Origin of the sequence: Tistrella mobilis KA081020-065 (assembly GCF_000264455.2) — a bacterium.
Taxonomy (GTDB): Bacteria; Pseudomonadota; Alphaproteobacteria; order Tistrellales; family Tistrellaceae; genus Tistrella; species Tistrella mobilis.
The window spans coordinates 682,672-740,342 of sequence record NC_017958.1 but is presented as its reverse complement, the minus strand read 5'-3'; the positions used below and the strand labels follow the sequence as shown (position 1 = coordinate 740,342).

Sequence of the window (57,671 nt, the reverse complement as noted above, 5' to 3'; positions counted from 1 at the left end):
GTCGAAACCGTGGAGAAGACGGAAGCCGAGCGGACCCGCCAGCTCGCGGTTCAGGGGTGACGACATGACTGCAACCGTTCACGGCGCCCCCTCCGCTTCGGGTCGTCCGGCCTCGGGCCGGGCCGCAAAGGCCCGCCCGTTCTACCTGGAAGAAGAGCACGCGCACGCCGAAGGCAGCAGCACGTATCTCGGCTTCTGGATCTACCTGATGAGCGACTGCCTGATCTTCGCGGCGCTCTTCGCGGTCTATGCCGTGCTCGGTGGCAATTATGCCGCCGGGCCGGCGCCCCGCGACCTGTTCGACCTGGAGCTGGTGGCGCTCAACACCACCATGCTGCTGCTCTCGTCCATCACCTACGGCTTCGCCATGATCTCGATGGAGAAGCGCAAGGTGGCCGAGACCCAGATGTGGCTGGGAATCACGGGGCTCTTCGGCCTCGCCTTCCTCTCGATCGAACTTTACGAGTTCGCGCATCTGATCCATATCGGTGCCACGCCGCAGCGCAGCGCCTTCCTGTCGGCCTTCTTCACCCTGGTCGGCACCCATGGCCTGCACGTTACCTTCGGCACCATCTGGCTGGTCACGCTGATGGTCCAGGTCTCGAAGCGCGGCCTGGTTCCGGCCAACCGCCGCCGCCTGATGTGCCTCAGCATGTTCTGGCACTTCCTCGACGTCGTCTGGATCGGCGTCTTCACCTTCGTCTATCTGATGGGGATGCTGCGATGAGCGCGGAGCTGAACAGCCTGCACGGCGCCAACGTCCACGGGCATGGTGCCCAGGCCCACGGCGCCCACGGGCACGCCCACGAAGACGATCACGGCGCGGGCCACGCCTCTTTCAGCGGCTATATGAAGGGGTTCATCCTCTCCGTCATCCTGACGGCGATCCCCTTCTGGCTGGTGATGGGCGGCGTGATCGAAGACGCCCAGACCACGGCCGTGGTGATCATGGCCTTCGCGGCCGTGCAGATCGTGGTCCACATGGTCTACTTCCTGCACATGAACGTCAGTTCCGAGGGCGGCTGGAACATGCTGTCCCTCACCTTCACCGTCATCATCGTGGCGATCACCCTCGCCGGGTCCATGTGGGTCATGTACCATCTGAACACCAACATGATGCCGGTCCACGACATGAGCCAGCTGCCGTGACCAAGCCGAAAGGCGACATCACGCCGGAAGGGGGGCGTCCCGAAAAGGGGGCTCCTCCCGGCGGGCGGCGCGGCCGCAGGACGGGGACGCTCATTCTGGTGGGCGTCCTCTTTCTCATTGGCATTGCCGGCGGGCTGGCGCTCGGCATCTGGCAGGTGGAGCGCCGGGCCTGGAAGCATGATCTGATCGCGCGCGTCGATGCCCGCATCCATCAGGATCCGGTCGCGGCCCCGGGTCCTGATGCCTGGTCCCGGATCACCCGCGACGGTGACGAATATCGCCGCGTGGCGCTTTCCGGCCGCTTCCTGAACGACCGCGAGACCCTGGTCCGCGCCACCACCGATCTCGGCGCCGGCTATTGGGTGGTGACGCCCTTCGCCGACGATCGCGGCTTCACCGTGCTGGTCAATCGCGGCTTCGTCCCGCCCGATCGGAAAGACCCCGCCAGCCGTGCCGCCGGCCAGATCGACACCGACACCAGGGTCACCGGCCTGATGCGGATCACCGAACCCGGCGGCGGCTTCCTGCGCGAGAACGACCCGGCGGCGGAGGCCTGGTATTCCCGCGACGTGGCAGCGATCGCCCGGGCCCGCGGGTTGGCGGAGGTGGCACCCTACTTCGTCGATGCCGCGGAAACCGCCCCCGGCGGCTATCCCGTGGGCGGGCTCACCAAAGTCAGCTTCCCCGACAGCCATCTGGTCTATGCGCTCACCTGGTTCACGCTCGCCCTGATGTCGGCGGCGGGTGCGGTGTCTCTCCTCCGCTCCGAGATCCGGCGGCGGCGCGCCTGAGGGCGGCCTGTCGGGCCGCCCATTTTCGCCCCCATTCCCGCTCGCATCCCGGCCCAAAACATCGGATGATCGGCTGAACCGATGTCAGCGGAGCCTGCCCGCCATGTCCAGCCTCGGCGCCGTCGCCCGGCGCAGTCTCGTCGATGCCGCGATCGAGCGGTTGCGTGCCCAGATCGGCCGGGATGGCTGGGGGGCAGGGGACAGGATTCCGCCGGAACCCGAACTGGCCCAGGCCCTGGGTGTCGGCCGCGGCACGGTGCGCGAGGCCGTGCGGGCGCTCGCCTATCTGGGCCTGCTGGAGGTCCGCCAGGGCGACGGCACCTATGTCCGGGCGGTCGACGAGCCGGCCGACGCCCTGCGCCGGGTCGCCAATGCCGGGCTGCGCGATCATCTGGAGCTGCGCGCGGCTCTGGAGGTAGAGGCTGCACGGCTGGCCGCCTTGCGTGTAACACCCGACAGCCTGGCCCGCATCGACCGCGCCCTGGCCGCCCGCGGTCTGGTCGAGCCGGCGCCAAGTGATCCCGCCGCCTTCGAGACCTATCTGGAACAGGACATCGCCTTCCACCTGTCGGTGGCCGAGGCCGCCGGCAATGCGGCGCTCGCCGAACTCTATGGCTGGTTCACCAATCAGCTGCGCCGCTATCTGCGCATCTCGCTCGCCGATCGGAGCCTGCCCGAGCCGAGCCTCGCTGCCCATGTCGCGGTGCGCGATGCCATCGCGGCGCGTGATCCCGACCGGGCGGCACAGGCGGCACGCGACCTCCTGGCCCCGCTGATGGCGGTGGTCGAAGGCCGGTTGTCCGACCCGTCTTCGCCCCCGAAAGCCTCCCGTACCAAGCCCCTCCGCACACTGAAAGCCCCCGGTCTGTGACCATGTCCACCTCGTCCCCGCGATCCTCTGCCGCCGTCAGCCGCGGCGCCGCGCTGTTGCTGATCGTCGCCATCGTGCTGGTGGCGCTGAACCTGCGCCCGGCGCTCACCAGCATCGGGCCGCTGCTCGGCACCGTCTCCGCCGCGCTCGGCCTCGACAGCGCCACCGCCAGCCTGGTCACCACCCTGCCGGTGATGTGCCTGGGCCTGTTCGGCCCGGCAGCCCCCATGCTCGCCCGCCGCATCGGCGTGCCGGCCGCCGCGGTGGTGGCGCTGGTGATGATCGCGGTGGGCGTGGTGCTGCGTGGCTTCTTCGGGCCCACCGGCCTGTTCGCCGGCTCGCTGCTGGGCGGCGCCGGCATCGGCATTGCCGGGGTCCTGCTGCCGGGGGTCGTGAAACAGGCGTTTCCAGACAAAGCCGGGTTGTTGACCGGTATCTACACCATGGCGCTCTGCGGCGGTGCCGCGATCGCCGCCGGGGTCACCGCGCCGATTGCCGAGGCCAGCGGCAGCTGGGCGGTGGCGCTGGGCGTCTGGGCGATCCCGGCGCTGCTCGCCGCCGCGGTCTGGTGGCCGGCGGCGCGGCATCTGGACACCCGGGCGGGGCACCGGCCCAATACCGGCACGCGGCTTCTGACCTCGCCGCTGGCCTGGTCGATCACGCTGTTCATGGGCCTGCAAAGCTCGCTCGCCTATTCGGTGTTCGGCTGGCTGCCCAGCATTCTGCAGGATCGTGGCGTCAGCGTGGTGATGTCGGGGCTGGTGGTGTCGGTGTCGCTGCTGGTGCAGACGATCTCGGCGCTGTTCGTGCCCGTGCTGGCTGCCCGGCGGCGCAATCAGCAGCTCTGGGTTCTGGCGATCATGGTCTGCACGATTTCAGGCATGCTCGGCATGATGTGGGGGCCGGTTGCGACCATGTGGCCCTGGGCGGTGGTGCTGGGCATCGGCCAGGGCGGCTGTTTCGCGCTGGCGCTGGTGATGATCGTGCTGCGGTCGGGCGATGCGATGACGGCGGCCCGGCTTTCCGGCATGGCCCAGTCGGTGGGCTACACGCTTGCGGCACTCGGGCCGCTCGCCATCGGCCTGATCCACGAGCTCACCGGCGGCTGGTCGCTGGTCGCCTGGCTGCTCAGCGGCATCGGCCTGGTCGCCCTGGTCAACGGCCTGATCGCCGCCCGCGACCGCACGTTGTGAACCTTCGGAAAAGATTGCGCATCGATAGGCACTCCGTGATGCAGATCGCCACAGGTTGGTGATAGAGTGGGCACCCGACACGTGCCGGGTATCGGGAGCCGGCCGGGGTGATCACGAAGGGGTGCCCATGACCGCCAGCGAGAAGACCAGCACCGCACCGGCCAGGCCTGCCGCAACCGCAACCGGCTCTGCCGTCGGCCCCGGCCCGGCCGCCCGCAGCAATGCCTATCTCGACATGGGCCGCCTCGGCCGCAGCAGCGAGCTGATCTACGGCATCGGGCTGATCATCATCTTCCTGGTGGTGCCGCTGGGCGCGGCCCAGGTGATCGGCCCGATCCAGGCCTGGGCAATCAATACCTACGGCCCCCCTGACGCCATGGTCAATCTGTTCGCGACCACGGCCAACATCGTGGGCTTCCTGATCTGGATGGCGATGTTCCCGATCTGGATCCTGGGCGTCTTCCTGGTTGTCCGGCTGCTCAACCAGCGGCCGTTCATGACCCTGATCTCGCCGACGCGCACCTATGATCTGAAGCTGGTCGGCCTCGCCTTCCTGATCTATCTGCCCCTGGTGACGCTGTCCTCGCTCGCCGGCATCTGGCTCGCCGGCCAGCCGGTGACCTTCAACTTCGTGTTCGAACCGGCAGGCTGGATCGCGGGCCTGGCCCTTGGCCTCGTGCTCTACCTGATCCAGGCGACCTCCGACGAACTGGTCTTCCGCGCCTATCCCCTCCAGGGCGTCTACGCCGTGATCGGCCGCCCGGTGGTCGCCGCCATCGGCGCCGCGCTGATCTTCTCCCTCTACCATTACAGCCCCGCCAACACGCCCGAAACCTATGCCAGCCTGTTCATCGCCGGCCTGTTCGCGGCCGCGCTGACGGTCAAGGCCCAGCGCCTGGAACCGGCGATCGGCGTCCACCTCGCCAACAACCTGTCGCTGTTCTCCATCGTCCAGAACCCCGAAGTCACCCCGGCAGAACCGATCTGGCGCCTGGCCGAACCGGTGGGCATGAGCTGGGCGCTGGTGGCGACGGCGATTGTCGCGGCGGTGGTGTTTTGGGTGGTGTTTTTTGGGGTTTGGGGGAGGAGGGGGTGAGATTGCTGGGCGATTATACCGCTACCTGTTTTGTCGCAATGAACCGTTGCCTAACTAAACGGTCTGGACCCCACCAAACAGTCTGCCCCCCTTCTTCCCTCCAACCCGTCACGCCGCTCATTCTCTGTATTGCGTCCTGAATAATTTTGATCTGATAATTGATAAGAGCGACAGGTTTTCCATCGCATGTTGATTGTAGGATTCTCACTATTCGCATTTGACCATCGATGTAAAGCTGGAGGGGTTGAATGACAGGAAAAAGGAATGTGTTTATTAGCCATGTCCACAAGGACGATCATGGACTCCAGAAGCTAAAGGATTTGCTGGCTCCGAAAGGGATGGAGATCAGGGATTCCTCTATCCATACGGGGAAATTTAACAATGCTACCAATGAGAGCTATATAAAGACACAGATCCTTGCCCCTGCCATCAAATGGGCTGGAGTGTTCATTTGCTACGTTTCCCCCCAGACCAAGGACAGTGACTGGGTGAACTGGGAAATCGAATATGCGGCCAAACAGGGCAAGCGCATTGTTGGTGTTTGGGAGCATGGCGAGAAGGAATGCGACCTCCCAGAGGCTCTGAAAGAATATGCTGACGCTTTGGTTGGGTGGAACGGCGATGCGATCATTGATGCGATCAACGGGAAGGACTCGTGGGAGAAGCCTGACGGTGGCGCCTGCGACCCGGTTCCACTCAAGCGGCACCCCTGCTGATGGCTCGCATTCACTCCTATGTGGTGCGATATGACAGTGGTTTCGCACCTAATCCCTTCTACGGCTACTGCACGCTTGCGACCTGCAAACCCAGTATCCGCAGATCCGCTGACATCGGCGATTGGGTGGTCGGCAGTGGGAGCAATGATAGAACTGTCCGACGTGGCGGGCATCTCGTGTATGCGATGCGCGTGACTGAGGCGATGACATTTGACGAGTATGGCGCAGACCCACGGTTCGAGGCTAAAAAGCCGTACCGCAATGGGAGCCGGAAGCAAAGTTGCGGGGATAGTATCTACTTCAGGGCCGCGCCTGGAGCCGCTTGGCAGCAGCGAGACTCATTTCACTCCCGCCCCGACGGCACACTCAATTCAGACCATGTCGCCCGCGACACGGGCGTTAACAGGGTTCTGATTAGCAGTGACTTTCTGTATTTCGGGGGCGAGGGGCCGAAGTTTCCCGAGGAACTGAAAGACAAGCAGAATCGGCCTCTATGCAAAAGAGGAAGAGGTCTGACCACCTTTGATGATGCGCAGCTGATTGCGAATCTTGAGCAATGGATTCGCAGCTTTGACGTGAGTGGTTATCAGGGTGCTCCATTCGAATGGCTGACTCTTCGCGGGTGACCGATGAAAAAAGAAGGCTCCCTCTTGCTCTCGGACTATGCGGCGGAAATTGCCGCAACAGACGTACTTAATCCGCATGACTTCGACCCTGTCCTCCAAGGTCTATACGGAGAAGTCGGCGGAATAATGACCACGGCTAAGAAAAGTGTACGAGAGAGAACTTCTTACCCGGGTTTCAGGAAGGCGGCAGAAGAAGAGTTTGGCGACGCCCTCTGGTATTTGGCCGCAATCTGCAGGCGCGTGCAGATTCCTCTTGAAGAGATCTTCGCGGAAGCTGCGAACCACGGAAACTTCAAGAATGTGGGCGCTGCAAGTGACATCACCGGAGGTGCGTTGGCTTATATCGCTGTGCCTGTCGCCGCGACTGCTTCGTTGGATGCCACGTTGGTACGCTTGGGGCAGTCAGCGGCGGCCCTACTGGGAAGCACACCTGCACGCACTGATCTGGTTGTCTTCGCACGGGCCTATCTGGATGCGATCCATGCGGCCGAACTAGCGTTTTCGGAGGTGGCTCGTGGTAATCTCCGGAAAGCTCGCGGTGCGTTTCTGGAGCCCCAAGCGGATGACTTGGCCGGGCTTGATTTTGACAGTGAGTTTGGAATTGAGGAACAGCTACCCAGGGACTTCAAAATTCGGGTTAATCAGCGGGGCAGTGGCAAGAGTTATCTCCAATGGAAAGGTGTATTCATTGGAGAGCCACTGACTGACAACATTGCCGATCGCGATGGCTACCGGTTCCATGATGTCTTCCATTTTGCCTATGCAGCCATCTTGCATTGGTCGCCGGTGATACGGGCATTAATCAAGCACAAGCGAAAGAGCAATCCGAAATACGATGAAGAGCAGGACAGCGGCCGGGCCATCGTCGTTGAGGAAGGACTTACGGCCTGGATTTTTTCCAGGGCCAAAGAGTTGAATTTCTTTGAGGAACAGGAAAAGGTTTCACTTGGAATTCTCAAGACAATTGGCGAGTTCGTGAGCGGTTACGAAGTAGAGAAATGTCCGTTGAAACTCTGGGAGAAGGCCATCCTGGATGGTTATGCTGTATTTCGCCAGCTCAAATTAAATCAAGGTGGATGGATTATTGGAGACCGCGAACAACGTGCCATCACATACATGCCATTGGAGTCTGAAAAATGAAGACCCATCCATTTGTTGATGCAGTTGCTTCACTGCAGTTCGAAGACTGCTTCAATCCATACTCGGATCGTTGTGAAGTTCATGATCGACGCGACGCACCGCGTCGCCGTGCTGCCGCACTGTCCGCCATGTTGCGTCGTGCAACCGAGGAACCCGTAGACGCCATATGGATCGGACGAGACCTCGGATATCGCGGAGGGCGCCGCACTGGGTTAGCTCTGACCGACGACGTTCACATAAGCCAGCACGCTAGGCGTTGGGATCTCGACCAGGTCGCCGAGCGTCCGACGATAGGCAGTGCCGTGGCCGAACGAACCGCCGCGGTCATATGGGGCATGCTGGAGCACATTGATGCTCGCATCTTCCTTTGGAACGTCTTCCCTCTCCACCCGCATGAATCAGGAGATCCTTTCACCAACCGGCAGCACAACGCGCGTGAGAGGCGAGCTGGCGAAGATCTGCTCCAACAGCTCATTGTCTTGCTGCGCCCCTCTCGCATCGTCGCCATCGGCAACGATGCTGCCGCTGCGGCCCATCGCATCACAGATTCTGTACCCGTGGTTTGCGTGAGGCATCCTAGCTACGGGGGGCAGACGCAGTTCCAGAAGCAAATCTCGGAGCTCTATGGGCGCCCCATGAGCACCGGGTCATTGTTCTGACGAGAGGCTTGGCGGTCTTACCGAGCAGCGATCGCCGCTTCAATCCAACCCGACAAGTTGTCACTGATGTGGTTGTAGGCCGCGCTGCTGGTGGCCCCTGGTGGATCGTAGATGCGGACGACGGTGGATAGCTTTCTACCGTCGTTCAAGGTAAATGAGTCGAACGGATTGCCCCCGGCAACTGATGGTTGCTGGTTGTGGTCCACCAGTTTGTGGACTCGTATCCCCAAGAGCCCCTTTCCAGTATTCCATGACTGCTCAATTTCATACCGAATCCACGGGCGATTCGCCGTTTCGGCGCCGACCAGAACAATCGTGCATGTCCGCCCTTGCAGTTGATTGTCAATCCAGCGCTTGATTGCGGCCTTGCCGCCCCGCTTCACCTCTTCCCACTTGTTATCGCTTGCTGGCGGGTTGCCCTCCACAACACCAATATTCCGTATCTTGGAGGCGCGCCAACCGTCGCGTTGATAGTGAAAGCTATAGAAGACTTTCCGTGCCATGGCGAATCCTTTGTTGGCCCGTGCAAATCGGTAGAGGAGATTCAGCCCGCTGCGCCTTGAATGTTCGATGCGAGGTGCGTGTGAAAAAGTCGCGCAAAGTCCACATCAACAAGATCCTCATCAGTGAAATGGCCTTGATCTTTGGCCAAGTTCAAGGCCGCCCCGCCTGGCGACGGCACGGGCAGGACTTTGGCGGCCGGATGAAATTGCCTGAAGAGTTCATGCTCGGCTTCCACTCCTTCCATGCCGCCGATGAAAACAGCGGCAACGAGATCATCGCGCGATAGCATCTCTTCCCGCATTAGCAGCAGGCTCGCATCTCTGTCACCGGCAACTGCGTTGGTGAAGACCACATTGTGAAAGCGGTCGTTTTCTTCCGGGTAGCGATCCTTGAAGAACGTGCTTTGATACAGAATCACGGCGCCACAATAATCAACCCCCAAATCCTCGCAGATGCTCCAAATCATGGGCGTGATAGCGGGATGGCCTCCCCACACGATCTTGTGCTGACGGATGACGGCTATGACCAGCTCCCTCACAGCGCACTGGATGAGAAATGGATTGGCGGTCTCGTGATACGAGCCGCGGCCGACAAGTGGGACACTGGCTGAAAGGAAGATTGCGCTCACGATTCAGGCCTCCCAGTCTGCAAATTGCCACCCAGCCTCGCTGGCTTTGACCCACCGTGCGGAGTGGATATGCTGGCCCAGCCAGTCCAAATGCCCCAGCCACCGAGGATGCAAGCCAACATGATCGTAAACGACGGCAACCGACTGATCCGGCGAATTGGTGGATGCGTCATGCAACGATGTTGACGTGGGCACGCCAACCGTCGGGTAGACAACGACATTCCGGCCATTCGGTAGCTGGATGTAGACCGCCTTGTTAGGTCCAACTCCGACAAGTTGTCCGCCAATCGTTTGAATTGCGTTACGCAAATTGCTCACTAGATTGACGGAACGGACCGCATGGCTTTGACTGCGAACTTCTTCAAGCTGAAGACAGATTCGCTCCACAGCGCTGTCTGCGAGGCGTCCTGTGGCCGCATCCACTTCTTCGGGCAATAACTCTGCGCGACTGGCTGTGGCTGTTCGCGCAGATGGCGTGCAGTCTGGCCAACCAACCCGTAAGACGCTAATACCTTTCGCCAGCGCGCGTCCGAACTCTGCGCTCGTCCAGCGGCTTTCAAAGTAGCTAGGCGTGTCGAGCATGAGTAGGACATCCGAGTCGCAAAGCCGGTGCCACAGCATTGTCTGGAAATCTTCTGCAGGCGGAATTCCATGTGTATCGAGAAACACATCGAAGAGCCGAGCAGACAGTGCATCGAACAACTGTAAGGCAGCCTCCCTAGCTTCGCCCCGACGATAGCTTACGAATACCCGGCGCTGCCGAGGAAGTAACCCGGCACACTCTAGCAGAGCACTTGCGACACGTTGCGGCCCGCCAGCGCTGTACGCCAAGCAGTTGAGCGGCTGCAGTAAGGTCGGGATTTCTGCACCGATTCGGGTGACATCGGTGGCCACCGGCAGCAAAGGGATGCCTCGTTTCAGAAGCTTTGCTACGTTGGCAAGAGGTGGGTTCTCACCGCCGAAAAATACCGCAGCAGACGAACGTTGCTGATCTGGGTTGAACTCTTCGGGACGAACCTCCCATCCGACATCATGCCCCAATCGTAAATTAAACATGCCCACAGCCTTTCCGATGACCTCTTCAATCTCGGAAACCTGCGCATCAGTTGGTACTCCAAGAAGAGCAAGTTGATAAATATGTGGCATATCCCTCCTCCCTGATTCTGTATATTTTAAATAAGCGGCGATTTTAGAGATATATAGATAATTTACTGCTGTTGTGATTTAATATTGGAGAAATATTGTGAAGATGAAATAAAAATTCCCAAAACCTCACCTCTCCCCCGCCTCCCGCGCCTGCTCCTCCATCTTCTTCCGCAGACTAAGCGGCCGCATATCCGTCCAGACCTCTTTGATATACTCCAGGCATTCGGCCTTCGGGCCCTGTTTGCCGGCCTTGTTCCAGCCGAGCGGCAGGTCGCGGTCGGCGGGCCAGATCGAATACTGTTCCTCGTGGTTCACGACCACTTCATAGATCGTGCGGTCTTCTTCGTCGTCCCAGCTCATCCTGCGTCTCCTGTATCCGGTCCCCCCCGGGGGGTGTCTTCTGGTGGTTGGTCTGGTCTGATCTTACCCTGCCGCCGTCTCGGTGACAGTCTGCGTCAGCAGATGGTCAATCACGGTTGCCAGGCGGTCGACATGGGGGGCGGTCATCATCGTGTCGTGGCGGCCCGGCACGGTTGCGGTGGCAAGCCGGCCGGTGGCGTGGCGGCCCCAGCCGCAGGCCGGGTCGCGGCGGGCCAGATCTTCCAGGGCCGGGGTCAGGGCCTCGGCCGCGCGCAGCATGGCGAGCGGGCCGCCATAGGCGGGCAGGGTCGCCTCGCGCGCCAGGCGGCCCGAGATCTGGGTCAGGGCCAGCAGGCGGCGCACCGTGCCCTCGGCGTCGCGGGCGGGCAGGGCGCCGGCCGCGACCGCGCGGTCCGCCACCAGGCGGAGGCGCGCCGGCGAGGTGAGCGGTGCCAGCTCGTCTTCTGCGACCGCAAGCCCGGCCAGCCCGGCCAGATAGGCGAGATAGGCTTCCTCGCGCCGGTAGCGTTCATCCACCCGCGGCACATGTTCGGGCGGGAAGGTGTCGAGCAGGGCCAGCAGCGCGACCTCTTCACCCGCCGCCTCCAGCATCGCCGCCATCTGATAGGCGACATGCCCGCCGAAGGACCAGCCGATCAGGTGATACGGTCCTTTCGGTTGTATGCGGCGGATCGCCGCCAGATAGGCGGCCGCCATCTCCTCCAGGCTTTCATGCGGGGTCTCGCCCGGCTCGACGCCTGCCGCCTGCAGGCCCCAGACCGGGCGGCCTGGGGCCAGCCGGTCGACCAGCGGGCCGTAGCAGAACACCGTGCCGCCACCCGGCGGCAGGCAGAAGAGCGGGGCGCCGCTGCCGTCGCGGCGGAGCGGCACCAGGCGGCCCGTCCCGGCGCCGTCGTCCGCCAGCTCGCCGTCGTCCGCCAGGTCGCCGGCCTCCTTAAGATGCACGGCCATCGCCCGCACGCTGCCCGCGCGCATCAGCAGGTCCAGCGGCACCGTGCCGCCCAGCCGCGCCTTCACCTCGGCCACCAGCCGCACCCCCAGCAGGGAATGGCCGCCCAGGGCGAAGAAATCATCCTCCACCCCGATCGGCGCGGTGCCGAGCAGCTCTTCCCACAGCGCCAGGAGTGCCGCTTCCAGCCGGTCGGCCGGCAGGGCGCGGGCGGGATCGCGCGCCGGATGGCGGCCGGCCGCCGTCTCGGGCCGCGGCAGCCGCGCCCGGTCGAGCTTGCCCGACGCGCCGAGTGGCAGCCGGTCCAGCACCATCACCGCCTGCGGCACCATCGCCGCCGGCAGCACCTCACGCGCCCGGCGGCGCAGCCGGTCGGCGAGGGCGGACTTGCGGCGGCGCGCCAAGGGATCGTTTGCCAACCGGCCCCGCGACACGGGGCTGCGCATCCAGCCCCGGGCCAGCGGGTCGTCGGCGAGGCCCGGCACATCGAACAGCGCATCCATCGCGCCTGCGATGCCGGAGGCCGCCGGCGCCAGCCGCACCGCCCGGCCCAGCCTTTCGCCCATCTCGTGCAGGCTGTCAGGATGGGCGGGTTCACCCGTAGCAGTTGCAGACACCAGCCCCAGCCGCTGCCCGCGGGCGGTGTCGTCGGCGATCCGCGCATCGGGGATGTCGGTCACTTCCAGCGCGCCGGTCAGGCCGGCGAGTCGCGCGGCCAGCGCTTCGGCACCCGGCCAGGGCAGCGTGGCCTCGGGCCGGATGGCCGCGGGGGCCGGGCCGAACACCGCCATCACGTCATAGCGATAGCGCACCAGCTCGTTGTCGCCCCGGCCACGCTTGATCAGGGTTTCGACATGGGCGAGGCCCGGGATGCGGCCGATCAGGCCGTGGAACCAGGCCGGGTCCAGCATCAGCTCTTCATCCGCCGCCACCGCCCGGGCCACGCTGTCGCGGTCGGGCAGGGCGCCGCCGGACTGAAAGGCCAGAACCGAGGCATGGAAGATCTCCGCCAGCCCGTGATCGCGGATATCGCCCAGGAAGGCGGCACCGCCCCCGGCCAGGGCCGCGCCGATCCGCAGCAGCACCTTTTCCAGATGGGCGGGCGCCGGGAAATACTGCGCCACCGAATTCATCACCACCAGATCGACCGGGCGGTCGATCGGCAGCGGGTCGGCGGCTTCCTGGCGTTCCAGCCGGACATGGCCCCAGCCATGGCCCGCCAGCCGGGTTTCCAGCCCGGCGAGCGTCGCGGCCGAGAAATCGGTGCCGAGGATCGAGGCGGCAGCCGGCGCCAGCGGTTCCAGCAGCAGCCCGGCACCGCAGCCGATCTCGGCGATATGGGCCGGGCGCCCCGCCGGCAGGGCGCGGCGGATCGCCGCCACCGTCCGGTCGCGCCAGTCGCGCATCTCGTCGACCGGGATCGGCCGGCCGGTATAGCTGCTGTTCCAGCCGGCGAAGAGGGCGTCTCCGGGGTCCGTCTCCGGCGTCGGATCTGCTGCCGTCTCTGCCGCGGCCGGCCCTGCGGTCTCGTAGAGTGCCCGCCATTCCTCCACCCGGTCGCGGGCCAGCGCCGCATCGCCCTCGGGGTCGGCCCCGCCGCGCGGCGTGACCCAGGCGACCAGCCGGCGATCGGTGGCGGGAGACGCGGTCGGGGTGGGCAGGTCGGGCACTGCCGTTTCGGGGAAGATCCGGCGATAGAAGGGCGAGGCGCGGAAGCCCGCTTCGGCACCATGATTGGGCGAGAACCAGTCGAAGGGCTCGCTGGTGCCGTCGGGCATCTCGATCGTGCCGGTCAGCCGGAAATCCGGGTTGATGCCGTTGGCATGCAGGGTGCGGGTGATGGTCATGGCGATGCGGCTGCCCGCGGCCACGGGCCGGCCCTCGCCGAAGACCGGCAGGAAGACCGGCAGCCAGCAGCAGATCTCGCCCAGCGTGTCCATCACCCGGCCGCGCGCGGCTTCCAGTTTCAGCCAGACGGTCAGCCCCGACAGATGGCCGGCGCGGCGGGTGGTCAGCACCACATGATGCCGGCTTTCGGTCGCAACCGGCCCGGCATGGTCCAGATCCTCGAACACGGCGGCATCGGTCAGCAGATCATCGGGGCCGATGCCCTTCAGGCAGAGCCTGAGGTCGAAGGGCCCGCCGCGATCCTCGAAGATCCGCCGCACATAGCCGGCGGTCAGGCTGGAAAAGCCCGGCGCCTCGCGGAAACCGGCCGGCAGTTCCAGCCCCGCCACCATCGACACCGTGCGCGCCGGGATCATCTCCGCCCCGGGCTTCAGCAGCCGCCAGACATCGTTCAGGATGACGGCAGAGCCTTCGCAGCCGCCGATCGGGCCGATGATTTCCGACACGCAGATGTCTGCGGGCTCGGGCAGGGTCACCCGCCGGGCATCGCCTTCGACGACGATGATCCGGTCGTCGAGCCCCAGCCGCCGCACGGTCGCGCGCGCGGCGTCGGCCGAGGCTTTCAGCAGCTCCACCGCATAGACCTTCGCGGCGCCCGCCTCGACGCATAGCCGGGCCAGGATGGCATCGGCGCCGGTGCCGATATCCACGACCACCTTGCCCGGCACCGCGGCGCGGATCGCCGCCCGGTAATGGGCGTTGCGGGCCTCGTCATGGGTCATGGCGTGGTAGAGCGTCTCGTCATAGACGAAATGCTCGGCGATCGAGGGCCAGAGTTCCAGCCGCCGGCCATCGGCCAGGGCGTCGGCGGGGCGGAGCGCGATCGCCGGGCCGCTGCCCGCATCCGCGGGCGCGGCCGCAACCGGCCTCTCCATCTCGATCACATCCACCACCGCATCGGCCACATCCGGGTCGGCGCGCAGCACCGCCTCGATCTCGCCGGGTTCGATCCGGTTGCCGCCGAGTTTGATCTGGGTGTCGATCCGGCCCAGATAGTCGAGCGCGCCATCCGGCCGGCGGCGGACCAGATCGCCGCTGCGATAGAGCCGGGCGCCGGGCCGGTCGGGGGCGGGGTGGGGCACGAAGCGTTCGGCGGTGAGGTCCGCCCGCCCGGCATAGCCGCGGCCGACGCCTGCCCCGCCGATGCAGAGTTCGCCCGCAACGCCATCCGGCACCGGCCGGCCGCGCGGGTCCAGGATCAGAAGTTCCGCGCCGTCGATCGCGGAGCCGATCGGCGGCGGGCCCGCCTCTGCGTCCAGCCCGACCGCCATGGTGGCGCAGACCGCGCATTCGGTCGGGCCATAGGCATTCACCATCCGCCGTCCGGGGGCGAAGCGGCGGACCAGTTCGGGCGGGCAGGCCTCGCCGGCGACCAGCAGCACCGCCAGATCGGGCAGATCCCGGCCGATCGCCGCCAGCATGGTCGGGGTCAGCGTCGCCACCGTCACCCGTTCGGCCGCCAGGAAATCGCCCAGCGCCAGCGGGTCGCGCGCCACCGCCGCCGGCACCGGCATCAGTTCCGCCCCGGCGATCAGCGCCATCAGCAGTTCCGAAAGGGCGGCATCGAAGCCGGGCGAGGCGAGTTGCGCCACCCGGTCTTCCGTCCCCAGCCCCAGCATCCGCGCCTGGGCGAAACCGGTGTTGAGCGCGCCGCCATGGGTCACCAGCGTCGCCTTGGGTGTGCCGGTCGAGCCGGAGGTGAAGATCATCCAGGCGAGCTGGTCGCCATGCACCGCCGGCAGCGGCCGCGGCTCGGCATTAAGGTCCGCCGGCCCGCAGCGGGGCAAATCGGGGGCGAGGGTGGAGAGCCGTGCCAGGCCGTCAGGATCGCTGATCGCAAGCCCCGGGGCACCGCCGGCGATCATCGCCGCCAGCCGCGCATCGGGCTGGGCCGGATCGACCGGCATCTGGCAGAGCCCCGCCCGCCAGATGGCGAGGGTGGCGGTGATCTGGTCGATGCCGCGATCCATCAGCAGCAGCACCGGGGTTTCGGGGGCGAGCCCGCGCGCGGCCAGCGCCGCCGCCATCCGCTCCACCCGCGCCTGCAACTGGTGGCCGGTCAGCCGCGGGCCGCCGGCCTCGGCCACAACCACCCGGTCGGTGGCGAGCCGTTCTGCCAGCACCCGGCTGAGGTCGGGGGCGGGGATGGCCTCAGGGGCCGGCCCGCGGCCCGCGGTCATCACCGCCCTTTCCATGGCCGCCGTCATCACCGGCAGGGCCGACAGCCGCGTCTCCGGCCGGTCGAGCCCCGCTTCCAGCAGCACCGCAAAGCCGTCGATCAGCCGTTCGACCGTCGCCCGGCCAAACAGCGCGGTCGCATGGGCGACGACCAGGTCCAGCCCCGCCGCGGCGCCGGTCTCGTCGCGGCGCTCGAAGACATGCCACTCCATCTCCATGCGGGTGCGGGTGATTTCGGCCGTGAAGGGGCGCAGTTCCAGCCCGGCCAGGGTGACGCTGCCCCGGGGCGCGTTTTGCACCGCAAAGGCGATCCGGAACAGCGGCGGCCGCGACGGGTCGCGCTCGGGCGCCAGCTCCGCCACCAGCCGTTCAAAGGGCAGGTCCTGATGGTCATAGGCGGTGGTGGCCGCCGCCCGGCTGCGGGTGATGATCTCGTCCATGGTCGGGTCGCCGTCCAGCGGCACCCGCACCACCAGCGCATTCACGAAAAACCCGATCAGCGCCTCCAGATCGGGATGGGTGCGGTTGGCGACCGGGATGCCGACCGATACATCCACCTCGCCCGACCAGCGGGCGAGCAGGGCGTTGAAGGCGGCGAGCAGAATGATGAAGGGCGTCGCCTTGTGCCGCCGCGCCGCGGCATCGACCTTCGCAGCCAGCGCCGCCGGCAGCCGGCGGCTGACCACCGCGCCCTCGAAGCGCTGCTCGGCCGGCCGCGGCCGGTCGGTCGGGAACTCGCCGGGCACGAAGCCGTCGAGGGTGCGGCGCCAGTGGTCGATCTCGCGCTCAAGCGCCGCCCCGCTCAGCCGCCCCCGCTGCCAGGCGGCGAAATCGGCATACTGGCAGGCCAGCGGCGGCAGGTCGGTTTCGCGGCCCGCGCGTGCCGCCGCGTAATGCGTGCCGATTTCGGCGGTCAGCACCCCCAGCGACCAGCCGTCGGATGCCACATGATGCAGGGTGATCAGCAGCAGATGGTCGTCGGCGGCCAGTTTCAGCAGCCGGCTGCGCAGCTTGAACGGCTGGGCCAGATCGAAGGGCGTCTCTGCCTCGGCGGCGACCCGTGCCGTCACCATCTCCGCCGGGCAGTCGCTCAGATCCTCGACCGCGATCGGCCAGGCAGCCGGCGGCGGGGCGATCAGCTGCACCGGCCGGCCGTCGCGTTCGACCAGCGCGGTGCGCAGCGCCTCGTGCCGGGCGACGATCCGCCCGATGGCGTCTTCCAGCGCCCGGTGGTCCAGCGCGCCCGCCAGCCGCAGCACGGCGGGCAGGTTGTAGGCCGCAGTGCCCGGTGCCAGCCGGTCGATGAACCACAGCCGTTCCTGCGCGAAGGATGCCGCCGGCGCGGGGTCGCGCGGAATGCGCGGGATTGCCGTGCCGGTGGCAGCGGCCCCCGCCTTGGCTGCCGCCAGCCTGCGTTCCAGCGCCGCGCGCTGTTCGGGCGAGAGCGTTTTCAGTTTCGCGCGCAGCGCCTCGGCCGAGGGGCGGGGGGCGTCGGTCATGCGGCGGTCTCCGGATCGTCGTCGCCCGCAAGGGCGCTCAGGTCGTCGTCGCCCAGAAGGGCGCTCAGATCGTCATCACCCAGCAGGGCGGCAAGCTCGTCGTCGTCCAGAAGCGCCAGATCGTCGGCGAGCGCGTCGGTGCGCGCCTCGTCCACCGCCGCGGCCAGGCCCTGAAGGGTCGGCTGTTCGAACACCGTCGCCAGCTGCACCCGGATGCCCAGCTCCCGTTCGATGCGGGCGACCAGCTGGGTCGCGCGCAGCGAATGGCCGCCGAGTGCGAAGAAGTCGTCGCCGCGCGACACGGTCTCCACGCCCAGGATCGCGGTCCAGATCCTGGCCAGCGCCGTCTCGGTTTCCGTCGCCGGTGCCGCACCGACGCTCTGCCCCGGGGGGATGCCGTCCACCGCCGGCAGGGCCTTGCGGTCCAGCTTGCCATTGGCCGATCGGGGCAGGGCCGGGCTGATCACCCAGCGCGCCGGCACCATCGGTGCCGGCAGCCGGGTTTGCAGCCAGGCCGCCAGCCGGCCCGCGAGACCGGCCGGGTCGGCCGGCATCACCCTGGGTTCGACATGGGCGACCAGCGTCGCGGCGCCGGCGATGTGGCGCACCGTCACCAGCACCTGGGCGACATCGTCATGGGCGCCCAGCGCCGCCTCGATCTCGCCCGGCTCCACCCGGAAGCCGCGGATCTTCACCTGGTCGTCGGCCCGGCCCAGATAGGTCAGCCGCCCGTCCCGGCCGCGGACCACCCGGTCGCCGGTGCGATAGACCAGGCTGCCGTCGGGGCCGGTCACGAAGCGCTCGGCCGTGCGCAGCGGATCGCCGGCATAGCCGATCGCCGGGGCCGTGCCGCCGATCAGCAGCTCGCCCGCCACCTCGTCGGGCAGAACCCGGCCGTCCGGGTCGGTCACGAACAGCACCGCGCCATCCACCGGCCGGCCGATCGCCGGCCGGTCGGGCCAGTCGTCGACGGCGTCGGCCGGCAGCAGCTCCGCCGCCACGACGTGGGTTTCGGTCGGCCCGTACTGGTTGTCGATCGCGAACCGGCTCTGCCGGCACCAGTCGCGCACCGGGCCGGTGATCCGCAGCTGCTCCCCCGCCGTCGCGATCAGCGCAACCGAGGTCGGGATCCGCTCGGGATGGGCGGCCAGATGATCGGCCAGCGCATGCAGCATCACCACCGGCAGGAACAGCCGCGCGACCTGATGCGCGCGGATGAAAGCGATCAGCGCCGCCGGATCGCGCCGGACCGTCTCGTCGGTAACCACCAGCGGGCTGCCTTCGGCCCAGGCGAGCGCCGCCTCCTGCATCGACACGTCGAAGCCCAGGGGTGCAAAGCCCAGCGTCGGCGCCGGCACAGGATGCCGCGCGCGATGCCAGCCGGTCAGTTGGTCCAGCGTCCGCCAGGCCACCATCACCCCCTTGGGCGTGCCGGTAGAGCCCGAGGTGAACAGCAGATAGGCGGGATCGTCGGGTCCGACCGTCACCGGCGGGGGGCCGGCCTCGCCCTCGGGCAGCACCGTCACCGGCAGATCGGTCAGCGCGCGCAGCCGCGCCAGCTGCGCCGGATCGGCGATGATCGCCGCCGGCCGGCCGATCTCGATCATGGTCTTCAGCCGCGCATCCGGCAGATCGGGATCCAGCGGCATCGCCGCCGCCCCGGCGAGCCACACCCCCAGCAGCCCCATCCCATGCGCCTGACCGCGCCCGAGCATCAACCCCACGGATCGGCCATGCGCCTTGCAAATCTGCTGCGCCAGCGCCGCCGCCCGCCCGGTCAGGCTGTGGCGGTTGATGCTGCTCCGGCCGTCGATCAGCGCCGGGGCGGCAGGGTCTTCCGCCGCCCGCGCCAGGATCTCGTCCAGCACCCGCGGATGGGTCATCGCGCGCCCGCGTGCCGCCGCATCGATCCGCGCCGCTTCGTCGTCGCCCAGGATCGGCAGCGCCGTCCAGCGCTGGTCCGGCTCTGCCGCCATCGCCGTCAGCACCCGCGCCAGCCGGGTGCCGATGGCCGTGGCATCCGCGCGCGCCAGCCGTGCCGGGGCGTAGGTCAGTGCCAGATGCCAGCCGCCCGGCCCGGCCTGGCCGTGGATCTCCAGATCCAGCCGCGTGCCGATCAGGGGCGAGGGCCGGGGCGTCACCTCCAGCCCCGCCAGATCGGGTGTCGCCAGATCCCCCGGCTGCCAGGCGACCAGCACCCGGAACAGCGGGTTGTCGGTGCCGCTGCGCGTGACATCCAGCGCCTCGACCAGCCGGTCGAAGGGCAGGGCCTGATGGGCCAGCGCCGCGATGGTATCGGCCTTTACCCGCGCCAGCAGCCGGTCCAGGCTGTCCTCGGCTTGCGCCAGCGAACTGCGCAGCACCACCGTGTTGACCAGAAAGCCGATCAGGGCTTCCGAAGCCGGATCCGGCCGGTTGGCGACCGGCGTGCCCAGCGCGAAATCGCGCGTGCCCCACAGCCGCGCGAACAGGATCTGTGCCGCCGTCAGCAGCGTCATGAACGGCGTCACCCCCGCCCGGCGTGCCAGCGCGTCCAGCCCCCGGCTCGCGGCCTCGGGGAGGGGCACCACCACGACCGGATCGGCGGCGTCAGGCAGGTTTTCCGGCCGCCCCGGCACCGCTTGCGGCGGCGGCAGCCCGTCCAGACGATCCCGCCAGAAGGCGAGATCCCGGCCGGTCAGCGCGGCAGCCCGCCGCGCGGTTGCGGGATAATCCACCGAAAGCGGCGCCGGCGCCCGCCCGGCATAAAGATCCTGCAGCTCGCGGATCAGCACCCCCATCGACCAGCCATCGGCCGCGACATGGTGCAGAACCACAATCAAAAAGATGTCTCTCAGCGCCAAACCGCAACAAATGCGTGCGGAGGAACGGCCCCGACGCCAGATCGAAGGGCCGGGCCGCCAGGTCCCGTGCCAGCAGGTTTGCCTCAGCCTCGTCCGCGACCGGCAGCACCGGCAGCGGCCAGGGCATGGGCACCGGCTGCGGCACTGCCCGCGGCTGCTCGTCCACCGCCAGGATGGCGGTGCGGAGCGGCAGATGCCGGGCGACGATCTGCCCGAAGGCCGCCGCCAGCCGGTCCACATCCAGCGGCCCCGTCAGATCCAGCGCCGCCGAGATCACCGCGGCGGCCGGGTCGGCACCCAGCCGGTCCAGGAACCACCACCGCGCCTGGCCGGGGCTGAGCGGCACCTCGCCGTCGACGACCGGCGCGAAGTCCGGCAGATCGATGCTGTCGTCATCCTCCGGCGCGGCCGCCGCCTCCAGCTCCGCCGCCAGCGCCGCCAGTGTGGTGGCGCGGAAGAGCGTTGCCAGCGGCAACGGCCGCCCCGCCGCCTGCAGCCGCGCCGCCACCCGTGCCGCCGCCAGGGAATGGCCGCCCAGGGCGAAGAAATCATCGTCGCGGCCGGGCGGCAGCTTCCGGCCCAGCACCTCGGCCCAGATGCCGGCGATCAGCCGTTCGGCCGCGGTTTCCGCCACCGCCCCGGTCGCCGCCGCCATCTCGGGCGCCGGCAGCGCCCGCCGGTCCAGCTTGCCCGATGTCGTCAGCGGCAGCCGGTCCAGCTGCACCCAGTCCGCCGGCACCATATAGCCCGGCAGCCGGTCGCGCAGCCGGCGGGCCAGCCGCGCCGGTGCGGCCGTCGACACCACGTAGGCGCAGAGCCGGGGCTCGGCGCCGTCCTCGCGCAGGATCACCGCCGCATCCTGCACGCCGTCCAGCGCGCGGATCGCGGCCGCAATCTCTGCGGGCTCGATCCGGTGGCCGCGCAGTTTCACCTGGTCGTCGGCCCGGCCCAGAAAATCCAGCCGGCCATCGGCCCGCAGCACCACCAGATCGCCGGTCGCATACAGCCGTACGCCATCGCCCGTGGCATCGGGCCGGAAGGCCAGCGCCGTGCGCACCGGATCGCCGGCATAGCCCCGGGCCAGCCCGCGCCCGCCGACATGCAGTTCACCCGGCATGTCGATGCCGACCGGCCGGCTGGCCGCATTCAGCACATGCAGCCGCGCCCCGGTGATCGCCCCGCCGATATCGGGCAGCCCGATACTCGCCGCCGGCCCCGGAGACACCGTCCCTGAACTCGCGACCACCGCCGCCTCGGTCGGCCCGTAATTGTTGACCAGCCGGAAGGGCAGGCCCTGGGGCGGCCGGTCCGTCAGCCGCTCGCCCCCCGCCAGCATCAGGCGGAGTGCGGTCTCCGCCGGCCAGGCCCGGCCCAGCAGCCCGCCGACCAGCGGGGTGGGCATGAAGGCCTGGGTGATCCGCCGGTCGACCAGCCAGCCGGCCAGCGCCGCCGGATCGGCCAGCATGGCGGGATCCGCCGCGACCGCGGTGCCGCCCGCGGCCAGTACCGGCCAGATTTCCCAGACCGCGGCGTCGAAACCGGGGCCGGCCACCAGGCTCGCCCGGGTGGCCGGCCCCGTGCCGAAGGCATTCACATGCCAGTCGACCAGCCCCGCCAGCGCGCCATGCGGCACCACCACCCCCTTGGGCTCGCCCGTCGAGCCGGAGGTGAAGATCAGATAGGCGGCATCCTCCGCCGTGTTGATCCGGGCCGCCCGCGCCGCCGCCCCGCCATTGCCGAAACCGCCGTTATCCGGGCCGACGTCGACATCCAGCCGCGGCAGCAGCTCCACCCCTTCGGGCAGGGCCGGCGCCACCACCGCCCGCGCGCCGGCGCGGCGGATCAGCGCCGCCAGCCGTGCCGGCGGGTGGCGCGGGTCCAGCGGCAGATAGGCGGCACCCGCCGCCCAGATGCCCATTGCCGCCGCAGCGGCGGCCCGCCCCGGGGACAGGATCACCGCCACCACATCGCCCCGGCCGATCCCCGAACGCGCCAGTGCCTGCATCAGCCGGGCCGCGGCCGCATCCAGCCCGGCATAGTCGATGCCGCCGCCCGGATCCTCCACGGCCGGCGCCGCCGCCCGCGCCGCCACCATGCGCGCCAGCCGCACCGGCACCAGTTCCGCCGCCGGCGGCACCGCGGGGGCGGCGGCCGCGATCGCCGCCAGATCCTCGTCCAGCAGCGGCACCAGATCGCCGATCCGCTGTCCGGGATCGGCCGCCACCATCTCCAGCAGCCGCACGAAGCGCCGCCCCAGCCGGTCGACCCGCGCCGCATCGAACAGCGCGGTGTCGTACAGGATCATGCCCGCCAGCCCGCCGCCGGGGGCGCGGGTCAGATGGATCTCCAGGTCGAAGCGGGCGATGCCCTGATCGGTCTCCAGCCCGCGCAGGCTCAACCCGCCGGGGGCGGTACCGCTGCCGACCGGCGCGTTCTGGAAGGCCAGCACCACCTGCACCAGCGGGTTGCGGCTGGGGTCGCGGGTGTCTTCCAGCGCCTCGACCAGTTTCTCGAACGGCAGATCCTGATGGGCCAGCACCGCGCGCGCATCGTCGCGCAGCCGTTCCAGCCAGGTGGTGAAGGCGGGGTCGTCGTCGAACCTGGCCCGGAAGGGCAGGGTGTTGACGAAAAACCCGATCAGCGCCTCGTGCTCGCGCCGCCGCCGGTTGGCGACCGGCGCGCCCAGGGCGAAATCGCGCTGGCCGGTCTCGTGATGGATCAGAACCTGCGCCGCCGCCATCAGGGTCTGAAAGGTCGACGCGCCATGGTGCCGGCCCAGCGCCTCCACGGCCGCGGTCAGCGCCGCCGGCACGTCGAAGCGCCGGGCCGCGCCCTCGAAACGCTGGACTGGCGGCCGGGGCGGGCCCGCCGGCCAGTCCAGCACCGGCAGCCCGTCCAGCCGGTGGCGCCACCAGTCCAGCAGCCGGGCCTCGGCCGCCGCATCCAGCGCCGCGCGCTGTTCCGCGGCATAGGCGGCGTAAGAGGTGGTCAGCACCGGCAGATCCGCCGGCAGCCCGTCCAGCCGGGCGCGATAGGCGGCCATCAGCTCGTCGAACAGAATGCCCAGCGACCAGGCATCGGCGGCGATATGGTGCACCGTCACCGCCAGCACATGCCGGGCGGGTGCCGTCCGGATCAGCAGCAGCCGGAAAACCGGCCCCGTGGCCAGATCGAAGGGCCGGCGCGCCTCCGCCGTGGCCAGGGCCGCCGCCGCCGCGGCATCCGGCGCATCGGCCAGCCGCAGCACCGGGCCGGGCGGGGCCGGGTCCACGATCTGCCGGGGGCCATCCGCCCCCTCCTCATACCGCGTCCGCAGCACGCCATGGCGGGCGATCACCTGCTGAAGCGCCGCATCCAGCGCCGCCGGGTCGATCTCTCCGCGGATCTCGACGGCAGAGGCGATGTTGTAGGCCGGGCTCCCCGGCTGCAACCGGTCCAGGAACCACAGCCGTGCCTGCGCGAAGGACAGCGGCGCCGCCTCTGGCGCGGTGTCGGGCGCTGTTTCAGGCGCAGCGGCAGGGTCCGGGCGCTTGCCGCGCATGCGTTCGAACAGCGCACGCTGCGCCGGGCTCAGCCGGTCCAGCCGGGCGGAGATATCCGCGGTCATTCGGCGACCTCCCGCCCATCCGGTTCCTGCCCCTCCAGCCGGGCCATGGCGGCGGCGATCTCGTCATCCGACATGCTCTCGATATCGGCCAGCAGGTCCAGCAGGTCGGCATCGCTCTCCATCGCGGCCGGTTCCGCCGCCGCCGGGGCCGCGGCACGGATCAGCCCGGCCATCTCGCCCGCCGTGGTTGCCGCAAACAGCGCAGAGGCCGGCAACTCCAGCCCGTGGCGTTCGGCCAGCAGCGCCAGCAGGCGCGTGGCGATCAGGCTGTCGCCGCCGGCGGCGTAGAAATCGGCGGCAGCATCCTCGGGCATCACCCCCAGCAGGTCGTGCCACAGCCCCGCCACCAGGGCGAAGGCCGCATCGCCATCCACCGCCGCCGCCGCTGCCGCCCCCGCCGCATCGGCGGCGGCAGGCGGCATCAGCACCGCGGCCCGCGTATGCCGCAGCAGGCCGCGCAGCCGGGCATCGGGCCGGCCGTCGCCGGTCCAGGCCACTGCTTCGGCGCCGGTCGCCCATTCCAGCGCCCGCGCCTCGGCCCCGGCCAGGGCGGCGGCGACCAGATCACCCGCCGCGGCCGGGCGTATCAGCACATGTCGCATGGCGGGGGGCAGGGGCTCTGGCAACTCGCCCTCGTACAGCGCCAGCTCAGCCAGGGTCGTGCGGGTGTTGCGGGCGATGAACAGGCGGGTATCGGCGCCGTCGGTATCGGGCAGCACCGCCTCGGTCGCGAAGCCCGCGCCTTCCAGCACCCGCTGCCAGGCGGCCGGATCGATCAGCGGAGAGGTGGTGCGGTCATCCGCCATCACCCACCAGCCGGTGGCAAGGCCCCAGATCGCGTTCACCCAGCGCCGGGCGATGACCAGTTCGGCCAGCAGCAGCAGCCCGCCCGGCCGCAGCAGCCGCGCGACATTGTCGAGAGAGACGGCCAGATCGGCGGTGGCGTGGATCACGTCCAGCGCCAGCACCAGATCGGCGCCCCCCGTCTCCAGCCCCTGATCCGCCGGGTCGCGCGACACGTCGAACCGTGCCACCCGCACCCCGGTCAGCCCGCGTGCGGCCAGCGTCGCCCGCGCCCGCGCCACGAATTCGCCCGACACATCGGTGAAAAGATAGTCGACCGCCCGGCCGGCCAGCCGGTCCAGCACCGGGCCGGTGAAGGCCCCCGTGCCGCCGCCCACCTCCACGATCCGGGCCGTGCGTCCGGCGGCGGCTGCGGCATCCACCGCCGCCACCACCGCATCGGCCGCGGCATCCAGCACCCGGGCCCGGCTGGAATGGCGCTCGATCGCCGGGCCGGCGCCCGCAAACAGCCGCCCGGCCTCGCGCCCCGCAATCACCGTGGTGGCCGGGCGCCGGCCGGCGAAGACCTCGCCATGGGCCGCCATGCAATGGTTGATCAGCGCCACCAGCCCGGCATGATCGGGGTCGATCGCCCGCACCCGGTCTGCCGCCACATCCGGCGCCGGCAGATCGGCCACCGCCGGCCCCCAGATCAGCCGGTCGCCGGCAATGGTCAGCAGCCCGTCCGCCGCCAGATCGGCCAGGGCCGCGTCCAGCATGCGGCGCCATCCCTGCCCCTGTCCCAACTGTCCCTGTCCCTGCACCAGCCCGATCCGCCGGTCCAGCTCGGCCCGGGTGATGGTGGCGCCGGGCACCGGGGCGATCCCCCTTGTGCGCAGCATGGCAACGCTGTGCGCGGCGCACAGCCGGTCCAATGCCGCCTCCAGCGCCGGCCCGCGCGCCGGTTCCACCGGCAGGGCGGCAAGCCGGGCCGCGGCGGCCGAAGCTGCGGGTTCGGCCAGCTCCGGTCCTGCGGTCTCCGGCCCTGCTGTTTCCGGTGCCGGCCAGCCGTCATCCGTCAGCGGCGCCGCCTCGTCGGCGGCCACCGCTTCGGCCACCGGCACCAGCCGGCGGGCGCCGTCGAAGGCGACCGCCGGGGCATCGCCCGCCGCCTCGGCGCGGATGCGGGCCGCGAGGGCGGCCGCGGCGGCCGGCGGCAGATCCACGGCCGCGGCCGTGTCGATGATCGTCAGCTCCACGCCGGGCCGGTCATGCAAGGCCCTGGCCTGCCGCAGTTCCTCGGGGTCGGCCGGCCGGCGTCCGGCCAGGCCCAGCGCCCCGGGCAGCACCAGCAGCACCCGCCCGGTCACTGCACCGGCCTCGGCCAGCGGCAGGGTGGTTCCAAGGCCGGTCGTCGGCGCGGCACATCCGGTGACGATGGTTGCGGGCATCGCCGTCCCGGCGGCAAGCGGGGCCTCGACGAAACCGGGTGTCAAAGCCACCGGCGCCGCGGCCGCAGCGGTCGCGGGCTCCGCCGGTGCCAGGTCGATCCAGCAGCGGGTCGGGCGATAGGGCATCACCGGCAGCGGCACCCGCCGCGGGCTGGTGCCTGCAAACACCGCCGTCCAGTCGACCCGCACCCCCAGGCACCACAGCCGCGCCAGCGCCTGCATCCGGTCGCGGCCATCCACGATCAGCGGATCTGCCGGATCGCCCCCCGGCGCATTGTCCGGCCCGAAGACCAACCGCGCCGGCGCCACCCCGTCGACCAGCCCGCGGGCATCGGGGCTGTCGGTCAGATCGGGCAGCAGCGCCGCCCAGCCGGCATCGGCGCCGTCGATCACGACCGGCCGGTCGCGCAGCACCGGCAGGGCAGGGGCAGGCATGGTCAGCAGCCGCGCGGCCTCGGCCACATCCCGCGCCACCACCGCCCGCCTTGCCGCCAGGGCCGGTCGGCCGGTGGCCAGCGAAAAGGCGGCATCCAGGGCGGCCGGCGCATCATCGGCCCTGAAGGCCGCGGCCATCCGGGCCGCCAGCGCCTCCAGCATCTCCGCATCTGCGGCCGACAGCACGAAGACCAGCGGGCCCGCGGGCGCTGCCGCGCGCGGGTTCCTGGCCGGGGCCTGTTCCAGAATGGCGTGCAGATTGGTGCCGCCCATGCCATAGCAGTTCACCGCCATCCGCCGGGGATGGTCGGCGACGGGCCAGGCTTCGGGTGCGGTCGGCAGGCGGAACGGGGTTTCGGCCAGCCGCAATTCGGGGTTCGCCCTGGTGGTGTTGGCGGTGGGGTAGATCTCGCCATGGGCCACCGACAGCACCGCCTTGGCGATCGACAGCATGCCGGCCGCCGCATCGGCATGGCCAAGATTGCCCTTCACCGATCCCAGCGCCGCATGGGCCAGGCGCGTGCCGCCGGCGGCCCGGAAGCCGCGGGTCAGCGCCGCCACCTCGATCGGGTCGCCCAGCGCCGTGGCGGTGCCATGGGCTTCCACGCAACCAATCGTATCGGGGTGAATGCCAGACGCACGGAATGCGCGTGCGACCGCCTCGGCCTGGGCCGCTTCCCCCGGCGCGGTGAAGCCGATCTTGGCGCCGCCGTCATTGGTGATCGCCACCGCCCGGATCACCGCATGGACATGGTCGCCATCGCGTTCCGCATCGGCCAGCCGCTTCAGCACCACCACCGCGCCGCCGCTGCCGCCGACCGTGCCGTCGGCCGCAGCGTCGAAGGGCCGGCAGCGGCCGGTCGGGCTTTCGATCGCGCCCGGATGGTGCAGATAGCCGGCCGGGTCCAGCCGGGTCAGGCAGGCGGCGCCGGCCAGTGCGGCCTCGCATTCGCCGGCCGCCAGGGCGGCCACGGCCGCCTGCACCACGCTCATGCCGGTCGAACAGCCGGTCTGCACGGTCATCGCCGGCCCGCGCAGATCCAGCCGATAGGCCACGCGCAGCGACAGGAAATCCGGCTTGGCCGCAAAGCTCAGCGCCGTCGCACCCGCCGCTTCCAGCGCCGCACCGGCACCGGCCAGCCGGGTCATCAGATAGATCGGGCTGCCGCAGCCGCCGAACACGCCTACCCGGCGCCCGGCCGCCGGGGCAAGCCAGGCGGCATCTTCCAGCGCCTCGCGGCAGAGTTCCAGGAACAGCCGGTGCTGGGGGTCCAGCAGCTCCGCCTCGCGCAGCGACAGGCCGAACAGCGCGTGGTCGAAGCTCTCCTGCCCCGGCAGCATCGCTGCGGTGCCGACATAGCGCGGATCCCGCGCCAGGGCGGCGGGCACGCCCAGGGCCGCGGCATCGGCGGCATCATGGCGCGCCAGCACGTCGCGCCCTTCCAGCAGCACCCGGCGCAGGGCATCGGGGCCGTCCACGCCGATTGCGCGGCAGGCAAGGCCGGTCACGGCGATCGGCACGGTGTGGACGGGGAAGCTCTGCGCGGTGTCGGCGGTGTCGACGGTCATTCCCCGGCCTCGATCTCGGCGGTGTCTGCGGCAACCAGGCGGGCCAGGTCGCGGATGGTGGGGTGGCGGAACAGTTCAACGATGCCGATCTCGCGCCCGGCAAGCGGCACCATCCGGGCGCGCAGCCGGGCCAGCAGCAGCGAATGGCCGCCGATCTCGAAAAAGTTCTCGTGCCGGCCGATCGCCGGCCGTTCCAGCAGCTCGCACCACAGCGCCGCGATCCGGGTCTCGACCGGCCCGCGCGGCGGGTCGGCAACCGGGCCCGGCCCGGCCGGGGCGGCGGCCCCGGTGCCGATCGTCACCCGCCGGCCGAAACGGTCGGTGGCGTTGATGACGCTTCCCCGGGTCACCGGCACCAGCAGCGGCCGCGGCGGTGCCGCACGCGGCCGCCGCATCACCGGGTGGCTGCCGGCATCCACACCCGCCACCACCCGCGGCCGGTCCAGCGCCAGCGCCGCCAGCAGCGCCCGCAGGCCCTGGCTGCGGCCGATGATCCGGTAGCCCAGCGCCCGGGTGCGGGCGCGGGCGGGTTCCGGGGCACCCTGGGCCAGGCCCAGCCCGTCCCACATCGACCAGTCGATGGTCGTCACCGGCCCGGTTGCCGCCGTTGCGATGGCCTGGCGGCGGCTGCGTTCGCCGGCCAGCACCGCCGCCATGGCGGCATTGGCGGCCGAATAGGCGCCCAGCGTCGGCGCGCCGAACAGCGCGTTCACCGTGCCGAAGCCGATCAGCGGCAGGTCGCCATGGTCGCGCGCGATCGCGACCAGATTGCGGGTGCCCTCCAGTTTCGGGCCGATGGTCGCCGCCAGCGCCGCATCACTGTCGGCCAGCCCGCCGCGATCGGCCATCTCCGCCCATTGTGCGTCCAGCGCCCCGTCGGTCGCCATCTGCACAATACCGGCCAGCGGCGCGCCCCAATGGCTCCGGGCCGCATGAATGGCCGCGTCCAGCGCTGCGCGGTCGGTTACATCCGCGGTCATCGCCAGATGCTCCACCCCGGCCGCGCTCAGCCGCGCCAGCCGCGCCGCCTTCATCGGGTCCGCCGTGGCATCGCTGCGCGAGACCAGCAGCAGCCGCGCCCCGAAGCGCCGGCCCAGCAGCTCCGCCAGTTCCACCCCCAGCCCGCCGGTCCCGCCGGCCAGCAGCCAGATGCCGCCCGCCGTGATCGGCAGCACCCGGGGTGCAGGCAGGTCCATGTCCAGCGGTTCCAGACGGCGGGCCAGCCGCCGGCTGCCGCGCCGGGCCACCACCGGTTCGGGGTCGGCATGCCCGGCCTCTTCGGCCAGCTCCGCCTCTCTGGCCGCGGCATCGGCGCCCGGGTCCAGATCCACCACCCTCAGTTCCAGCCGCGCGGTTTCCTGCGCCAGGCTCGCCGCCCAGGCGGCCAGCGCCGCCGTGGCCGGTTCGGGCGTCGGGTCGCCGGGGTCGATCGCCTCCAGCCCGCGCACCCCCAGCACCACCCGCAATCGGCCGCTGCCCTCAGTCAGCAGCGGCGCCAGCCGGTCGCGCAGGGCCGCGATCGCCGCCACGGCATCTCCGCCGTCTGACTGGTGGATCACCGCCCGCGTCGCCGGATCGGGCCGGCGCAGGGCCGCCGGCCGCCAGACCGGCCGGGCCAGCGGCAGGTCAACAACGCCCTGGTCGGGCGCGCCGGCGGCGGGGGCCGCCACCAGCCCGCCGAAGCGGCCGGCCTCGTAATCGGCGCGGACACGGGCGCGCTGGATCTTGCCGATCGCCGTCTTGGGCACGTCTTCGCGCCGCACCGCCACCACTGCCGCCGGGGTCACCCCCAGCCGGCGGGCGATGCGGGCGCGGATCGCGCCGGCCACGGTTTCGCGATCGATCACCGGTTCTTCGGGAACCCAGGTCACCACCAGCCGGTCGGTATCGGCCCCGGCCGGGCGGTTGGCGAAGGCGGTCGTCCACGATACCGCCACGCCCGGCACCTCTTCCGCCACCGCCTCGATCTCGTGGGCGTGCAGATTGCGGCCGTTCACGATGATCGCGTCCTTGGCCCGGCCGGTGATCTTCAGCCGGCCTCCGGTCATCGTGCCCAGATCGCCGGTGTCGAACCAGCCGTCCGCGGTAAAGGCTTCGGCATTGGCCTCGGGGTTTTCCAGATAGCCCGGGGTCACCGTCGGCCCCTTCACCTGCAGCCGCCCCACCGGCAGCATGCCGCTCGCCTCCACGATCCGGAAGGCGGTGCCGGGCACGGGGCCGCCCAGATCGGCGGCCATGTCGTCATCCGTGGTGCCCTCCAGGGTGAAGCCGTCGGAACAGATCACGGCAGAGCAGGTTTCCGACATGCCCCATTCGGGCTTCATCACCGCAGGCCCCAGCCCGTGCGGGGCCAGGGCGGTGATGAAGCGCCGGGCGGTGCGCGGCACGATCGCCTCGCCGGCATTGATCAGGATGCGCAGCGCCGACAGGTCGATCCCGTCCAGCGCCCCCGGCCGCGCCGCCTCGGCGACGATCAGGCCGAAGGCGAAATTCGGCGCCCAGCTCACCGTCACCCGGTCGCGGCTCATCCAGCGCAGCCAGTTCAGCGGCTCGGCCAGAACCAGATCGATCGGCGCATGGATCTGCCCGGCCCCTGCGGCCAGATCGCGCAGATGGAACATCACCACCGCGCCCACATGGTCCAGCGGCATCCAGTTGAACGACAGATCCTGCGGGCCATAGTCGCGATGGGCGATGGTCGCGGTGGTCCGGGCGATCAGCGTGCGATGGGTCTGCACCACCGCCTTGGGCGCACCTGTCGAGCCCGAGGTCAGCAGCAGGATTGCCGGCGCATCCGGGTCCGCCGCCACCGCCTCTTCGATGGCGCCGCCTTCGGCCAGCAGCGCCGGGTCCAGCACCGGCCCCGCCGACATGTCGTCCTCGTGGGCCGCCAGGAAATCGGCAATCAGGCCGGCGCGGCCGCGATCGGCCAGCACCGGCGGATGGCCCAGCAGCCGGCGGGTCTGCAGCAGCTTGGCGGCATTGCCGTCCTCTATGGTCCAGCTGCCTGCCACCGACACCGGCACCGGCACGGCACCCAGCCATTGGGCCGCCCAGAAACCGGTCAGATAGTCGGCGATCTCCGCCACTACCAGCAGCAGCCGGTCGCCCCGGCCGATCCCGGCGCGGGCCAGCCCGCCCGCCAGAAGCCGCACCCGGTCGCGGAAGCCGGCATGGTCGATCTGCTCCATCGTACCGCGGCCGTCGCGGATGATCCCGATCCCGCGTGCGGCCGCATGGTCTGCCGCATGGTCCAGAATCTCGGGCAGGGTGCGAAAGCGCGGCCTGGGCAGCGGCGCGCCGGTGGCGACCAGGGTTTCGGGCGGCGGCGCGCGCCGGTCCGGTGCGGGCGGCAGCACCGCCAGCCGCGCCAGGTCCACCGCGTCCGGGTCCTTCATCGCGGGGGCGGGGGCCAGGGCGGCGTCCGCCGCCTCCAGCAGGGCCTCGTCGGGCACCGGCAGCTGGTCCAGCGCCGCCGTATCGATCTCGCCCGCGGCGGTCAGCGGCAGATGGTCGACCAGCTGCACCGCCTCGGGCCGGCACCAGCCGGGCAGGGCGGCCAGGGCGGCCGCCGCCCGCTCGGGCGCACCGGCCGGCACCAGGGCGGCCAGCAGAACCGGGCCGGCTTCCGTGCGGCGCAGGCGCAGATGCGCATCCGCCACCCCCGGCAGGCGGGCGATCCGCCGTTCCACCGCGGCCAGGTCCAGCAGCCGGCCGTCCCGGCGCAGCCGGCCATCCGGCCGGGCCAGGGTTTCCAGCAGCCCGTCGCGCGTGCGCCGTCCGGCATCGCCGGTCGCCACCCAGGGGGCCCCTCCCTCTGCGGTATCCCCCTCCGTGGCAGCGCGGATCTCGATCCGCCCCACCATGCCGGCCGGCGCCATGGCGCCGCTGCCGTCCACGATCCGGATCCGGCCCTTGGCCAGGGGCCGCCCCGCCGGTGCGGTCTCTCCCGTCACCAGCGCCGGGTCGATCTCCCAGCCGGCCAGCGGCGCACCGCTACCATCGGCATAATGGCAGAACAGCCGCCGGCCCTGCAGCTTCGCCACCAGCGCCACCAGCGCCGCCGGCACCGCCGCCCCGCCGAAATCGATCGCCGCAATGCCCGCCAGGCCCGGATGGTCGCTGCCGCCTGCGGCCTCGATCAGCCGGGCCAGCGATCCGGGCCGGATGGCCATGGCCTGGGCCGGCGATGCGGCCAGCCGCGCCAGCATGGCCCGTGGCCGGGTGGTCGCCGCTTCGATCCCGGTCAGGCCCAGCCCGCCTGCGGCCGCAAGCATCAGCGCCGCCACGGCATCCGGGTCGTCGGTCCCGCTTTCCACCGCCACCCGTCGTGCCCCGGCGAAGATCTCCGCCAGCCGGGCGAAGCGCCCCGCCAGATCGACCGGCTGGTACCCATCCGACCCGTCGATCAGCACCCGTCCAACCGGTTCCGCTGCAACCGCCGGGGTGTTCGCCGGCACCTCGGGCCAGGGCAGGTCGGCCGAGGGCAGCGTGATCATGTCGCCCGGCATCCGATCGCCATCTGCCGCCACCAGCACATCGGCGCCGGTGGCCAGCCCCGCGGAAATAGCCATTGCGGCTATTTCGGGCCCGTGCTTAGCCGTTTCGGCTAAAAGCACCCCGACGACCCCGCCTTTTCCGACCCCCAGTTCCCGCAGGGTAAAGACCATCGCCCGGGCGGCGGGGCTGCCTGCCAGCATCCGCGCAACGGCGCCGGCCAGATCCGCGGGCGGCATCGCCCGGCGGGCGGCCAAGCTCCGTTCCAGCAGCGCCCGACGGGCGGGGTCGAGGGCTGCGAGCCGGGCCGTCAGGTCGGCGTCGGTGGTATCGCGGGTCATCTCGTCCTCCCTCCCTCACCAGCCGTCGTCATCGGCTGCGGCCGCCATCCCCGCGGCAGTCAGCGCAATGGACGACATCGGCGCGTCGGCTTCAACCGAAAGTCGCATGACCAGTTCGGCGAAACATGCTCCCATCATCTCGATTCCGGCCGGATCGAACAGGTCGGTGGCGAATTCGAACAACGCCTGTTTGTAATCCTCGGTCTCGGCCCCCTCCGCCACGGGCCCCGGCACCACCGACAGCGTCAGGTCGAACTTCGCGGTGGCGGTATCCGCCTTAAGCGGCGTCAGCTCCAGCCCCGCCACCCGCGGGGTCGCCCGGCCGGCATTCTGCAGCACGAACAGCACCTGGAACACGGGGTTGCGCCCGGGGTCGCGGGCGATGCCCAGCTCTTCCACCAGCCGGTCGAAGGGCAGGTCCTGGCGGGCGAAGGCCTGGCCGGCATCCTCGCGCACGATCGCCACCGCCCGGCGCAGGCTTGCATCTGAAGGTATGCGGCTGCGGATGGCCAGCGTGTTGGCGAAAAAGCCGATCAGCGGCTCCAGTTCGGGCCGGGACCGGGCCGCCACCGGCGTGCCGATCGCGAAATCCTCCTGCCCCGAATAGCGGCCCAGCAGGTGGCGGAAGATCGCCAGCAGCACCATGAATGGGCTCGCCCGCTCCGCCCGCCCCAGCGCCCGCAGCCGGGCCATGGCCGCAGGGTCCAGCGGCACCGCGATCAGCCCGCCGGCATCGCTGCGCACGGGCGGCCGCGGCCGGTCGGTCGGCAGCACCAGATCGGGCAGCCCCGCCAGCCGGTCGCGCCACCAGCCGGTCAGCGCCTCCAGCCGGCCGCCGGCATAGCGCTGCCGCTGCCAGGCAGCCACATCCGGCATCTGCACCGGCAGGGGCGCCGGGGCCGGCACCTGGCCCGCGGCAAAGCCGGCATAGAACCGCGCCAGCTCGTCCAGGAACACCCCCATCGACCAGCCGTCGGATGCGATATGGTGCATGGTGATCAGCAGCAGATGCCGCTCGGGCCCGACCGGCACCAGGGCGGCGCGGAAGGGGATGTCCCGCGTCAGGTCAAAGGCTTTGCGGGCTTCGGCCTCGGCCAGGGCCTGCAGGCTTGAAGGCTCGGCTGCCGCCCGGATCTCCAGAACGCCCCTGCGCTCCGGCACCACGATCTGGCGCGGCTCGCCATCCCGCACGACACACAGCGTCCGCAGCCCTTCGTGCCGGGCCAGGATCAGGTCGATGCTGTGCGCCAGGGCCACCTGGTCCAGCGGCCCCGTCACCTCCAGCGCCATCGGCATGTTATAGCCGGCGCTGCCCGGCTCCATCTGGTCCAGGAACCAGCAGCGCGCCTGGGCGAAAGACAGCGGCAGCCCCTCCGCCGGCCGGCCGGCATGGGGGATCGGCCCGTCATCATCCGCAGTTTCGGCCGGCAGGCTCCCGGCCGCGGCGGTGGTGGCGGCACGGGCCGCCTCGGCCGCGTCGATCAGCCCTGCCAGCGCTTCCACCGTGGGATCGTCCAGGAAGGCATCCAGCGGCACCTCGACCTTCAGCCGCTCGGTGATCCGCGACAGAACCTGCGTGGCGAGCAGGGAATGGCCGCCCAGATCATAGAAATCATCCAGCGCGCCGACCCGGTCGATGCCCAGCAGCCGCTGCCAGATCCGTGCGACCTCGCGCTCGGCCGCCGTGCGCGGCGCCACGTAATCCTGCGCCAGCGCCGGCCTTGCATGGGCGCGATCGGTCTCCGCCAGGAAGGCTTTTGCCCTGAGCGGATCCTGGGCAACCAGCATCCGCAGGTCGTGCTGCGACACCCCGATCAGCGGCGCCGCCTGGCCCGCGGCGCGGCGCATGGCCAGCCGGCCTTCCAGATCGGTCAGACCGTCCGAGATATAGTCGCTCTCGTCGATGCCGGTGCGCTCCGCCCAGCGGGCGAGCGCCGCCACCGACATGCCGCTGTCGCGCCAGTCCGACCAGCGGATCGCGACTGTGGCGCCGGGGCGGGCGGGGTCGGCGGCCCGCGCCCGGGCGAAGGCGTCGATGAACTCGTTCGCCGCCGCATAGCCGACCTGGCCGAACTTCACATGGTAGAGCACGGTGCCGAGCGAGGAGCAGAGCAGGAACAGGGTCAGCGGATCGTTCCGCGTCGCCTGGTCGAGCACCAGCGTGCCCTGAAGCTTGGCGGCCATCACCCGGTCGGTGCGCGCCCGCGCGCGGCCGTGGATCACGCCTTCATAATCGGCGAGGGCCGCGGTGTGCAGCAGGGCGGTGATCGGCCCGAAGCGGCGGCGCGCCTCGGCCAGAACCGCCTCGACCGCGCCGGCATCGGCCACATCGGCGGTCGCCACCATCAGCCGTGTGCCGCGGGCGATGATCGCCTGCAGGCGCCGGATGCTGCGGGCGATGCGGCCGGTCTCGCCATTCTCGACCAGCCAGTCCTCCCAGTCTTCGGGGTCGGGGAAGACCGACCGGCCGATCAGCACCAGCGCCCCGCCGGGGGCAAGCTCCGCCACCTCTTCGGCAAAGGCGAGGCCCATGCCGCCCAGCCCGCCGGTGATCACCGTCACCCCGCCGGGCACGAAACGCGCCCGGCCATCCCCGGTCAGCCGTCGCGGGGCTTCTTCGCCGACGAAGCGCCGGCCGCCGCGCCAGCTGGTCACGCGCGGCGCCTCCGCCCCCTCGGTCAGCTCGGCCAAAAGGATATCGGCCAGCCGCGCCGGTGCGGCGGTGCCGGGATCGACCATCCGGCAGAGGATGCGGTCGTATTCCTGCGAAACGATCTTGGCGGCCCCCAGCAGCGGCGCGTGATCGGGCCGGAGGTCGTTGTCCGTCACCGGCAGCAGCCGGTCGGCCGCCACCAGCAGCCGGCGTTCCGGCCCCGTGCCCGGGCTGCCCAGGGCCTGAAGCAGGTGGAGCAGGGCATGCAGCCCCCGGCTCTGCACCGCGGCGATGGTCTCGACCCCGGCGGCGGGTGGCCTCGGCCCCCTCAGCGCCCAGGCATGGAGGATGGTGCGCGGCTCGGCGTCGAGCGCTGCGATCAGGCTGCGGAACTGGCCCGGATCCGCGGGATCCAGGGTGAAACGGTCCGGCCCCGCCGCGGCGAACGCGCTGCCGGGCGTGACCAGGGTGACGCCGTGGCCGGCCGCCCGCAGCCGATCGGCCAGGATCGCGCTCACCCCCAGCGCGTCCGCCAGGATCAGCACCGGGCCGGTGATGACGGCGCCCGCCGCCTCTGCCTCGACCGAAGGTGGCGGGATTTCGCGGCTGACCGGCAGCCAGAACCAGTCGGTCGGATCGGCCAGCCTGGGCGGCAGGGCCAGCGGATCGGCCGCGGTCGGCATGGCGGCGGGGCGCGGGATCTCGTGATGGCCATGTTCGAATGGATAGCCGGGCAGCGGCAGCCGGCGGCGGCCGGGACCGTAGAGCCGGACGGCATCGATGTCGGCACCCTGCGTCCAGGCGCGGGCGACGGCGCGGAGGAGCGCGGTCTCGTCGCGGCCCTCGACCTCCAGCATCAGCGTGCCATCGGGGCTGAGGTCCAGGCCGAGGGCCGCCAGACCGGCGGCGACGGCGGCATCGGGCCGGGCGAGCGCCACGGTCACCGGCTGGTCGGGGGCCTGACCGTCGATCGTCTCCATCCCGCCATCCGGCAGCTGCAGCAGCACCCGCCGATGCGGCAGACGCGCCCGGCCGGCAAGCAGGGTGAAGCCGGCATCGGCCGTCGCCGGGATCGGGGCCATGCTCATGCGGTCGAGTGCGGTGGCGGTCGCCGCCGCGAAGCACAGCAGCCGGGCCGGGGCGGCCGGGCGCACGGGGTGCGGCGGGGCCTGTTCGATCACCACATGGGCATTGCTGCCGCCCATGCCGAAGGAGCTGACGCCCGCGCGCCGCGGCCCGGGGATCGCCGGCCAGGGGCTGAGGGCCGTCGCCAGCCGGAAAGGCGTGGCGGCGAGGTCGAGGGCCGGGTTGGGCTGGTCCGCATGCAGGGTGGGCGGCACCATGCCGGCCTCGACCGCCATCACCGCCTTGATCAGGCCGACCACGCCGGCGGCCGCGTTCAGATGGCCCAGATTGCTCTTGATCGAGCCCAGCAGGCACTGCCCGCGCGGCACCTCGGGCCCGAAGGCGCGGGTGAGCGCCTGAACCTCGATCGGGTCGCCGATCGGTGTGCCGGTGCCATGAGCCTCGATCATGCCGATCTGCTCGGACGCAATGCCGGCCAGCGTCAGCGCCTCGGCGATCACCTCGGCCTGACCCTCGACACCCGGGGCGGTGAAGCCGATCCGGGCGGCGCCGTCGTTGTTGGTGGCGGAGCCGCGGATCACCGCATGGATGTGGTCGCCGTCTTCCAGCGCATCGACCAGCCGTTTCAGCACCACCATGCCGCCGCCCGAGGCCGGCACCGTGCCGGCGGCATCGGCCGCGAAGGCCCGGCAATGGCCGTCGGGGCTCAGGATCATGCCGGGCGCGTACCAGTAGCCGGCAGGCGCCGGCAGGTCGATCGAGGCGCCGCCGGCCAGTGCCATCCGGCATTCGCCGGCAATCAGCGCCTGCACCGCCAGATGCACCGCCACCAGCGAGGTCGAACAGGCGGTCTGGACGTCCACCGCCGGGCCGCGCAGATCCAGCTCATAGGCGATGCGCGTCACCAGGCTGTCGCCCGAATTGGCGAGCACCGCCTCGAAGGGTGTGGCGAGATCGGCCGCCGCGGGATTGTTGAGCAGATGGGTCAGCAGATAGGTGCTGATGCCGGCGCCGGCATAGACGGCGGTGCGGCCCTGGCCCTCGGTTGCCCGGGGCGGCTGGCCGGCGCGTTCCAGCGCTTCCCAGCCCAGTTCCAGCAGCAGCCGCGCCTGCGGGTCGATCAGCGCCGCCTCTCGCGGGGCATGGCCGAACAGCCCGGCATCGAAGCCGAAGGGATCGGCCAGCAGCCCCTTGCGCCGCACCCAGCGCGGATCGTCGATGCCGTCATCGGCGGGCAGATCGGCGATGCCCTCGCGCCCCTCGGCCAGCAGCCGCGCCAGCGCCTCGGGCCCGTCGGCGCCGGGCACGCGACAGGCCATGCCGATGATCGCGATGTCGGTGGGCGACGGCGCGGTCCCGGCATTGGTCATGCTGTGGTCGTCGGCGGGGATCATCGGCAGGGGCCTTCGGATCGGGGTTCAGGGTCTGCGGCGGCGGGCGGCAAGACGGCTGCGGCCGTCCAGGCGATCGGCGGCGGCGCCCGGCCGGGCAGGTGTCGCCGGCGTCGCGCCCTCGTCGATCCGCCGGGCCAGATCGGCCAGGGTCGGGGCGGCGAAGAAGTCGGTCATGGCCAGCGTCACCCCCAGCTCCTCGGCGATGCGGGCACGCAGATCGACCAGCAGCAGCGAATGACCGCCGACATCGAAGAAGTTGTCGGCCGGCCCGAACGTGCGATGGCCGAGCAGGGCGGCCCAGATCGCCGCCAGCCGGTCGATGGTGCCGCCGCCGGTCGCCGCCACGGTGTCCGCTGCGACCGCCGGCGGTGCCGGCAGACGGGCGGTATCGATCTTGCCATTGGCGGTGACCGGCAGGCTGTCGAGCACCAGCACCGCCGAGGGCACCATCCAGCGCGGCAGGAGGCCGCGGAGGGCGGTTGCAAGTGCCGCCGGGGTGGTGGTGCCGGTTGCGTAGAGCACCAGCCGGGGTGTGTCGTCGTCCCGGCGCAGCATCGCATGGGCCTGGGCCACGCCCGGAACGGTGTGCGCCGCGGCGGCGATTTCTCCGGGCTCGATGCGATGGCCGCGCAGCTTGATCTGGCCGTCGCGGCGGCCCAGATAGCGGAGCCTGCCCCGGGCATCGCGCACCACCCGGTCGCCGGTGCGGTAGAGACGCGCCCCCGGGGTGGTGGCGAACGGGTCGGGCACGAAGGCCAGCGCCGTGCGCACCGGATCGCCCGGATAGCCATGGGCAAGGCCGGCGCCGCCCAGGCAGAGTTCCCCGGGCACGCCATCGGGCAGCGGCCGGAGATGGTGGTCCAGAATCTGCGCTGTGGTGTCGGCGATCGGCCGGCCGATCGGGGCGGCATCGATCGCCGCATCGTCGATGTCGAAGACCGTGGCGAAGGTGGTGGTTTCGGTGGGGCCGTAGATATTGGCGAAGCGGGTGGCGGGACAGGCGGCCGCCGCCGCCCGGATCCAGCGCATCTGCACCGCCTCGCCGCCGACCAGCACCCGATCGAAGTCCGCGAAAGCGCTGGGCGCCTGTTCCGAGATGCGGTTGAAGAGCGAGGTGGTCACGAAGGCGAGGGTGGCACCGGCAGTCGTCAGTTCATCGGCCAGCCGGCCCGGATCGACCAGCACCGGCTGATCGACGAGATGCAGCCGGGCACCGTTGAACAGCGCGCCCCAGATCTCGAAGGTCGCTGCGTCGAAGGACGGATTGGAGATGTGCGGGATCACCGTCTCGGGCCCGATCGCGGCATAGCCGCCGGCGATCGCACGCACCATCACCGCCCGCCAGGGCACCGCGATCGGCTTGGGCCGGCCGGTGGAGCCCGAGGTGAACATCAGATAGGCCACGGCCTCCGGCGATACCGGTCCGTCGGGGGCGGGCGTGCCGGTGATGCGCAGATCGCCGCTGCCATGCCGATCGACCCGGCCATCCTGGTCGATCCGAACGATCCGGCCAACGCCGGCCGCCCAGTCGGGCAGGGGGGCGGTTCGGGGCAGGATCAGCGCCTCCAGCCCGCCATCCCGGGCGAGGATCGCCTGACGCTCGGCCGGATAGGCGGGATCGATCGGCACATAGGCGGCACCCGCCAGCATGATCGCGAGCGTCGCCACGATACCCGCGACCGAACGTTCGGCATAGAGCCCGACATGGGTGCCGGGGCGGAGCCCCCGGGCTGTCAGCCCGCGGGCGAGCCTGTCGGCGCGGTCGAGCAGATCGGCATAGTCGATCCGGGTGCCGTCGGCATGGCTGATGGCGATCGCCTGCGTGCGGGCCGCCACGACGGCGCGGAACGCCGCAGCCGGGCCGGCAGGCCGCGGGGCCGATGCGGGGACGGCCGGGGCCGGGTCGCCGAGCGGCAGCTGTGCGACCAGCCGGTCGGGCGCCGCGATCAGGGCGGCCAGCAGCCGGGCATAGCCGGTGGCCAGGCGGTCGATGGTTGCCGCTTCGAACAGGTCGGTGTCGTATTCGATCAACCCGTCCAGCCCGCCATCCGCACGGTCGGTCAGGATCAGGGTGAGATCGGTGCGGGCGCCGGCCATGGGCGCCGGGAGCAGCTCTGCGGCCAGATCGGGGCCCATGTCGAGCCCGTGGGCGGCCAGACGTTCATGGCCGAACATGGTCTGGAAGACCGGTGTGCGCGCCGGATCGCGCGGCGGCGCCAGCCGGTCGATCAGCCGGTCGAGCGGCAGCGGCCGCGCGCCCAGCGCGGCGCGCATCTCGGCCGCCAGCCGGTCGATCAGCCCGGCCCCGCTGACCTGGCCGAGATCCACCGCCAGAACCAGGGTTTCGACCAGCAGGCCGACGGTCTCGGCGGTCTCGGGCGCCAGGCGCTCTGCGGCCGGCAGGCCGATGGCGAAGCGGTCGGCCTGGGCAAGGCCGCCGAGCAGGGCCGCCTGGGCCGCCGCCAGCACCACGGCCGTCGTCGTGCCCCGGGCGGTGGCAAGGCTGCGGGCCGCCTCTGCCAGGGCGGCGGGCAGGGTGAACCCGTGGCAGGCGCCCAGGCCGCGACGGATGTCGGGTCTGGGCCGGTCGGTCGGCAGGTCCAGCACCGGCAGCCCGGCCAGGGCCACGGCGCGCCGGTCCAGCGCCGCATCCACCGCCGCCATCCGCCGGGGATCGGCCTCGGCGGCACCCAGATCGGCCGATCCGATCACCACCGGCGGCAGGTCGGCGTCGCCCTGATAGAGCGCGCCCAGATCGCGCGCCAGCAGCCCGACCGACCAGCCGTCACCCGCGACATGGTGCAGACAGGCGACCAGGACATGATCCTGCCGCCCACGCCTGAGCAGGGTGCACCGGAAGGCGGGCTCGTTCGCCAGATCGAAGGGCCGGGCGAGTTCGGCCCGGATCCATTCGGCCGCATCCTCGGGCTCGACCACGACCAGCGGCTGCGGTTCCGCAGGCGCCACCAGCTGGACCGGCTGGCCGGCCACGGTCGGGAAGCGCGACCGCAGCGCCTCGTGCCGGGTGATGAGCCCGTCGATCGCCGCCTGCAACCGGGCGAGATCGAGAGGGCCGGTCAGGCCGAGCAGCAGCGGGATGGTGTGCGCCGGGCCGGGGGCGGCCTCGTTCAGGAACAGCATCCGGCGCTGGGCGGCCGACAGCGGCAGCGGCCGGCCGTCGCGCGGCACCGGGCGCAGCGGCGGCAGGCCATCGCTGCCGGCCAGGCCCTCGATCCTGTCGGCCTGGGCTTCGAGGCTGGTGGCGGCGAAGAGGGTCGGCCAGTCCAGGGTGACGCCGAATTCCCGCGCAATCCGGTGGGCGAGGCGGGCGAGCAGCAGCGAATGGCCGCCGAGGGCGAAGAAATCATCACGGCGGCCGGGTGCCGGCACGCCCAGCAGCTCTTCCCAGATCCGGGCCAGCCGGGCTTCGGTCGCCGTGGCGGGCGCCGCACCGCCGCTGCCGGCGACCGGTGACGGGTCGGGCAGGGCGGCAAGGTCGAGCTTGCCGTTGCGGGTGAGCGGCAGCGCCGCCACCGGCATGATCGCGGAGGGGACCATCCAGTCGGGCAGCCGGGCCTTCAGATGGTCGCGCAGATCTTCCGGGACCTCGTCGGCCAGGATCCAGGCCACCAGCCGCAATTCCCCATCCGCGCCGCCGGCCCGGGCCGCCACCGCGGCATCGGCGATGGCCGGATGGGCGATGAGGGCCGCGCGGATTTCGGCCGGTTCGATCCGGAAACCGCGGATCTTCACCTGGGCGTCGATCCGCCCCAGATGATCGAGCCGGCCATCGCTGCGCCAGCGGCCGAGATCGCCGCTGCGATAGAGCCGGGTGCCGTCGGCGGTGGTGATGAAACGCTCGGCCGTCAGGTCGTCGCGACCCAGATAGCCGCGGGCGAGGCCGCGGCCGCCGACATGGATTTCCCCCGCCGCCCCGATCGGCACCGGGCGCCCCTGATGGTCGAGCAGTTGCAGGGTGAGATCGGGGATCGGCACGCCGATCGGCGCCGTGCCGGTTTCAGCGGCGTGGGGCGCGCGGATCCGGGCATGGGTGACATGAACGGTGGTTTCGGTGATGCCGTACATGTTGACCAGCGCCGGGCGGTCGTCGCCATGGCGGGCGAACCAGCCGGCAAGGCTTGCGGCATCCAGGGCCTCGCCGCCGAAGATCACCAGACGCAGCGTATCGAGTGCCGGGCCGGCCGGGACGCCTGCCGCCAGGGCATCGGCCGCGTCGAGGGCTGCGAAGGCGCTCGGCGTCTGGTTCAGCACCGTCACGCCTTCATGCGCCAGCAGGCGATGGAAGCCGGCCGGGTCGCGGGCCTGGTCGTGATCGACGATCACCAGCCGGCCGCCGGTTGCGAGCGGCCCCCAGATCTCCCAGACCGAGAAGTCGAAGGCGGGGGAGTGGAACAGGGTCCAGACGTCCCCGGGTCCGAAATCGAACCAGGGCCGGGTGGCATCGATCAGCCGGGCGAGATTGCCGAGGGTGACGACCACGCCCTTGGGCGTGCCGGTGGATCCCGAGGTGTAGATGACATAGGCGGGCTGATCCCGCCAGTCCGCGGCGGGTTGGGGCAGCGGGTGGAGCAGGGGGCCGGTGCCGGTGACGGCGGCGACATCCAGCCGCAGCGCCGGGGCGCCGGCCAGGTCGTGAAGACGGCCGAGCCCCGCCATATCCGCAAGCACCGCCCGCGGCCGGGCATGGCCCAGAACCGCGGCAATGCGGGCATCGGGATAAACCGGGTCGAGCGGCAGATAGGCGGCGCCGGCCAGATGGATGCCGACCATGGCCGCGACCAGTTCGGGGCAGCGCGGCATCAGCAGGGCGACGAGATCGCCCTTGCCCACACCTGCCGCAACCAGCCGGGCGGCGACCCGGCGGGCGGCGGTGTCGAGCCAAGCGCGATCCAGCCGGCGATCGCCTTGGATCAGCGCCGGCTCCCCGGCCCCATGGTCGGCAAGGCGCAGATGCAATGGCCGGTCGTCATCGGCAACCGGTGCCGGATCCCCGGCGAAGCCGGCCGCGATCGCCGCCGCGCCGCGGCCCTGCGACCAGTCGGCGATCAGCCGGCGCTCGGCCGCATCCAGCACGTCGACTGTGGCCAGCCGGGCCAGGGGATCCCGGGTGAGGCCGGCAAGCGCGGTCAGCATCTGGCCGAGCAGCCGGTCGGCCGCATCGGCATCGACCAGCCCCGGATCATAGGCGATGTCTACCGCGAACCCGTCGCCCGGCAGCACGGTGACGGTCAGCGGATATTCCGTGCGGCCCTCATAGACGGTGTCGGCGACGTCCAGCACCGGCGGGGTGGCGGCATCGCCCTTCAGCGCCTCGGCGACCGGGTAGTTTTCGAAGGCGAGGATGGTTTCGAACAGCGGCCGGCGCTGCTCTCCCGGCAGGGCCCAGCGCTGGACCAGGCCCAGGGGGGCGGCCTCGAAGGCGGTGGCGGCGCGGCGGCTTTCCTGAAGCTCGGCCAGCCAGTCGCCGATGCGGCGGGCGGGATCGATCCGCACGCGCACGGCGACCGTGTTGATGAACAGGCCGACCATGCGTTCGACCTCTGCCACCGCCTCGGGCCGGCCCGAGACCGTGGTGCCGAAGACGACGTCGTCGCGGTCGCCATGGCGGGCCAGCACCATCGCCCAGGCGGCCTGGGCGATGGTGGCCGGCGTCACCTTCAGCAGCCGGGCGGCCTCTATGATCCGTGCCGCCGCCGGGGCAGGCAGGCGGCCGGTGACGTGGTGGCGCTCTGCCGTCGCCGACCCGCCGGGGCGGCCCCCGGGCAGCGGCTGCGGCTCGGGCAGATTGTCGAGGGCTGCCCGCCAATAGGTCTCCTCGGCCAGCGGATCGCGGGCGGCGAGCCAGGCGGCGAAGCGGGCGAGCGGGGCGGCGGGCGCCAGATCCGGCGTACTGCGGCGGGTGAGGGCGGTATAGGCGGCCAGCACCTCTTCCAGCACCCGGAAGGTCGACCAGCCGTCGAGCAGGGCGTGGTGGAAGCTCCAGACCAGCACGATGTCGCCCGCCCCGACATCTTCATCAGAGCCGGCATCCCCGGGCAACCGGTGCAGGGCCAGGCGCCAGGGGCAGGCCCGGGCGGCATCGAAGCGGGTGGCGCGGTCGCGGGCGAGTGCGGCATCGAGCGCCGCTTCGGCCGCGGCCGGTGCAAGCACCCGATGGTCGCTGGTCGCGATCTCAGGCCTGTGGTGTCGCGCGACCACCACCAGCGGCCGCTCCAGCCCCTCGTGCAGGATCAGCGAGCGCAGCGCCTGGTGGCGGGCGGTGACCAGATCCCAGGCGCGGACCAGCGCTCCGGTGTCGACGGGCGGGCGCAGGCGGAAGGCGAATTGTTCGACATAGAGCGCCGCCCCCTCGGCCGGGCCGCGCGCGCCTTGCAGCAGCAGGCCGTGCTGAAGTGCCGTTGCCGGCCAGGCGGTTTCCACCGCCTCCGCCGGGATCGGCAGCCGGGCGAGCAGGCCATCGAGGCCCGGCTGATCCAGCCCGGCGAGCGGCAGATCCGAGGGCGTCAGCCCGGCGGCATCGGCCGCCATGCAGACATCGACCAGGGCGCCGAGTTCGGCCACCACATCATCGGCCAGCCGCTCCATGCGGGCGGCGGCGATGCGGTCGCCGGGCCAGGTGATTTCGACCCTGAGCCGGCCCGCCATCACCGCCGCGCCGATGGTCAACGCATGCAACCGTGTGGCCGCCGGGCTCTGTAGCGGCCCGACCGGTTCCGGTGCCGCCGCCAGCAGGCCGCCGCCATCGAGTGCGGCATCGACCTGGCCCAGATAGTTGAAGGCGATCTCGGGCGCGGGTGGCGGGGTCTCGATCCGCCCGGCGCGGATGAGCGGGCCGAAGCCGGCGCCCCGGCGCGGCACAGCGCGGAGCGTGTCCTTGATCCGGGCGAGGCTGGCCCGGGGCGGCTCGGCCGGATCGACGATCAGCGCCACCGGGTGAATGGCGGTGAACCAGCCGGTGATCCGGGCGGGATCGAGACCCGGCACCAGATCCTCGCGTCCATGGCCTTCGCGGTCGATCAGCAGGGTGACCGGGCCGGGGGCGGTGGCCAGGGAAGTGGCCGTCAGCCGGGCCAGCGCGCGGGCGACGGCCGCGGTGATGATCTCGGCTGCCTCGGTGCGTAGCGCCCGGTTGGCGGCGCGCAGCAGCCGGTCGGTGCGAGCCTCGTCGAGCGCACGATGGGTGGTGCGGGCACGCTCGACCAGATCGGGCGCGGCCGGGTCGTCGACTGGCAGGCCCGCCGCCGAGGTCGCGGCGTGGGCGACCGCCTGCCAGTGCGGGATCTCGTCGTCGAAGGCGCCGCGGGCAGCGCGATCGGCCAGTGCCGCCGCCCAGCGGGTGAAGGAGGGGGCCGGCGCCGGATCGGCGCCGCCGCCGCCCGCCAGCAGCTCGCGCAGTTCGTCGAGCAGCAGCCGCCACGACACCGCGTCGATCACCAGGTGATGGGCGACAATCAGCAGGCGGTCGGCCCCGGCACCCGTCCGGTAGCGCACCACCCTGAGCAGCGGGCCGCGGGCGAGGTCGAGCCCCGCCTGGACCCGGGCGGCATGGGCGCTCCAGTCGTCGAAGCGGGCATCGATGCTGTCGAACCGGGTGGCACCGTCCACCGGGCCCGCCTGCTGCATCATCCGGCCGCTGCCGTCTGGGGAGAAGCGCAGGCGCAGCGCATCATGGCGGCCGGCAAGGGTCTGTACGGCGGCCTGGATCGCCGCATCCTCGGTTCCGGCCGGCAGGGTCAGCAGGATCGCCTGGTTGAAGTGATGCGGATCGACCGGTTCCCGGTCCAGGAACCAGGCCTGGACGGGGGTGAGCGGCACGGGGCCGTCGACCGGCAGACAGGCATCGCGGCCGGCATCGGTTTCGGCGCGGGCGTCCAGCGCCCCGGCCAGTTCCGCCAGGGTCTGATGGGCGAAGAGGTCGCGGACGGCCAGCGGCAGCCCGGCCTTGCGGGCGCGGGATGCGACCTGGATCGACAGGATCGAATCGCCGCCGGCCTCGAAGAAATTCTCGTGACGGCCGATGGCGGCCACGCCCAGCACCTCGCACCAGATCCGGGAGAGGGTCGCCTCGGTGGCGCCGGCGGGGGCGGTCGTGGTCTCGGGGGCGGCGGTCTGTCGGGTGGCGAGCCGTGCCAGCAGCGCGGCCCGATCCAGCTTGCCGTTGGGGGTGAGCGGCAGCCGGTCGAGCAGCCTGATCTCGGCTGGAACCAGGGCCTCGGGCAGGCGGCGGCGCAGATGGTCGCGCAGGCGGCGGATCATGCGCCGGTCGGCACCGGCGGCCAGCGGGTCGTTGATCGGGCTGCGCGCCGGCATCGACCGCCAGGGCGCCCAGAGCGGCGGGCGCGGATCTTCGGCCACGGCGGCGGGTTCGATCAGCACATGCATCAGGGCCGGATCCTCGGCCCAGGTGATGCGCAGGGCGACGCCGGCTTCATCGGCGATCGACCAGAGGGTTTCGGGATCCACGGCATCCCGCGCCGCTTCGGCTGCGGCCGCGGCGATGTCGCCCGCCGTGGCATGGCGGCCGTCCAGCCGGTCGGCCGCCGCCATGTCGGCGGCAGTGCGGGCATTGGGCAGGTCCAGGATCTCGATCCGGCCACCCTCTGCCGCCACCCGCGCACAGAGGGCGGGGAAATCGGGGCCGTCCGCCCAGACCATCCGCCGGTCGGGCACCAGCGGCGCCCGAGCCGCACCCTTGAACAGGGTGACGTCATAGCGGAAGCGGGTCATCTCGTTGCGGTCGCGGCCGCGCTTCAGCCGGATGTCCATCCCTGCCACACCGGGCAGTGCCGCGGCGCGGGTCAGGAACCAGGCCGGGTCGATCAGCAGTTCCTTTTCGGCCGCCAGGGCATCGGCGATGCGGGCTGAGAGCGCCTCCGCCGGGGTGGCCGCGGGGGCCTGATGCAGGGCGATCGAGGTCTGGAAACCGCGCTCGACATGGGCGGCGCGAATGTCGCCGGCAAAGAGCGCGCCTTCGGGCGCGATGGCATCGAGCGCGCCGCGCAGCACCCGCAGCAGATAGTCCTCGCCCGGGAAATACTGGATGACCGAATTGATGACGATCGCATCCCAGGGGCCCGCCGGCCGGTTATCCCAGGGGCCTGCCTGCCGGTCGGCCATGTCGTCGGCGGCACGGCGCTCCAGCGTGACGTGATCGATGCCGCTTCGGGCCAGATCGGCCTTCAGATGCGCGATCGCCTCGGCGGAGAAGTCGGTGGCATGGTAGCGGCGGCGGCGCGGTGCCAGCTTCCAGAGCAGCAGACCGCTGCCGCAACCGATTTCCCAGACCGTCTCTCCGCCCAGCCGCTCGATGGCGGCGACCGTGGCATCGCGCCAGGTGGCCATTTCGGGGGCCGGGATCGGGCTGCGGTCATAGCTGCTGGTCCAGCCGGCGATGCGAAACACCGGGTCGCCGTCCAGCGCGCCATAGGTATCGGCATAAAGCCGGCGCCAGTCCTCGGCGCGCTCGGCCTCGCGGGCGGCACGGTCGGCCTCGTCGGCGGCGGTGTCCGCCACCACGAAGGCGATAAGCCGGGCGGCGGCCTGGGCATCGCCTGCCGGCGCCAGCAGCACGGCGGCCTCGGCGACCGCCGGATCGTCGCGCAGCGCCGCCTCGATTTCACCCGGTTCGATCCGGTGGCCGCGGAGCTTCACCTGGGCGTCAGCGCGGCCACGGAAATCGAGCGATCCGTCGGCACGCCGCACCACCAGATCGCCGGTGCGGTAGAGCCGGGCCCCGGGGGTGGTCGAGAACGGGTCGGGCAGGAAGGCCGTGGCGGTCAGTTCCGCCCGGCCCAGATAGCCGCGGGCCAGACCGGCGCCGCCCAGCCAGAGTTCACCCGCCACGCCGAAGGGCACCGGACGCATCCGGCGGTCCAGGACATGGGCGGTGAAGCCGTCGATCGGCCGGCCGATGGCGGGTGCGCGGCCGGCGGCGATCTCTGCCGGATCGACCGGGCCGGCGGTCGCGACCACCGCGGTCTCGGTGGGGCCGTAATGGTTGATCAGCCGCACGCCGGGCATCTCGGGGGCCGTCGCCAGGCGCTCACCACCGGTCAGCAGCAGGTCGAGCTTCAACCCCTCGGGCCTGGGGCGCGAGAGCAGCGGGGCGGCAAGCGGCGTCGGCACGAAGGCCTGGGTCACGCGATGGGTGACGAAATCGGCCAGCAGCAGGTCGGGATCGCGGCCGGCGCCCGGCTGGGGCAGGACCAGGGCGGCCCCGGCGGCGAGCGCCGGCCAGATCTCCCAGCCGGCGGCGTCGAAGGCGAGGCCGGCCACCTGGGCCATGCGGGTGGTCTGGTCGGGTGCATAGGCCCGCCGGTGCCAGGCGACCAGATTGGCGAGCCCGCCATGGGTGATGGCCACCCCCTTGGGCCGACCGGTGGAGCCTGAGGTATAGACCACATAGGCGAGACGGTCGGCATCGATGCCCGCCGGATCGGGCAGCCGGGCCGCGGCATCGCCGTCACCTGTATCGTCGTCCGGTACCAGCACCGGCACGGCATCCCCGATGCGGGGTGCCTGATCGGCGGCGGCCAGCACCGCGCGCATGCCGGCATCGGCGATCTGCCAGCGGATGCGCTCGTCCGGATAGTCGGTCACCATCGGGACGTAGGCGGCCCCCGCACGCAGCACCGCCAGTGCCGCGATCACGAAAGCGGGCGAGCGGTCGAAGAGCAGGCCGACCCGGTCTTCGGGCCCGATACCGGCCGCGATCAGCCGCCGGGCGAGGCGGGTGGCGGCCTGGTCCAGATCGGTGCGAGAGAGGGGCGCGCCCTGGTGCAGGATCGCCGGGGCCGCGGGGGCCTCGGCCGCCCGGTCGGCAATTTCGGCGGTGACGGGACGGAAGGCCGCGGCCGGCGGGCCGGCACGGAGCGCGGCGAGGGCGGCCGTTTCATCCGCGGTCGCGACCGGCAGGATCGAGACCGGGGCCTCGGGCCGGGCCAGGGCGGCGGCGAGCAGGGTTTCGTAGCGGCCGAGCAGCCGGTCGATGGTGGCCGCGTCGAAAAGGTCGGTGGCGTAATAGGCGACCAGGTCGTAGCCGGTCTCCGACGGCCAGACATGGAGTTCCAGATCGAAGCGGGTGCGGGTCACCTCGCGCTCGACGGCCCTGATGTCGAGCCCGTCAAGCGCGAGCGGCGGCACTTCGGCGTTCTGGACCGCGAAGGCGATCTGGAACAGGGGGTTGCGATCCAGCGCCCGGTCGGGCTCCAGTGCCTCGACCAGCACTTCGAAGGGCAGGTCCTGATGGTCCTGGGCGTCGAGCACCACCTGGCGCACCCGGTCGGTGAAGGCGGCGAAGTCCGGATCGTCGTTGAAGCGGCTGCGCAGCACCAGGGCGTTGACGAAGAAGCCGATCAGCGCCTCGGTATCGGGATGGGTGCGGTTGGCGATGGGCGAGCCGACTGCCACGTCGGTGGTGCCAGAGATGCGGCCGATCAGCAGCTGGAAGGCGGCGAGCAGCACCACGAAGGGCGTAGCCTTGTGGCGGCGCGCCGTCTCGTCGACATGGCGGGCAAGTGCCGCCGGCATCGGCCGGCGGGTCAGCGCGCCCTGATAGCTCTGCACCGCCGGCCGGGGGCGGTCGAAGACCGGTTCGGGGCGGTGAAGCCGTCGAGCACGCTGCGCCAGTGGTCGAGCAGCCGGTCGCGTTCAGCCCCGGACAGGCGGGCGCGCTGCCAGAGCGCCACATCGGCATAGTCGACGGCGAGCGGCGGCATCGGATCGGGCCGGCCGGCGGCGAAAGCGGCATAGAGCGCGCCCAGCTCGCGCACCATCACCCCGATCGACCAGCCGTCGGAGGCGATGTGATGGAGGGTGGCGAGCAGGACATGGCTGCTCTCACCCAGCCTCAGCAGCCGGGTGCGGATCTTGAGCGGCCGGGTGAGGTCGAAGGGCGTCTCGGCATCTTCGACCGCGCGGGCGACCACCTCGGCCTCGGGATCGGCGAGGTCCGAGAGATCCTCCACCGGCAGCGGCCAGGTCTCGGGTGCGGGATGGATGCGCTGCACCGGCCGGCCGTCGCGCTCGATCATCGCGGTGCGCAGCACGGCATGGCGGCGGCAGATTGTGGCGAAGGCGCGCGCCAGGGCATCGTGGTCCAGCCGACCGGTCAGGCGCAGGGCGGCCGGCATGTTGTAGGCGCCGCGCGCCGGGCTCAACTGGTCGATGAACCACAACCGCTCCTGCGCGAAGGAGAGCGGCAGGTCGTCGTCGTCCGTGCGGCGCGGGATCGGCGCCGTCCGGGCGACCGGCGTCAGGGCATCGAGGGCGGCGGCGAGGTCGGCCAGGCGCGGGGTCTCGAAGACCTGGGCGACGCCGGGCTCCAGCCCCAGATCGCGGCCGATGCGGGCGATCAGCTGGGTGGCACGCAGCGAATGGCCGCCGAGGGCGAAGAAATCGTCGCCGCGCGACACCGCATCGACCGGCAGGGCCAGGATTTCGGCCCAGATCGCCGCCAGCCGCCGCTCGCTTTCGGTGGCGGGCGGCGCGGCCGTGGCGGCGGCGAGCGGCATGCCGTCCGTGGCCGGCAGGGCCCGGCGGTCGAGCTTGCCGTTGGCCGAGCGCGGCAGGGCCGGGCTGATCACCCAGCGCGCCGGCACCATCGGCTCGGGCAGGCGGGCACGCAGATGGTCGGCGAGCGCCTGAGCGAAGCCGGTCTCGTCGGCGGGGCGTGCGCGCGGCTCGACATGGGCGACCAGCGTCGCCTGGCCGGCGATCGTCCGCACCACCACCAGCGCCTGGGCGACATCCGGATGGCTGCCCAGCGCCGCCTCGATCTCGCCCGGTTCGACCCGGAAACCGCGGATCTTCACCTGGTCGTCGGCCCGGCCCAGATAGCTGAGCCGGCCGTCGCGATGGCGGAGCACCCGGTCGCCGGTGCGATAGGCGCGGCCGCCATCGGGGCCGGTGACGAAGCGTTCCGCGGTGCGGGCGGCATCGCCGGCATAGCCGAGCGCCGGGGCCGTTCCGCCGATCAGCAGTTCGCCCGCCACCTCGTCGGGCAGGAGATGGCCGGCCGGGTCGGTGACGAAAAGCGTGGCGCCGTCGATCGGGCGGCCGATGGCCGGGCGGTCGGGCCAGCGGTCGACATTGGCGGCCGGCAGCAGTTCGGCGGCGACGACATGGGTCTCGGTCGGGCCGTACTGGTTGTCGATGGCGAAGGGCTGCCGCCGGCACCAGTCGCGGACCGGGGCGGTGATGCGCAGCTGCTCGCCCGCGGTCGCGATCATCTGCACCGAGGTGGGGGTCCGGTCGGGATGGTCGGCCAGATGGTCGGCCAGCGCATGGAGCATCACCACCGGCAGGAACAGCCGGGCGATGTCGTGACGCGAGATGAAGGCGGCAAGCGCCGCCGGGTCGCGGCGGGTGGCCTCGTCGGCGGTGACCAGCGTCCCGCCCTCGGCCCAGGCAAGGGCCGCTTCCTGCATCGAGACGTCGAAGCCGAGCGGCGCGAAGCCGAGGGTGCGGGCGGGCACGGGATGGCGGGCCCGGTGCCAGCCGATCAGCTGGTCGAGCGTGCGCCAGGCGACTCGCACCCCCTTGGGCGTGCCGGTCGAGCCCGAGGTGAAGAGCAGATAGGCGAGGTCGTCGGGCGATGTCGCGACTGGCCGGGTTTCGGCGGTGGCCTCCGGCAGAGGAAGGACGGGCCGGTCGGTCAGCCGGCGCAGCCGGTCGATCTCTGCCGCATCGGCGACGATCGCGGCCGGTTCCGCGATGGCGATCATGGTCGCGAGCCGGGCATCCGGCAGCTCGGGATCGAGCGGCATGGCCCCCGCACCGGCAAGCCAGGCGCCCAGCAGGCCGATGCCATGGGCCTGACCGCGGCCGAGCATCAACCCCACCGGTGCACCCTGCACGGCGCCGAGTTGCCCGGCGAGCGCGGCGGCGCGGCCGATCAGACGGCGGCGATCGAGGCTGCCATGGGCGTCGATCAAAGCCGGTGCCGTGGGAGCCTCGGCCGCGCGGGCCAGGATTTCGTCCAGCACCCGCGGGTGGCGGATGGCGGCGCCGCGGGCCGCCGCATCGATGCGGGCGGCCTCGGCCGCGGTCAGGATCGGCAGGTCGGCCCAGGCTTCATCGGGGCGGGTCGCCATGCCGTCCAGGATCAGACCCAGCCGGTCCAGCAGGTCGGTGGCAGCGGTGCGGCCGATCCGGGTCGGATCGAAAGTGACCGCCAGATCGAAGCCCTCGGGCCCGGCATGGCCGTGAATTTCAAGGTCGAGCCGGGTGCTCGTGGCCGGGGCGGGCAGAATGGCGACGTCGAGACCGCCCAGCCCCGGCGCCGGCAGATCGGCGGCGCCGGCCGCGACCAGCACCCGGAAGAGCGGGTTGTCGGTGCCGGTGCGGGCAATGCCCAGCGCGTCGACCAGCCGGTCGAAGGGAAGCGACTGGTGGGCGAGCGCGTCGCGGGTGTCGCCGCGGATGGCGGTGAGCAGCTCGCGCACCGTGCGCGCCCGGCCGAGGGCGGCGCGCAGCACCAGCGTGTTGGTGACGAAGCCGATCAGCGCCTCGGCATCGGCATCGGGCCGGTTGGCAACCGGGGTGCCGAGGGCGAAGTCGTGGCTGCCCGACAGCCGGCCGATCAGGATCTGGGCGGCCGCGGTCAGGATGATGAAGGGGGTGACGCCCAGCCCGCGGCCGAGGGCGTCGAGCCGGGCCGACGTCTCTGGGGAAAGACGCCGCCGGATCACCGGGTCGTCCCCGGCCGGCTCGGGATGCCCGGGCAGAACGAGATCGGACGCCGGCGGCAGATCGGCCAGCAGCTTGCGCCAGACATCGAGATCGGCGGCGCGGATCCGCGCCTGATCCTGCATCACCTCGGCATAGCTGCGGCGGAGCGGCGGCAGCGTGCCGCCGTCATACAGAACCTGCACCTCGTGGAGCAGCACGCCCAGCGACCAGCCATCGGCGGCGGCATGGTGCAGCACCACCACCAGTCGGTGATGATCGGGCGCCTGGCGGAGGAGCGCGGTGCGGAGGTTGAGCCCGTCCGCCAGATCGATCGGCCGGGCGGCAATCTCGCGCGCCATCGCATCGGCCGTGGCGTCGTCGGCGGCATCGGTCACCGGCAGCGGCCAGGCCGTGGGCACCGGCCGGAGCACGGCGCGCGGCGTGCCCTGATGATCGAGGATCGCGGTCCTGAGCGGCTGATGGCGGCGGGCGATGTCGGCGAAGGCCCGGGCCAGGCGGGCGATGTCGAGCGAGCCCCTGAGATCGAGCGCCGCGGTGATCAGCGCCGCCCTCGGATCGGCGCCCAGCCGGTCGAGGAACCACCAGCGGGCCTGACCGGGGGCGAGCGGGATCTCATCATCCAGTTCAGGCCGGAAGGAGGGCAGCGGGTCGCGGTCATCCGCCGCGGCGACGGCGGCTGCCTCGGCCAGAAGCGCGATCAACTCGGCGCGGCGCGCCCCGATCTCGGCCCGCAGTTCCGGGGTCAGCGCTCCTTTCGGTGCCCGGAAGCGCAGCTCGCCATTCTCGGACCAGAGCTGGATGCCGGCACCGGCGACGCGGGCGAGCAGGTCGGTGGCGGTCACAGGGCGCCCTCCTCGAAATCCTCGTCGGCCCCGGCCGGGCCGGGCGCCGCAACGCCGTCGACATGCGCCGCCAGCGCCCGGATGGTCGGGGCATCGAACAGCGCGGCCGGGGTAAGGTGCAGGCCGAAATGGTCGTTGATCCGGGTGACGATCCGGGCGGCGAGCAGGCTGTGGCCGCCGGCGGCGAAGAAATCGGCATCGATGCCGGCGACCGGTGCCGGCAGCAGTTCCGACCAGATCGCGGCGAGCGCGGTTTCGGTCGCCGTGCGGGGTGCCACGGCCGCGATGGTGTCGCCGCCGGCGGCAAGGACCACAAGGGCGTCGTCGCTTTCCGGCAGATGGTCGACATGGCGGAGCCCGGGGCCGGCAGGGGTGCCGAAGATGTCTTCGGCCCGGCGGAGCGTCGCCGGGGCAGCCGTCTCACCTGCCACCAGCAGCACCGCGCGGGCGCGGGCGGGGGACAGTTCCGGATCGATGCAACGGGCCGCGATCATCGGATGGCGGCGATCGGCGCCGATCACCGCGCGGGTGAGGCCGGCGGCCAGCACGACATCCAGGCTGGCCAGACCGTCGGCGGGCGGGATGGGCAGCAGGCCGCGGCCGCGGGCGAGGCCGGCGGCACCGGTGACGGCCGCCCCCATGCCGGGCCCGTCCCAATTCGTCCAGGCGATGGTGACGAGGTGTGGCCCGCCGGGCCGGCGCAGCGCAGCGGCTTCGGCTTCGAGGGCGGCATTGGCGGCGGCATAGGCCGCGGTGCCGGCCGCCGGCAGATGGGCCACGACGGAGGAGAAGGCGATCAGCAGCCCGTCATCCCGCAGCAGGCGGGCAAGCGCCGGCAGCATGCCGGTCTTGGGCGCCGCCAGCTCGGCCACCGCCCTGCCGTCTTCTTCGGCCGCCGGCCGCTCGCGATAGAGCCCCGCCAGATGGGCGATGCCGTCGAACCGGCCGAGGACTGCAAGCCGCGCGCCGGCATCGGCGGCGGCAAGATCGAGCGACAGGGCATGGACTCGCGGGTCATCCGCCGTCGCCATGTGCCGGCCGATGACGGTGACGGAGGCCACGCCGCGATCGAGCAGGTGGCGGATCAGGGCCCGCCCAAGCCCGCCATGGCCGCCGGTGACCAGCCAGGATTGCCCCGGGGCGATACCTTGGGCAGGGGTGTCGGGGGCGAGCCGCGCCGGGTGCAGCACCGGCCGGGTGCGGCCGCCGGCCGCGAGGTGGACCACCGGCAGGGTGCCACGGGCAATCTCGTCGGTGATGAGCGCTTCGGGCGTGCCGTCGGCCATGACGATCCGACGCAGATGCAGGCCGGGCAGCTCCTCGGCCGCGGCGGCGGTGAAGGCATCGACCGCGGCGGCGGTGACGTCGCCGGCGGGTGTCACGGTGACCAGCTCGACAGTCTGGCCGGCCAGACGGGCCAGTAGCGCGCGCCGGCGGTCGATGGCATCGGCCAGCGCCATGCCGCGCGGCAGGCGGTCTTCGATCAGCCCAAGCCGCGGGGCGCCGGCAAGCGGCGGGGCGGGGGCATCCCCCGGCTCCAGGAACCAGTCGGGCAGGCCCGGCCCCCGATCGCGGCCCGGGGTGAGGCCGAGGGCGGCAAGCCGGGCATCGAAATCGCCCGCTTCCAGCCGGTGGCGCAGGGCGGTGCGCTGGATCTTGCCGCTGGTGGTCTTGGGGAAATCGGCCCGCTCCAGCGGCACCACCACCGAGGGTGCGATGCCGAGCCGGCGGGCGAGACGGGCGGTGATCTCGGCGATTTCGGCGCGGCGCGGGCCGGCATCATCGGCGGAACCGATCTCGGCCAGACAAGCCTCGGGCACGTAGAAAACGGCGATCCCTTCGGTGCCGAGATCGGGGCGGTCGACGGCGGTGGCGGCGACGAAGGTGGCGGCGACCCCCGCCGCGCGGCCGGCCTCGTCTTCGACGTCATGGGCATAGTGATTGGCGCCGCAGACGACGATCATCTCTTTCAGCCGGCCGGTCAGCACCAGGCGGCCATCGGCGATGAAGCCCAGATCGCCGGTGTCGAACCAGCCGGCATCGGCGAAGGCCGCTTCATTGGCGGCGGCGTTGTCGATATAGCCGGGGGTGGTGACGGCACCCCGCGCCTGAAGCCGGCCGATCACGCCTTCCGGGCAGGTGGCGCCGTCGGGATCGGCGATGCGGATCGCGACACCAGGGATCGGCCGGCCGGCATCGACGAAGCTGACCGTGCCGGGGCCGGGCGTCGCGGCGGCGCGCAGCCGGCCGGCCAGCGATCCGGCGGTGACATGGCGGCAGGCGCCGTCTGCGGTGAAGTCGATGCCGCCGGTCATCACCGTGCAGAGTTCGGCCATGCCGAATTCATTGCGAACCGCGCCAGGACGCAGGCCATGCGGCACCATGGCCGCCAGCGCATCGGCGACCACCGGTGCAGTCACCTGTTCGCCCGCATTGATGAACCAGCGGATCGAAGACAGGTCGCGCCGCCGCCCCGTCTCACGCGACAGGGCGTCGGCGACCAGGCGAAAGGCGAAATTGGGCGCCCAGGCCAGCGTCACCCGGTGGCGTTCGATCAGATCGAGCCAGAGCAGCGGCCGGTCCAGCACCGCCGCGGTGGGGGCCTGGATCTGCTGGCGGCCGAGCACCGTGTCCTTCAGATGGCAGGTCAGCATCGGCACGACATGGTCGAAGGGCAGCCAGTTCATCGACACGTCGTCGGGCCCGTGCCCCCAGGCGGCGACTTGGCCGAAGACATGGGCGATCACCCCGCCATGGGTGACCTGGATGCATTTGGGCACACCGGTCGAGCCCGAGGAGAGCTGGATGAAGGCGACATCGTCGGGGGTGGCCGGATGGGGAACCCCGTCAGGCGTATCGGTGTCGGGGGCGGCGACCAGGATCCGGGCGTCGGGCAGGATCCGGCTCAGATGATCGCGGGTGTCGGTATCGGTCAGCACCGGCGGCGCGCCCAGATGCGCATGGGTGCCCGAAAGCTTGGCCGCGACGGCATCGCCGGCGGCATGGGGTACGGCGACCGTCACCGGCCGGATGCCGCCCAGAATGCAGGCCCAGAGCGCCTCGATATGACGGGGAAGGTCGGCGAAGACCAGCACCGCCCGGTCGCCCGGACGCAGGCCTTCTGCCTGAAGCCGGCCGAGCGTGCGGCGGGCGGCCGCCAGAAGCCCGGCATAATCCTGAAGCCGTGGCGATCCGCGGCCGTCGTCATGCAGAATGCCGCGCCCCGGATGGCGGGCGGCGGTTGCGATCAGGGCGGCATCCAGCGTGCGCGGGGCATCGGCGGGCAGAACCAGCGGCCCCCCATCGGCCAGCGCCCGAGGCGGCGGGTCGCCCGGCACCAGCCAGCCCGCGTCATCCGCCGCTCCGGCGGTGCCGGGCAGGCTGTCGAGCGGCAGGCGCGGCAGAGCGGGGGCCGGCGCCTCCACCCAGACCAGGGCCGCCTGATCCGTCCGGTGCGGGGCCGCGGGCACGGCCAGCCGGTCGAGGGCGGCGCGGTCGGGCCGGCCCTCGGCATCGCGCGGGATGGCATGAACCGGCAGGACGGCATCCGGGCGGAGCAGCAGCGGCAGCGCGTCCACGAGCCCGGCCGCGAAACCCGCAGGCTCGATCGACGGAATGCCGGTCGCGACCGCCGCGACCAGACGGGCCTCGTGATCGGTGGCGATGCGGGTCCAGACCGCCGCATCGAGCACGCCGGGCAGGCGGCGCAGCGCCGCTTCCACCGCGGCCGGATGAACCCGCGCAGTGCCGCGGCGCAGTGCGCCGTCGATGCCGGGCAGCAGCCGCAGCCGGCCGTCGGAGAGCCGCCGCGCGCGGTCGGGGCCGGGCAGAAGCCGGCCCGGCAGGCCCACGGGCGCCAGATGCAGCCGGCCATCGGGGCCGGTGACCACCGGCAGATCGTCGCCGGCGGGTTCGGTCGTCAGGGCCAGGCGCGAGACCGGCAGGCTGCCGTCCAGGCTGATGGCGTCGACGACCAGCCCGAAAGCGTCGGCGAGTGCGGCGGCGAGCGCCGGTGGCACGAGAT

At 71.5% G+C, this 57,671-nt stretch carries 22 protein-coding genes and 2 pseudogenes (2 of these 24 only partly in view); 11 read left to right on the top strand and 13 right to left on the bottom strand.

Going from position 1 to position 57,671, the window contains the following annotated elements:
• From cyoB to TMO_RS30965, 11 genes are all read left to right on the top strand, one after another.
• Positions 1-60, top strand: partial view of a cytochrome o ubiquinol oxidase subunit I gene (gene cyoB, locus TMO_RS26920; protein ID WP_014748223.1) — the 3' end only. It extends 1,944 nt beyond the left edge of the window; 60 of the gene's 2,004 nt are visible here — the last part of the coding sequence; its start codon lies off the left edge, out of view; its stop codon occupies positions 58-60.
• A gap of 4 nt (positions 61-64) precedes the next feature.
• The gene (gene cyoC / locus TMO_RS26915; RefSeq protein ID WP_014748222.1) at positions 65-727 is read left to right on the top strand and encodes a cytochrome o ubiquinol oxidase subunit III; all 663 of its coding nucleotides are present in this window, start codon (positions 65-67) and stop codon (positions 725-727) included.
• Entirely contained in the window at positions 724-1,149 is a 426-nt protein-coding gene (gene cyoD, locus TMO_RS26910; protein WP_014748221.1) for a cytochrome o ubiquinol oxidase subunit IV, read from the top strand. The genes cyoC and cyoD overlap by 4 nt, the downstream gene beginning before the upstream one ends.
• 98 nt (positions 1,150-1,247) lie before the next feature.
• Entirely contained in the window at positions 1,248-1,940 is a 693-nt protein-coding gene (locus TMO_RS26905) for an SURF1 family protein (protein ID WP_014748220.1), read from the top strand.
• A 103-nt stretch (positions 1,941-2,043) separates the two neighbouring features.
• Entirely contained in the window at positions 2,044-2,811 is a 768-nt protein-coding gene (locus TMO_RS26900) for a FadR/GntR family transcriptional regulator (protein ID WP_014748219.1), read from the top strand.
• A 2-nt stretch (positions 2,812-2,813) separates the two neighbouring features.
• Positions 2,814-4,004: a CynX/NimT family MFS transporter gene (locus TMO_RS26895; protein WP_145978466.1), complete on the top strand. Its 1,191-nt coding sequence runs from the start codon at positions 2,814-2,816 to the stop codon at positions 4,002-4,004.
• Positions 4,005-4,131: 127 nt separating this feature from the next.
• Positions 4,132-5,100: a CPBP family intramembrane glutamic endopeptidase gene (locus TMO_RS26890; protein WP_041607640.1), complete on the top strand. Its 969-nt coding sequence runs from the start codon at positions 4,132-4,134 to the stop codon at positions 5,098-5,100.
• Positions 5,101-5,348: 248 nt separating this feature from the next.
• Complete coding sequence (locus TMO_RS26885; RefSeq protein WP_041607639.1) at positions 5,349-5,816, top strand: TIR domain-containing protein; 468 nt, start codon at positions 5,349-5,351, stop codon at positions 5,814-5,816.
• Positions 5,816-6,442 (top strand): hypothetical protein, encoded by a 627-nt coding sequence (locus TMO_RS30970; RefSeq protein WP_081599083.1) that lies wholly within the window; start codon positions 5,816-5,818, stop codon positions 6,440-6,442. Before TMO_RS26885 ends, TMO_RS30970 begins: the two co-directional genes overlap by 1 nt.
• 3 nt (positions 6,443-6,445) lie before the next feature.
• Positions 6,446-7,582 carry a nucleoside triphosphate pyrophosphohydrolase family protein gene (locus TMO_RS26880; protein WP_041607637.1) on the top strand — a complete coding sequence of 379 codons (1,137 nt, stop codon included), beginning with the start codon at positions 6,446-6,448 and terminating at the stop codon, positions 7,580-7,582.
• Positions 7,579-8,241, top strand: coding sequence for a uracil-DNA glycosylase (locus TMO_RS30965; protein ID WP_081599082.1), 663 nt, complete (start codon positions 7,579-7,581; stop codon positions 8,239-8,241). Before TMO_RS26880 ends, TMO_RS30965 begins: the two co-directional genes overlap by 4 nt.
• Before the next feature lie 17 nt (positions 8,242-8,258).
• Here the strand turns inward: TMO_RS30965 and TMO_RS30960 are convergent, their stop codons facing one another.
• The 13 genes and pseudogenes from TMO_RS30960 to TMO_RS26820 all read right to left on the bottom strand — a co-directional run.
• Positions 8,259-8,744 (bottom strand): TIR domain-containing protein, encoded by a 486-nt coding sequence (locus TMO_RS30960; protein ID WP_081599081.1) that lies wholly within the window; start codon positions 8,742-8,744, stop codon positions 8,259-8,261.
• A 41-nt stretch (positions 8,745-8,785) separates the two neighbouring features.
• On the bottom strand, positions 8,786-9,373 hold the full coding sequence (locus TMO_RS26870) for a hypothetical protein (RefSeq protein ID WP_041607636.1): 588 nt from the start codon (positions 9,371-9,373) through the stop codon (positions 8,786-8,788).
• Between the two features lie 3 nt (positions 9,374-9,376).
• Complete coding sequence (locus tag TMO_RS30955) at positions 9,377-10,519, bottom strand: toll/interleukin-1 receptor domain-containing protein (protein ID WP_081599080.1); 1,143 nt, start codon at positions 10,517-10,519, stop codon at positions 9,377-9,379.
• 126 nt (positions 10,520-10,645) lie between these two features.
• Complete coding sequence (locus TMO_RS26865) at positions 10,646-10,879, bottom strand: MbtH family protein (RefSeq protein ID WP_014748211.1); 234 nt, start codon at positions 10,877-10,879, stop codon at positions 10,646-10,648.
• 63 nt (positions 10,880-10,942) lie between these two features.
• Positions 10,943-17,434: pseudogene (locus TMO_RS30060) on the bottom strand (non-ribosomal peptide synthetase); the annotation flags it as partial.
• A complete protein-coding gene (locus TMO_RS32470) occupies positions 17,431-20,214 on the bottom strand; it encodes a non-ribosomal peptide synthetase (protein WP_041607635.1) in 2,784 nt (927 codons plus the stop codon). The pseudogene TMO_RS30060 and the gene TMO_RS32470, both read right to left, overlap by 4 nt.
• A gap of 112 nt (positions 20,215-20,326) precedes the next feature.
• Positions 20,327-23,818, bottom strand: a pseudogene (locus TMO_RS32740) (amino acid adenylation domain-containing protein); the annotation flags it as partial.
• A gap of 62 nt (positions 23,819-23,880) precedes the next feature.
• Positions 23,881-28,122: a beta-ketoacyl synthase N-terminal-like domain-containing protein gene (locus TMO_RS30055; protein WP_014748207.1), complete on the bottom strand. Its 4,242-nt coding sequence runs from the start codon at positions 28,120-28,122 to the stop codon at positions 23,881-23,883.
• Complete coding sequence (locus tag TMO_RS32735; protein ID WP_014748206.1) at positions 28,119-32,960, bottom strand: SDR family NAD(P)-dependent oxidoreductase; 4,842 nt, start codon at positions 32,958-32,960, stop codon at positions 28,119-28,121. The genes TMO_RS30055 and TMO_RS32735 overlap by 4 nt, the downstream gene beginning before the upstream one ends.
• A 15-nt stretch (positions 32,961-32,975) precedes the next feature.
• A complete protein-coding gene (locus TMO_RS26835; RefSeq protein ID WP_014748205.1) occupies positions 32,976-38,093 on the bottom strand; it encodes a condensation domain-containing protein in 5,118 nt (1,705 codons plus the stop codon).
• A 24-nt stretch (positions 38,094-38,117) separates the two neighbouring features.
• Entirely contained in the window at positions 38,118-49,679 is an 11,562-nt protein-coding gene (locus tag TMO_RS26830) for a non-ribosomal peptide synthetase (protein ID WP_014748204.1), read from the bottom strand.
• A complete protein-coding gene (locus TMO_RS32730; RefSeq protein WP_014748203.1) occupies positions 49,655-53,647 on the bottom strand; it encodes a non-ribosomal peptide synthetase in 3,993 nt (1,330 codons plus the stop codon). Before TMO_RS32730 ends, TMO_RS26830 begins: the two co-directional genes overlap by 25 nt.
• Positions 53,644-57,671: the 3' portion of an SDR family NAD(P)-dependent oxidoreductase gene (locus tag TMO_RS26820; protein ID WP_014748202.1), read on the bottom strand. Its footprint extends 1,363 nt past the window's final position; only the last 4,028 of its 5,391 coding nucleotides appear in the window; the start codon falls outside the window, past its right edge; its stop codon occupies positions 53,644-53,646. The genes TMO_RS32730 and TMO_RS26820 overlap by 4 nt, the downstream gene beginning before the upstream one ends.

Bases quoted from the DNA above. Each gene is read 5' to 3' on its own strand.
- TMO_RS32735 (WP_014748206.1), bottom strand. From the start codon at position 32,960: ATGACCCGCGATACCACCGACGCCGACCTGACGGCCCGGCTCGCAGCC.
- TMO_RS30055 (WP_014748207.1), bottom strand. From the start codon at position 28,122: ATGACCGTCGACACCGCCGACACCGCGCAGAGCTTCCCCGTCCACACC.
- TMO_RS30965 (WP_081599082.1), top strand. From the start codon at position 7,579: ATGAAGACCCATCCATTTGTTGATGCAGTTGCTTCACTGCAGTTCGAA.
- TMO_RS30955 (WP_081599080.1), bottom strand. From the start codon at position 10,519: ATGCCACATATTTATCAACTTGCTCTTCTTGGAGTACCAACTGATGCG.
- TMO_RS26865 (WP_014748211.1), bottom strand. From the start codon at position 10,879: ATGAGCTGGGACGACGAAGAAGACCGCACGATCTATGAAGTGGTCGTG.
- TMO_RS32470 (WP_041607635.1), bottom strand. From the start codon at position 20,214: ATGGGGGTGCTGATCCGCGAGCTGCAGGATCTTTATGCCGGGCGGGCG.
- cyoC (WP_014748222.1), top strand. From the start codon at position 65: ATGACTGCAACCGTTCACGGCGCCCCCTCCGCTTCGGGTCGTCCGGCC.
- TMO_RS26880 (WP_041607637.1), top strand. From the start codon at position 6,446: ATGAAAAAAGAAGGCTCCCTCTTGCTCTCGGACTATGCGGCGGAAATT.
- TMO_RS26890 (WP_041607640.1), top strand. From the start codon at position 4,132: ATGACCGCCAGCGAGAAGACCAGCACCGCACCGGCCAGGCCTGCCGCA.
- TMO_RS26885 (WP_041607639.1), top strand. From the start codon at position 5,349: ATGACAGGAAAAAGGAATGTGTTTATTAGCCATGTCCACAAGGACGAT.
- TMO_RS30960 (WP_081599081.1), bottom strand. From the start codon at position 8,744: ATGGCACGGAAAGTCTTCTATAGCTTTCACTATCAACGCGACGGTTGG.
- TMO_RS26835 (WP_014748205.1), bottom strand. From the start codon at position 38,093: ATGATCCCCGCCGACGACCACAGCATGACCAATGCCGGGACCGCGCCG.
- TMO_RS30970 (WP_081599083.1), top strand. From the start codon at position 5,816: ATGGCTCGCATTCACTCCTATGTGGTGCGATATGACAGTGGTTTCGCA.
- TMO_RS26900 (WP_014748219.1), top strand. From the start codon at position 2,044: ATGTCCAGCCTCGGCGCCGTCGCCCGGCGCAGTCTCGTCGATGCCGCG.
- TMO_RS26895 (WP_145978466.1), top strand. From the start codon at position 2,814: ATGTCCACCTCGTCCCCGCGATCCTCTGCCGCCGTCAGCCGCGGCGCC.
- cyoD (WP_014748221.1), top strand. From the start codon at position 724: ATGAGCGCGGAGCTGAACAGCCTGCACGGCGCCAACGTCCACGGGCAT.